The sequence below is a fragment of the Planococcus salinus genome, from assembly GCF_003719725.1.
GTDB classification, from domain to species: domain Bacteria; phylum Bacillota; class Bacilli; order Bacillales_A; family Planococcaceae; genus Planococcus; species Planococcus salinus.
Genome location: NZ_RIAX01000014.1, coordinates 1 through 57,671, shown reverse-complemented (window position 1 = coordinate 57,671; position 57,671 = coordinate 1). Strand labels below are relative to the sequence as shown.

56 protein-coding genes and 2 riboswitches (1 of these 58 running past the window's edge) are annotated in these 57,671 nt (G+C 47.0%); of the genes, 46 read left to right on the top strand and 10 right to left on the bottom strand.

The window, feature by feature from the left end; translation table 11 throughout:
• The 26 genes from EEX84_RS14670 to EEX84_RS14540 all read left to right on the top strand — a co-directional run.
• Positions 1–55: the 3' portion of a DUF2179 domain-containing protein gene (locus EEX84_RS14670; RefSeq protein ID WP_192892981.1), read on the top strand. 467 nt of this gene lie to the left of the window's left edge; only the last 55 of its 522 coding nucleotides appear in the window; the start codon falls outside the window, past its left edge; the stop codon is at positions 53–55.
• The gene (locus tag EEX84_RS14665) at positions 52–243 is read left to right on the top strand and encodes an NETI motif-containing protein (protein ID WP_123166395.1); all 192 of its coding nucleotides are present in this window, start codon (positions 52–54) and stop codon (positions 241–243) included. Before EEX84_RS14670 ends, EEX84_RS14665 begins: the two co-directional genes overlap by 4 nt.
• Positions 244–325: 82 nt before the next feature.
• Positions 326–426: riboswitch (purine riboswitch) on the top strand.
• A 137-nt stretch (positions 427–563) separates the two neighbouring features.
• Entirely contained in the window at positions 564–1,052 is a 489-nt protein-coding gene (gene purE, locus EEX84_RS14660; RefSeq protein WP_123166394.1) for a 5-(carboxyamino)imidazole ribonucleotide mutase, read from the top strand.
• Positions 1,049–2,173, top strand: coding sequence for a 5-(carboxyamino)imidazole ribonucleotide synthase (gene purK, locus EEX84_RS14655; protein WP_123166393.1), 1,125 nt, complete (start codon positions 1,049–1,051; stop codon positions 2,171–2,173). The genes purE and purK overlap by 4 nt, the downstream gene beginning before the upstream one ends.
• 15 nt (positions 2,174–2,188) lie before the next feature.
• Positions 2,189–3,484, top strand: coding sequence for an adenylosuccinate lyase (gene purB / locus EEX84_RS14650; RefSeq protein WP_123166392.1), 1,296 nt, complete (start codon positions 2,189–2,191; stop codon positions 3,482–3,484).
• 15 nt (positions 3,485–3,499) lie between these two features.
• On the top strand, positions 3,500–4,216 hold the full coding sequence (purC, locus tag EEX84_RS14645) for a phosphoribosylaminoimidazolesuccinocarboxamide synthase (protein WP_123166391.1): 717 nt from the start codon (positions 3,500–3,502) through the stop codon (positions 4,214–4,216).
• The gene (purS, locus tag EEX84_RS14640) at positions 4,213–4,467 is read left to right on the top strand and encodes a phosphoribosylformylglycinamidine synthase subunit PurS (protein WP_123166390.1); all 255 of its coding nucleotides are present in this window, start codon (positions 4,213–4,215) and stop codon (positions 4,465–4,467) included. The genes purC and purS overlap by 4 nt, the downstream gene beginning before the upstream one ends.
• Positions 4,464–5,147, top strand: a complete 684-nt coding sequence (purQ, locus tag EEX84_RS14635; protein ID WP_123166389.1) for a phosphoribosylformylglycinamidine synthase subunit PurQ — start codon at positions 4,464–4,466, stop codon at positions 5,145–5,147. The genes purS and purQ overlap by 4 nt, the downstream gene beginning before the upstream one ends.
• Entirely contained in the window at positions 5,131–7,356 is a 2,226-nt protein-coding gene (purL, locus tag EEX84_RS14630; protein WP_123166388.1) for a phosphoribosylformylglycinamidine synthase subunit PurL, read from the top strand. Before purQ ends, purL begins: the two co-directional genes overlap by 17 nt.
• Positions 7,332–8,750 carry an amidophosphoribosyltransferase gene (gene purF / locus EEX84_RS14625; RefSeq protein ID WP_123166387.1) on the top strand — a complete coding sequence of 473 codons (1,419 nt, stop codon included), beginning with the start codon at positions 7,332–7,334 and terminating at the stop codon, positions 8,748–8,750. Before purL ends, purF begins: the two co-directional genes overlap by 25 nt.
• 14 nt (positions 8,751–8,764) lie before the next feature.
• Positions 8,765–9,826 (top strand): phosphoribosylformylglycinamidine cyclo-ligase, encoded by a 1,062-nt coding sequence (gene purM / locus EEX84_RS14620; RefSeq protein ID WP_123166386.1) that lies wholly within the window; start codon positions 8,765–8,767, stop codon positions 9,824–9,826.
• Positions 9,816–10,391: a phosphoribosylglycinamide formyltransferase gene (gene purN, locus EEX84_RS14615; protein ID WP_123166385.1), complete on the top strand. Its 576-nt coding sequence runs from the start codon at positions 9,816–9,818 to the stop codon at positions 10,389–10,391. The genes purM and purN overlap by 11 nt, the downstream gene beginning before the upstream one ends.
• A gap of 23 nt (positions 10,392–10,414) precedes the next feature.
• Positions 10,415–11,953 (top strand): bifunctional phosphoribosylaminoimidazolecarboxamide formyltransferase/IMP cyclohydrolase, encoded by a 1,539-nt coding sequence (gene purH, locus EEX84_RS14610; RefSeq protein ID WP_123166384.1) that lies wholly within the window; start codon positions 10,415–10,417, stop codon positions 11,951–11,953.
• Between the two features lie 15 nt (positions 11,954–11,968).
• A complete protein-coding gene (gene purD, locus EEX84_RS14605; protein ID WP_123166383.1) occupies positions 11,969–13,222 on the top strand; it encodes a phosphoribosylamine--glycine ligase in 1,254 nt (417 codons plus the stop codon).
• 205 nt (positions 13,223–13,427) lie between these two features.
• Complete coding sequence (locus EEX84_RS14600) at positions 13,428–14,018, top strand: N-acetyltransferase (RefSeq protein ID WP_123166382.1); 591 nt, start codon at positions 13,428–13,430, stop codon at positions 14,016–14,018.
• 141 nt (positions 14,019–14,159) lie between these two features.
• Positions 14,160–15,890 (top strand): adenine deaminase C-terminal domain-containing protein, encoded by a 1,731-nt coding sequence (locus EEX84_RS14595; RefSeq protein WP_123166381.1) that lies wholly within the window; start codon positions 14,160–14,162, stop codon positions 15,888–15,890.
• A gap of 118 nt (positions 15,891–16,008) precedes the next feature.
• Positions 16,009–16,329, top strand: a complete 321-nt coding sequence (locus tag EEX84_RS14590; RefSeq protein ID WP_123166380.1) for a YerC/YecD family TrpR-related protein — start codon at positions 16,009–16,011, stop codon at positions 16,327–16,329.
• Positions 16,330–16,499: 170 nt separating this feature from the next.
• Complete coding sequence (gene pcrB / locus EEX84_RS14585; protein WP_123166379.1) at positions 16,500–17,201, top strand: heptaprenylglyceryl phosphate synthase; 702 nt, start codon at positions 16,500–16,502, stop codon at positions 17,199–17,201.
• A gap of 30 nt (positions 17,202–17,231) precedes the next feature.
• Positions 17,232–19,445, top strand: a complete 2,214-nt coding sequence (gene pcrA / locus EEX84_RS14580; RefSeq protein WP_123166378.1) for a DNA helicase PcrA — start codon at positions 17,232–17,234, stop codon at positions 19,443–19,445.
• 15 nt (positions 19,446–19,460) lie between these two features.
• A complete protein-coding gene (gene ligA, locus EEX84_RS14575; protein ID WP_123166377.1) occupies positions 19,461–21,467 on the top strand; it encodes an NAD-dependent DNA ligase LigA in 2,007 nt (668 codons plus the stop codon).
• Between the two features lie 13 nt (positions 21,468–21,480).
• Complete coding sequence (locus EEX84_RS14570; RefSeq protein ID WP_123166376.1) at positions 21,481–22,626, top strand: CamS family sex pheromone protein; 1,146 nt, start codon at positions 21,481–21,483, stop codon at positions 22,624–22,626.
• Between the two features lie 146 nt (positions 22,627–22,772).
• Positions 22,773–23,063: an Asp-tRNA(Asn)/Glu-tRNA(Gln) amidotransferase subunit GatC gene (gene gatC, locus EEX84_RS14565; protein ID WP_123166375.1), complete on the top strand. Its 291-nt coding sequence runs from the start codon at positions 22,773–22,775 to the stop codon at positions 23,061–23,063.
• Between the two features lie 18 nt (positions 23,064–23,081).
• The gene (gene gatA, locus EEX84_RS14560; protein WP_123166374.1) at positions 23,082–24,551 is read left to right on the top strand and encodes an Asp-tRNA(Asn)/Glu-tRNA(Gln) amidotransferase subunit GatA; all 1,470 of its coding nucleotides are present in this window, start codon (positions 23,082–23,084) and stop codon (positions 24,549–24,551) included.
• Positions 24,548–25,978 carry an Asp-tRNA(Asn)/Glu-tRNA(Gln) amidotransferase subunit GatB gene (gene gatB, locus EEX84_RS14555; protein ID WP_123166373.1) on the top strand — a complete coding sequence of 477 codons (1,431 nt, stop codon included), beginning with the start codon at positions 24,548–24,550 and terminating at the stop codon, positions 25,976–25,978. The genes gatA and gatB overlap by 4 nt, the downstream gene beginning before the upstream one ends.
• A gap of 694 nt (positions 25,979–26,672) precedes the next feature.
• Positions 26,673–27,233 carry a thioredoxin family protein gene (locus EEX84_RS14545; protein ID WP_123166371.1) on the top strand — a complete coding sequence of 187 codons (561 nt, stop codon included), beginning with the start codon at positions 26,673–26,675 and terminating at the stop codon, positions 27,231–27,233.
• A 103-nt stretch (positions 27,234–27,336) separates the two neighbouring features.
• Positions 27,337–28,248 (top strand): diacylglycerol kinase, encoded by a 912-nt coding sequence (locus EEX84_RS14540; RefSeq protein ID WP_123166370.1) that lies wholly within the window; start codon positions 27,337–27,339, stop codon positions 28,246–28,248.
• Positions 28,249–28,487: 239 nt separating this feature from the next.
• Here EEX84_RS14540 and EEX84_RS14535 read toward each other — a convergent pair whose 3' ends face one another.
• Complete coding sequence (locus EEX84_RS14535; RefSeq protein ID WP_123166369.1) at positions 28,488–28,916, bottom strand: NUDIX hydrolase; 429 nt, start codon at positions 28,914–28,916, stop codon at positions 28,488–28,490.
• A 194-nt stretch (positions 28,917–29,110) separates the two neighbouring features.
• On the opposite strand from EEX84_RS14535, the gene EEX84_RS14530 reads away from it, so the two are divergent.
• From EEX84_RS14530 to EEX84_RS14505, 7 genes are all read left to right on the top strand, one after another.
• Positions 29,111–30,457, top strand: coding sequence for a cytochrome ubiquinol oxidase subunit I (locus EEX84_RS14530; protein ID WP_123166399.1), 1,347 nt, complete (start codon positions 29,111–29,113; stop codon positions 30,455–30,457).
• Positions 30,454–31,482 carry a cytochrome d ubiquinol oxidase subunit II gene (locus tag EEX84_RS14525; RefSeq protein ID WP_123166368.1) on the top strand — a complete coding sequence of 343 codons (1,029 nt, stop codon included), beginning with the start codon at positions 30,454–30,456 and terminating at the stop codon, positions 31,480–31,482. Before EEX84_RS14530 ends, EEX84_RS14525 begins: the two co-directional genes overlap by 4 nt.
• Before the next feature lie 14 nt (positions 31,483–31,496).
• On the top strand, positions 31,497–31,607 hold the full coding sequence (cydS, locus tag EEX84_RS16790) for a cytochrome bd oxidase small subunit CydS family protein (RefSeq protein WP_420812581.1): 111 nt from the start codon (positions 31,497–31,499) through the stop codon (positions 31,605–31,607).
• 74 nt (positions 31,608–31,681) lie between these two features.
• Entirely contained in the window at positions 31,682–33,046 is a 1,365-nt protein-coding gene (gene rlmD, locus EEX84_RS14520; RefSeq protein ID WP_123166367.1) for a 23S rRNA (uracil(1939)-C(5))-methyltransferase RlmD, read from the top strand.
• Between the two features lie 134 nt (positions 33,047–33,180).
• Positions 33,181–33,945, top strand: coding sequence for an NAD-binding protein (locus EEX84_RS14515; protein WP_148039028.1), 765 nt, complete (start codon positions 33,181–33,183; stop codon positions 33,943–33,945).
• Positions 33,946–34,065: 120 nt separating this feature from the next.
• Positions 34,066–34,215 (top strand): Fur-regulated basic protein FbpA, encoded by a 150-nt coding sequence (gene fbpA / locus EEX84_RS14510; protein WP_123166365.1) that lies wholly within the window; start codon positions 34,066–34,068, stop codon positions 34,213–34,215.
• Between the two features lie 59 nt (positions 34,216–34,274).
• Positions 34,275–35,726: an amidase family protein gene (locus EEX84_RS14505; protein WP_123166364.1), complete on the top strand. Its 1,452-nt coding sequence runs from the start codon at positions 34,275–34,277 to the stop codon at positions 35,724–35,726.
• A 22-nt stretch (positions 35,727–35,748) separates the two neighbouring features.
• On the opposite strand, the gene EEX84_RS14500 is transcribed toward EEX84_RS14505, so the two are convergent.
• Positions 35,749–36,618, bottom strand: a complete 870-nt coding sequence (locus tag EEX84_RS14500) for a TetR/AcrR family transcriptional regulator (RefSeq protein WP_123166363.1) — start codon at positions 36,616–36,618, stop codon at positions 35,749–35,751.
• Positions 36,619–36,794: 176 nt separating this feature from the next.
• Between EEX84_RS14500 and EEX84_RS14495 the strand changes: the two genes are divergently transcribed.
• From EEX84_RS14495 to EEX84_RS14480, 4 genes are all read left to right on the top strand, one after another.
• On the top strand, positions 36,795–38,267 hold the full coding sequence (locus tag EEX84_RS14495) for an MDR family MFS transporter (protein WP_123166362.1): 1,473 nt from the start codon (positions 36,795–36,797) through the stop codon (positions 38,265–38,267).
• Positions 38,268–38,426: 159 nt separating this feature from the next.
• Entirely contained in the window at positions 38,427–39,587 is a 1,161-nt protein-coding gene (locus EEX84_RS14490; RefSeq protein ID WP_123166361.1) for a DEAD/DEAH box helicase, read from the top strand.
• Entirely contained in the window at positions 39,584–40,813 is a 1,230-nt protein-coding gene (locus tag EEX84_RS14485) for an aminopeptidase (RefSeq protein ID WP_123166360.1), read from the top strand. The genes EEX84_RS14490 and EEX84_RS14485 overlap by 4 nt, the downstream gene beginning before the upstream one ends.
• A 12-nt stretch (positions 40,814–40,825) precedes the next feature.
• Entirely contained in the window at positions 40,826–41,752 is a 927-nt protein-coding gene (locus tag EEX84_RS14480) for an SGNH/GDSL hydrolase family protein (protein WP_240034002.1), read from the top strand.
• A gap of 75 nt (positions 41,753–41,827) precedes the next feature.
• Here EEX84_RS14480 and EEX84_RS16640 read toward each other — a convergent pair whose 3' ends face one another.
• Positions 41,828–41,974 carry a hypothetical protein gene (locus EEX84_RS16640; protein WP_192892979.1) on the bottom strand — a complete coding sequence of 49 codons (147 nt, stop codon included), beginning with the start codon at positions 41,972–41,974 and terminating at the stop codon, positions 41,828–41,830.
• A gap of 66 nt (positions 41,975–42,040) precedes the next feature.
• Positions 42,041–43,126: a M20 family metallopeptidase gene (locus EEX84_RS14475; protein WP_338048389.1), complete on the bottom strand. Its 1,086-nt coding sequence runs from the start codon at positions 43,124–43,126 to the stop codon at positions 42,041–42,043.
• Between the two features lie 140 nt (positions 43,127–43,266).
• Positions 43,267–43,365: riboswitch (TPP riboswitch) on the top strand.
• 91 nt (positions 43,366–43,456) lie between these two features.
• On the opposite strand from EEX84_RS14475, the gene thiT reads away from it, so the two are divergent.
• Positions 43,457–44,032: an energy-coupled thiamine transporter ThiT gene (thiT, locus tag EEX84_RS14470; protein WP_123166359.1), complete on the top strand. Its 576-nt coding sequence runs from the start codon at positions 43,457–43,459 to the stop codon at positions 44,030–44,032.
• 208 nt (positions 44,033–44,240) lie between these two features.
• The gene (map, locus tag EEX84_RS14465) at positions 44,241–44,990 is read left to right on the top strand and encodes a type I methionyl aminopeptidase (protein WP_123166358.1); all 750 of its coding nucleotides are present in this window, start codon (positions 44,241–44,243) and stop codon (positions 44,988–44,990) included.
• Between the two features lie 253 nt (positions 44,991–45,243).
• On the opposite strand, the gene EEX84_RS14460 is transcribed toward map, so the two are convergent.
• Positions 45,244–45,987 (bottom strand): TspO/MBR family protein, encoded by a 744-nt coding sequence (locus tag EEX84_RS14460; RefSeq protein WP_123166357.1) that lies wholly within the window; start codon positions 45,985–45,987, stop codon positions 45,244–45,246.
• 208 nt (positions 45,988–46,195) lie between these two features.
• On the opposite strand from EEX84_RS14460, the gene EEX84_RS14455 reads away from it, so the two are divergent.
• The 3 genes from EEX84_RS14455 to EEX84_RS14445 all read left to right on the top strand — a co-directional run bounded on the left by EEX84_RS14455 (position 46,196) and on the right by EEX84_RS14445 (position 49,117).
• The gene (locus EEX84_RS14455; protein WP_123166356.1) at positions 46,196–47,995 is read left to right on the top strand and encodes a M3 family oligoendopeptidase; all 1,800 of its coding nucleotides are present in this window, start codon (positions 46,196–46,198) and stop codon (positions 47,993–47,995) included.
• Between the two features lie 5 nt (positions 47,996–48,000).
• Complete coding sequence (locus tag EEX84_RS14450) at positions 48,001–48,549, top strand: GNAT family N-acetyltransferase (RefSeq protein WP_123166355.1); 549 nt, start codon at positions 48,001–48,003, stop codon at positions 48,547–48,549.
• 85 nt (positions 48,550–48,634) lie between these two features.
• Entirely contained in the window at positions 48,635–49,117 is a 483-nt protein-coding gene (locus EEX84_RS14445) for a DinB family protein (protein ID WP_123166354.1), read from the top strand.
• Between the two features lie 233 nt (positions 49,118–49,350).
• Here EEX84_RS14445 and EEX84_RS14440 read toward each other — a convergent pair whose 3' ends face one another.
• The 4 genes from EEX84_RS14440 to EEX84_RS14425 form a co-directional block, all read right to left on the bottom strand.
• Positions 49,351–49,917: a beta-class carbonic anhydrase gene (locus tag EEX84_RS14440; RefSeq protein ID WP_123166353.1), complete on the bottom strand. Its 567-nt coding sequence runs from the start codon at positions 49,915–49,917 to the stop codon at positions 49,351–49,353.
• Between the two features lie 124 nt (positions 49,918–50,041).
• A complete protein-coding gene (mreBH, locus tag EEX84_RS14435) occupies positions 50,042–51,049 on the bottom strand; it encodes a rod-share determining protein MreBH (RefSeq protein ID WP_123166352.1) in 1,008 nt (335 codons plus the stop codon).
• 226 nt (positions 51,050–51,275) lie between these two features.
• A complete protein-coding gene (locus EEX84_RS14430) occupies positions 51,276–51,455 on the bottom strand; it encodes a hypothetical protein (protein ID WP_123166351.1) in 180 nt (59 codons plus the stop codon).
• Between the two features lie 85 nt (positions 51,456–51,540).
• Positions 51,541–52,773: an aminopeptidase gene (locus EEX84_RS14425; RefSeq protein ID WP_123166350.1), complete on the bottom strand. Its 1,233-nt coding sequence runs from the start codon at positions 52,771–52,773 to the stop codon at positions 51,541–51,543.
• 145 nt (positions 52,774–52,918) lie between these two features.
• Between EEX84_RS14425 and EEX84_RS14420 the strand changes: the two genes are divergently transcribed.
• The 4 genes from EEX84_RS14420 (at position 52,919) to EEX84_RS14405 (ending at position 57,313) form a co-directional block, all read left to right on the top strand.
• A complete protein-coding gene (locus tag EEX84_RS14420; protein WP_123166396.1) occupies positions 52,919–54,013 on the top strand; it encodes a PfkB family carbohydrate kinase in 1,095 nt (364 codons plus the stop codon).
• A complete protein-coding gene (locus EEX84_RS14415) occupies positions 54,010–54,930 on the top strand; it encodes a pseudouridine-5'-phosphate glycosidase (protein ID WP_123166349.1) in 921 nt (306 codons plus the stop codon). Before EEX84_RS14420 ends, EEX84_RS14415 begins: the two co-directional genes overlap by 4 nt.
• A 98-nt stretch (positions 54,931–55,028) precedes the next feature.
• On the top strand, positions 55,029–56,336 hold the full coding sequence (locus EEX84_RS14410; RefSeq protein ID WP_123166348.1) for an FAD-dependent oxidoreductase: 1,308 nt from the start codon (positions 55,029–55,031) through the stop codon (positions 56,334–56,336).
• Positions 56,333–57,313, top strand: coding sequence for a class I SAM-dependent methyltransferase (locus tag EEX84_RS14405; RefSeq protein ID WP_123166347.1), 981 nt, complete (start codon positions 56,333–56,335; stop codon positions 57,311–57,313). The genes EEX84_RS14410 and EEX84_RS14405 overlap by 4 nt, the downstream gene beginning before the upstream one ends.
• A 36-nt stretch (positions 57,314–57,349) precedes the next feature.
• Here EEX84_RS14405 and EEX84_RS14400 read toward each other — a convergent pair whose 3' ends face one another.
• Positions 57,350–57,571 (bottom strand): DUF1128 domain-containing protein, encoded by a 222-nt coding sequence (locus EEX84_RS14400; protein WP_123166346.1) that lies wholly within the window; start codon positions 57,569–57,571, stop codon positions 57,350–57,352.
• Between the last annotated feature and the right edge of the window lie 100 nt (positions 57,572–57,671).

Genomic DNA, 57,671 nt, shown 5'->3' with positions numbered 1-57,671 from the left:
CATACACGGCGGTTTCTGGGTGAAAGCGGTAAGGAAAGGAAAACTGATGAAATGAGCAGAAAGACAGAATGGTTTGAAGTCGGTGAAAACGAAACAGTGGAAAGCTGTTTGGATCGAATGAAAAAACAAGGGTACACCGCTGTCGGCAGGAAAGAAGAGCCGCTGTTTGAAGAAGTGAACGGCAAGCCAGTTCCCGTAAGGCAAATTATCAAATTTAAAGGAAACAAGATCAATGAATTATAAGAAACCCCTTACAAAACCGAACAATAGAATAACGAAATATAATAACGTTCGACTTTGTCATTGACCCTATGAACACATCTTGTTATGATAAGTAAGGAAACCCCATATATGCAGAAGAATTGGCTTCTGCGTTTCTACCAGGACACCGTAAATGTCCGGACTATGCGGGAAAGCAACTTACGGAATTGAAACGAAGGATGTGCTTTTTTGTGCCATCATCTATATATTCGTTTAACTCAAAGTCCTTAAGTAAACTGCTTTTCACGTCATGTGAGCAGTTTATTTGAGGGCTTTTTACTTTTTAAAAGGAGAGATTGGGTATGAATCCGCGAATCGGCGTTATAATGGGCAGTTCGAGTGATTGGGAAACGATGAAACATACATGTGATGTGCTGGACGAATTGAGCATCCCGTATGAAAAAAAAGTGGTGTCTGCACATCGCACGCCGGATTTGATGTTTTCATACGCTGAAAAAGCCAGGGAGCAAGGCTTGCATGTCATTATTGCCGGGGCAGGAGGAGCGGCGCATTTGCCGGGAATGGTGGCAGCGAAAACAACATTGCCGGTAATCGGAGTTCCGATTCAGTCCAAAGCATTGAATGGCTTGGATTCATTGCTGTCAATTGTGCAAATGCCAGGAGGTGTACCGGTAGCCACTGTTGCTATTGGGAAAGCAGGCGCAATCAACGCAGGGCTTCTGGCTGCACAGATACTGGGGACGGTGGATTCAGAAGCTGCAGAAGCACTGCAGTCGAGAAGAGACCGTACCCGAGAAGATGTATTAGAAAGTTCGGAGGATTTGATATGACAAAGACGATTCTACCAGGGCAGACAATCGGCATAATAGGAGGAGGACAGTTGGGGCGCATGATGGCGTTGGCAGCGAAAGAAGCTGGCTTCAAAATTGCGGTACTGGACCCGGGCATGGATTCCCCAACCGGACAAGTCGCTGATATTCAAATTATCGCTCCTTTTGATGATCCACAAGGGCTGGATGAGCTGGCTGACGTGAGTGACGTCATTACGTACGAATTTGAAAATATCGATGCCGAAGGATTGCGGAAGCTCACAGAAAGTGCCTATGTCCCGCAAGGTTCTGAACTGATCCGCATCACTCAAAACCGGATTTTTGAAAAGAAGGCGATTGCCGATGCCGGAGTACCCATCGCTGAGTACGTAACTGCTGCTTCTTTTGAAGAACTGGCTGAAAAAAGTGCTCAATTGCCTTTGCCGTTTGTGGTAAAAACGGCAAGAGGGGGATACGATGGAAAAGGTCAGCAAAAAATTTCTTCTGTAGAAGAGTTGGGACTTGCCGAACCGCTATTCCAAAATGGTGAATGTGTAGCTGAAACGTTTGTGGAATTCACGAAGGAAATATCGGTGATTATCCAGCGCAATGTGCATGGCGAAGCAGCGATTTTGCCGGTAGGGGAAAATATCCATAAAGATCATATTCTCCACCAGACGATTGTTCCAGCCAGAGTGGAACCGGAGACTCTTGAAAAAGCGGAACAAGCTGCAAGACAAATAGCAGGTCATTTAAATATGGTGGGTACTTTGGCAGTAGAGATGTTCGTGTTGGAAAATGGCGATATTGTTGTGAATGAATTGGCGCCACGTCCCCATAATTCAGGTCATTATTCCATAGAAGGAACCAACAGTTCGCAATTTCATCAGCATATTCGTGCCATCTGCGGCTGGCCGCTGAGAAAACCGGTTTTATGGACGAATACGATTATGGTCAATATACTGGGCGAGCATGTAGCACCACTTACGAAAAAGATTGCTCAGTACCCGAACTGGTCGATACACCTTTATGGCAAAGAAGAAGCGAAGCGGAAACGCAAAATGGGGCATGTCACTATTTTGACAGCTGACTTGAATGAAACACTGACAGAAGTAGACGAATCCGGCATTTGGTCGGAATAATTGGAGGAACTTTAGATGATCGCACGTTACACAAGACCCGAAATGGGCGCAATTTGGACAGATGAAAACCGTTATAATGCTTGGCTGGAAGTCGAAATTTTAGCATGTGAAGCATGGGCGGAAATTGGAGATATTCCGAAAGAAGACGTGGTGAAAATCCGTGAAAATGCTTCATTTTCTGTGGATCGCATTTTGGAGATTGAAGAAGAGACGCGTCATGATGTAGTGGCATTCACACGGGCGGTATCGGAAACGCTTGGAGAAGAGCGCAAATGGGTCCATTATGGATTGACTTCAACAGATGTGGTGGATACAGCATTGTCTTATTTGATCAAACAGGCGAATGTCATTATCCGCAAAGACCTCACTAATTTCATTGAAATCCTGGCGAATAAAGCCAAAGAACATAAAATGACGGTCATGATGGGCCGCACACATGGAGTGCACGCAGAACCGACGACTTTCGGTTTGAAACTGGCGCTGTGGCATGAGGAAATGAAGCGCAACCTGGAGCGCTTTGAAGCGGCTGCCAAAACGATCGAAACCGGGAAAATGTCAGGTGCGGTTGGAACTTACGCGAATATCGACCCTTTTGTTGAAGAATATGTGTGCAAACAATTGGGGCTTGCTGCTTCGCCAATTTCCACACAGACCCTGCAGCGTGACCGCCATGCGGAGTACATGAGTTCACTGGCATTGATTGCGACATCGATTGAGAAGTTTGCCACTGAAATCCGTGGGCTTCAGAAATCGGAAACACGGGAAGTGGAAGAGTTTTTTGCGAAAGGGCAAAAAGGATCTTCCGCCATGCCGCATAAACGCAATCCGATCGGTTCGGAGAATATGACTGGGATTGCCCGTCTGGTGCGCGGCTATATGGTAACAGCTTATGAGAACGTGTCACTTTGGCACGAACGGGATATTTCCCATTCATCTGCAGAACGTGTGATTTTGCCGGATGCGACGATTGCGTTGAATTATATGCTCAACCGGTTCGGCAATATTGTGAAAAACTTAACGGTATTCCCTGAAAATATGAAACGCAACATGGATTCGACACTTGGCTTGATTTATTCGCAGCGTGTGCTGTTGGCACTGATCGATAAAGGGATGGCACGGGAAGCGGCGTATGACACCGTACAGCCCTGTGCAATGGAAGCTTGGGAAAACCAGACGCATTTCCGCGAAATTGTGGAAGCAAATGACACGATCACTTCGCAATTGTCGAAAGAAGAGCTGGATGATTGCTTTGACTATAACCATCACTTGCAGCAAGTGGACATGATTTTCAACCGACTTGGATTAAACTAAACGGGGGCTTTAAACATGGAAAAGGGTCAGCTATTGTACGAAGGAAAAGCAAAACGCTTATATGCAACGGACGAACAGGATATTTTGTGGGTGGAATACAAAGACTCAGCGACAGCTTTCAACGGTGAAAAAAAAGAAGAAATCGCCGGCAAAGGAACACTGAACAACAAAATCACATCATTGCTTTTCGAACGGTTGCAGGAAGCGGGAATTGCTTCCCATTTCGTCAAGCAATTGTCTGACCATGAACAGCTTGTCCGGCAAGTAGCCATTATTCCCGTAGAAGTGGTAACAAGAAACGTCGTAGCCGGCAGCATGGCAAAGCGTCTCGGTTTGGAGGAAGGAACGGTTCTGAAGCGGCCGATCGTTGAGTTTTATTACAAAGACGATGCGCTGGGCGATCCGATCATTACAGAGGACCATATTGAAATAATGGAGCTGGCGTTACCGGAAGAAGTCACACAGCTGCGCGAAAACGCCTTAAAGGTCAATGAAGTGTTAATCGGCTTTTTCAAGGAAGTCGGTGTCGATTTGGTTGATTTTAAGATTGAATTTGGCCGTGACGGAAACGGGCAAATTTTGCTGGCTGACGAAATTTCACCGGATACCTGCAGATTATGGGACACGGAGACCAAGCAGAAACTCGATAAAGATGTCTTTCGCCGGAACCTTGGCAATTTGACAGAAGCATATGAACTCATTTTAGCGAAATTGGGAGGACAACATTCATGAAAAAAGTAAAAGTCTACGTAACATTACGTGAAAGTGTATTGGATCCACAAGGTTCTGCAGTGATGGGATCGCTTCATAAAATGGGCTACGGTGAAGTGGAAGATGTCCGGATCGGCAAATACATGGAATTGATGATTGAAGACGGGGAGCGCAATATTGAGGCGATGGTTGATGAATTGTGCCATAAATTATTGGCGAATACTGTGATAGAAGATTACCGATTTGAAATTGAGGAGGCTGTCTCGCAATGAAATTCGCAGTCATCGTGTTTCCAGGGTCGAATTGTGACTTGGATATGTATCATGCGGTCAAGGATGAACTTGGGGAAGAAGCGGAATATGTGTGGCACGATTCAAAAGACTTGAGTGGTTATGACGGGATTTTATTGCCTGGCGGATTTTCATACGGGGATTATTTGCGCTGTGGAGCCATTGCCCAATTTTCAGGCGTCATGGAAGAAGTGAAAAAAGCGGCTGAAGCCGGCAAGCCGGTTCTTGGCGTCTGCAACGGTTTTCAAATTTTGACGGAAGCCGGCTTATTGCCAGGCATGCTGCTGCGCAATAAAAACTTGAAATTCATGTGCCGGACAGTCGGGTTGAAAGTGGAGAATGCCAACACGCTGTTTACCAATGAATATGCAGAAGGACAGGAAATACAGGTTCCCATCGCTCATGGTGAAGGCAATTACTACTGCGACGATGAAACTTATGAAAACCTCAAGAAAAACAACCAGATTGTCTTTTCTTATGCGGACGATTTCAACGGCAGCCGCAACCAAATTGCCGGTATCATCAACGAACGCGGAAATGTGCTCGGGATGATGCCTCACCCGGAACGTGCTGTGTCCGACTTGATCGGCGGCAGCGACGGACTGGCTTTATTCAAATCAATTGTCAAACAGTGGAGGGAAGCAAATGTCAGTCATGCTTGAACCAAATGCTGAGCAAATCAAACAACAGAAAATCTATCAGCAAATGGGCTTATCCGATGCAGAATTCACAATGGTCGAAGACATCTTGGGAAGAACACCGAATTACACGGAGACTGGCTTGTTTTCAGTTATGTGGTCTGAGCATTGTTCTTATAAAAACTCAAAACCGGTATTGTCGAAATTCCCGACAAAAGGTGAGCGTGTATTGCAGGGGCCGGGAGAAGGCGCCGGTATTGTCGATATCGGAGATGAACAGGCAGTCGTCTTTAAAATGGAATCGCATAACCACCCTTCTGCAATCGAGCCTTATCAGGGTGCGGCAACGGGAGTCGGCGGCATTATCCGTGACGTCTTCTCAATGGGAGCCCGTCCGATTGCTTTACTGAATTCACTGCGTTTTGGTGAATTGACGACACCACGTGTTAAGTACTTGTTTGAAGAAGTGGTCGCCGGGATTGCTGGATACGGCAATTGCATCGGCATCCCGACAGTTGGCGGGGAAGTTCAGTTTGATGCTTCCTATGACGGCAATCCGCTGGTCAATGCCATGTGTGTCGGCTTGATCGATCACAAAGACATTCAAAAAGGGATTGCCAAAGGAACAGGCAACCCGGTTATGTATGTCGGAGCGAAGACAGGGAGAGACGGCATCCACGGAGCGACATTCGCTTCAGAGGAATTGACGGATGCATCGGATGAAAAACGCCCTGCTGTCCAGGTAGGGGATCCGTTCATGGAGAAACTGTTATTGGAAGCGTGCCTGGAATTGGTGAAATCCGATGCATTGATCGGGATCCAGGACATGGGGGCGGCCGGTTTGACTTCGTCGTCTGCGGAAATGGCGTCAAAAGCCGGATCCGGAATTGAAATGGATTTGGATCATGTCCCTCAGCGAGAGCGCGGCATGACGGCTTATGAAATGATGCTGTCTGAATCACAGGAGCGGATGCTGATTGTCGTGAAAAAAGGCCGTGAACCTGAAATCGTCGAGCTTTTCGAAAAATACGGCTTGGATGCTGTAACGGTCGGAACAGTCACGGACGATTCCACACTTCGACTGAAGCATAAAGGGGAAATCGTGGCAGAAGTGCCGGTTGATGCGTTGGCGGAAGATGCACCGGTTTACCATAAACCATCAGCGGTACCTGCTTATTTCAAGGAATACCAAACGATGCCGAACGAAGAACCGAAAGTCGACAATCACGGCAAAGCGCTGTTGAATTTATTGCAGCAGCCGACGATTGCCTCGAAGGAATGGGTTTATGATCAATACGACCATCAGGTTCGTACGAGCACAGTGGTCAGCCCAGGGTCCGATGCAGCGGTGATCCGTGTCCGTGGTACGAATAAAGGTCTGGCGATGACGACTGACTGCAACTCGCGTTACATCTATCTGGATCCGGAAATGGGCGGCAAAATCGCAGTGGCGGAAGCGGCGCGCAATGTTGTAGTGTCCGGTGCAAAACCGCTGGCCATCACGGACTGCCTGAACTTCGGCAACCCGGAGAAACCGGAAATTTTCTGGCAGCTGGAAAAAGCGGCGGAAGGCATGTCGGAAGCCTGTACGGTGTTGGAATCACCTGTAATTGGCGGAAACGTCTCTTTATATAATGAAACAAATGGAACAGCTGTTTATCCGACACCGACAATCGGTTTGGTCGGGCTCGTAGAAGATTTGGCCCACGTGACCACACAGGATGCGAAAAACGCCGGGGATGTTGTCTACCTTGTCGGAGAAAGCTTTACGGAATTTGGCGGCAGCGAACTTCAGAAATTGGTCGAAGGACGTATTTTCGGCAAAGCGCCTTTCATCGATTTGGCGGTTGAAGCAAAGCGCCAGCAGGAAATTCTGGCAGCGATCCAACAGGGGCTTGTCGCTTCTGCTCATGATGTAGCGGAAGGTGGAGTAGCTGTGGCACTCGCGGAGAAAACCTTCGGCAATGGCCTTGGAATGGAAGTGACACTTGAAGGGAAAGCGACAACGGCATTGTTCAGCGAATCGCAATCGCGTTTTGTCCTGACAGTATCTCCTGAACATACGGAACAATTTGAACAAATCGTAACGGATGCCAAGCGGATTGGAACAGTCACGGAAGACAAACTAATCATCAAAGGCGAAGACGGCGGGACATGGATCAATGATTCAGTCGAAACGCTTCGCTCAGCTTGGAAAGGAGCTATCCCATGCTTGCTGAAATCAGAAGCTTAAACGAAGAATGCGGCGTATTCGGTATTTGGGGCCATGAAAATGCTTCACAAATCACCTATTACGGATTGCACGCCCTACAGCACCGGGGACAGGAAGGTGCGGGCCTTGTAGTGACAGACGGCGAGGCACTCAAAGCATTGAAAGGCGAAGGATTGGTCAACGAGGTTTTCACAACGGAAAAGCTCTCCGCCATGACCGGCAATGGGGCGATAGGACATGTCCGTTATGCCACAGCGGGCGGCAGTGGCATCGAAAATGTCCAGCCGCTGCTGTTCAATTCGACGACAGGAAGCCTGGCCATTTCCCATAACGGAAACCTGGTCAACGCAACTCAATTGAAAGGCCATCTGGAACGCCAGGGCAGCATTTTTCAAACGACTTCCGATACCGAAGTGCTGGCGCATTTGATTAAGCGCAGCGGATACCAGGACTTTGAAGAAAAAGCGAAAAATGCGTTGTCTTTGCTGAAAGGCGCATTTGCCTGTGCGATTTTGACGGAAGACGCGATGTACGTCGCTTTGGACCCGAATGGTTTGCGCCCCTTGTCGCTTGGCCGTTTGGGTGATGCATGGGTAGTGGCATCTGAAACTTGTGCATTTGATATTGTGGGAGCGGAATTTGTCCGTTCTGTAGAACCGGGTGAATTTCTGGTCATCAATAAAGACGGGATGCGGGCGGATCGTTTTGCTTATCCAAACGAACGTTCCATCTGCACAATGGAGTACGTGTATTTTTCCCGCCCAGATTCGGATATTGACGGTGTCAATGTCCACTCGGCACGGAAGCGTATAGGGAAGCAGTTGGCCAAAGAAGTGAATATTGAAGCGGATGTGGTGACAGGGGTCCCGGATTCAAGTATTTCAGCGGCGATCGGCTATTCCGAACAAAGTGGTATCCCGTATGAATTGGGATTGATCAAGAACCGTTATGTCGGAAGGACCTTTATCCAGCCTTCACAGGACTTGCGTGAGCAGGGTGTGAAGATGAAACTGTCACCTGTGCGCCAAGTGGTCAACGGCAAACGTGTCGTCATGGTCGATGACTCCATCGTTCGTGGAACAACTTCCCGATACATTGTCACGTTGCTGAAAGAAGCGGGCGCAACGGAAGTTCACGTGGTCATCAGCTCACCGCCGATCAAAAATCCATGTTTCTATGGCATCGACACGAGTACTTCGGGCGAATTGATCGCAGCGAACCACTCGGTGGAGGAGATGCGTGAAATCATTGGTGCCGACTCGCTGACATTCCTGTCAGTGGAAGGCATGGTCGAAAATATCGGAAGAACCGATCCGGGCTCAAAATGCGGTCATTGTTTAGCGTGCTTTACCGGCGAATACCCGACAGACATTTATCCGGATACAGTATTGCCGCATGAAAAAGAAACAGTGTAATAGGGGGAAATTTTGTGTCAAAAGCATATGAACAAGCAGGTGTGAATATTGAAGCGGGCTATGAAGCCGTAAACCGCATGAAATCGCATGTGGAACGGACGGCCCGCAAAGGGTTGATGGGAACGTTCGGCGGCTTCGGCGGCATGTTCGATTTGTCAGAGCTCCAGCTGAAAGAACCGGTTTTGGTATCCGGAACAGACGGCGTTGGTACGAAATTGAAACTTGCATTCATGGCAGAAAAGCATGACACAATCGGCATTGATTGCGTGGCAATGTGTGTCAACGATATTGTGGCACAAGGAGCAGAGCCTTTGTTTTTCCTGGATTACATTGCGGTGGGCAAAGCCGTTCCGGAAAGAATTGAACACATCGTCAAAGGTGTCGCGGATGGTTGTGTCCAGGCTGGAGCGGCACTTATCGGCGGAGAGACGGCTGAAATGCCGGGCTTATACGAAGAAGATGAGTATGACATTGCGGGATTTGCTGTCGGTGCAGCTGAAAAATCGAAAATCGTGACAGGGGATAAAATCGAACAAGGCGACGTTTTAATCGGTTTGGCTTCGAGCGGCATCCATTCCAATGGGTACTCCCTTGTTCGTCATATCATGTTTGATCAAAATCACTTTCAGATGAATGAAATAGTGGAAGGCTTTTCGGATTTGGGGCCAATTGGCCAGGAGCTGCTGACTCCGACAAAAATCTATGCAAAAGCAGTGGCAGCAGTGGCAGCTGAAAACGAAATCCACGGCATGGCCCATGTAACGGGGGGCGGTTTTATCGAAAACCTGCCGCGTATGATGCCGGAAGGGCTGGGTGCGGAAATCGAACTTGGCAGCTGGCCGGTATTGCGCATTTTTGAATTGTTGAAAGAAAAAGGCTCATTGAGCGACCGTGATTTGTATTCGGTTTTCAATATGGGCATTGGATTTGTGCTGGCTGTTTCACCGAACGACGCAGAACAAGTGTTGGAAACAGTGAAAGCTGCCGGAGAGCAGGCTTATAAAATCGGTCATGTTTCCGATGCGGCTGGTGTACAATTCAAAGGCGGACAGGATGGCAGCCTGCATGAATCATAAACTGACAAGAATTGCCGTTTTCGCTTCTGGAAACGGCTCTAACTTTCAAGCAATCGCCGACGCTGTGCAGGCAGGGGAGCTGCAGGCGGAAGTGGCGCTGGTTGTGACAGACAAACCACAGGCGGTAGTCGTGGAACGTGCGAAAAAAGCCGGTGTGGAGTCTTTTTCTTTTATCCCTTCTGAATTCGATTCAAAACAATTGTATGAACAAATGATCAAAGAAAAACTGGAAGAACTGGAAGTCGAGTGGGTTGTCCTCGCCGGTTACATGCGTTTAATCGGACCGGTACTGCTCGAAGCTTTTGAAAATCGGATCGTCAATATTCATCCCTCTGTATTGCCTGCATTTCCTGGAAAAGACGCTATTGGCCAAACGATGGCAGCAGGCGCTGAGAATGCTGGAGTGACTGTCCATTTTGTGGATGCCGGTATGGATACAGGAAAAATTATTTCACAGGAATCATTCCCGGTAGCAGGTCGCGACCGGGCAGCAGTCGAACAGAAAATCCACGAAATCGAACACCAATTATATCCTGCGACATTACAGCAATTATTCAGCCGGTGACATGCCGGCCATAGGAGGACCTTATGCAAAAAAAGAGAGCTTTACTCAGTGTATCGGATAAATCAGGAATTTTGGAATTTGCTCAGGAATTGGAAACGATGGGCTATGAATTGTTATCGACTGGCGGTACCAAGCGCTTTCTGGAAGAGAACGGCGTTTCCATCACTGCAGTCGATGAAGTGACCAACTTTCCGGAGATCCTGGGAGGTCGCGTCAAAACGTTGCACCCCTTGGTCCATGGTGGATTATTGGCCAAACATGACGATGAAGAGCATCAACAGGAAATGGCTGAAAACGGCATCTCGCCAATCGATATCGTTTGTGTCAATCTGTACCCGTTCCGCCAGACCATTTCAAAGCCGAACGTCAAAGTGGAAGACGCCATTGAGAACATTGACATCGGCGGACCTACGATGCTGCGTTCCGCTGCCAAAAACCATGCCTACGTAACTGTGATCGTAGATGCAACGGATTATGACAACGTGTTATCGGAACTGAAACAACAGCAATCGACATCTCCTGAGACGCGCCGCCGTCTGGCTGCAAAGGTTTTCGGTCATACTGCCGCCTATGACACGTATATTTCCAATTACTTGAACGACTTGATTGGAGAAGAATATCCTGAACAATTATCTTTTACATATGAATTGAACCAGACGCTGCGCTACGGAGAAAACCCTCATCAAAAAGCTGCTTTTTACCGCAATCCGATCGGCTCTGATTTCTCCATTGCCTATGCGCATCAATTGCATGGCAAAGAATTGTCCTACAACAATATCCAGGATGCCAATGCAGCTTTGCAGATCATCAAAGAATTCCTGATGCCGGCAGCAGTAGCAGTCAAGCATATGAATCCTTGCGGAGTTGGCACTGGTGACACAATTTCAGAAGCGTTTGCGAAAGCTTATGAAGCAGACGCCACTTCCATTTTTGGTGGCATTGTCGCAGTCAATCGATTGGTGGACGAGGAAACTGCAAAGCAGTTGTCTTCCATATTCCTGGAAATCGTAATTGCACCGGCGTTTTCTGATGAAGCGATGGAACTGCTGACACAGAAGAAAAATATCCGTTTGCTGACGATTCCGTTCGATCGTGTCCGCAAAGACAAGTGGAATACTGTTACAGTCGAAGGTGGTCTGCTCGTTCAGCAGCCTGATACATTCGGTTACGATGATGCAGATATCCGTGTCGCTACCGAGCGCCAGCCGACGGAACAGGAATTGGCTGCATTGAAACTGGGATGGAGCGTAGTGAAACACGTGAAATCGAATGCTATAGTTGTATGCGATACAGACATGACATTGGGAATTGGCGCCGGCCAGATGAACCGTGTGGGAGCTGCAAAAATCGCCCTTGAACAAGCTGCAGAACGTGCGCAAGGTGCGGTTATGGCTTCGGATGCCTTTTTCCCGATGTCCGATACAGTGGAAGCTGCTGCCAAAGCAGGAATCAAAGCCATCATTCAGCCAGGCGGTTCGAAAAAAGACCAGGATTCCATCGACATGGCGAACCAGTATGGTATCGCGATGGTCTTTACAGGTGTACGTCATTTCAAACATTAAACGGGGTGCAAACAGATGAAAGTATTGGTAATCGGACGTGGCGGCAGAGAACACGCCATCGTGCGGCAGTTTTCTTCCTCTCCTTCCGTTGAACAGGTTTACGCGGCACCGGGCAACGACGGTATGGAAGCGGATGCCGAATTGGCAGCAATCGATGAAATGGATTTTGAAGCGCTGGCGGCATTTGCTAAAAACAATGACATCAGCTTTACATTTGTTGGACCGGAGCAACCTTTGGCCAACGGCATCGTTGATTTTTTTGAAAAGCAGGGGTTACGTATATTCGGACCTTCCCAAGCGGCTGCCCGTATTGAAGGCAGCAAAGCGTTTGCGAAGGAATTAATGAAAAAATACGAAATTCCGACAGCTGCATATGAAACGTTCATCGAAACGCAGCCGGCCATTGACTTTATTCGCCGTCACGGAGCTCCGATCGTCGTAAAGGCGGATGGACTGGCTGCCGGAAAAGGTGTAGTGGTGGCCATGACGGAAGAGGAAGCGGTCGATGCCGTGAACGAGATGCTGGAAGGCCAGAAATTTGGCGATTCAGGTTCAAAAGTGGTCATTGAAGAGTTCTTGGCGGGGGAAGAATTTTCCTATATGTCATTTGTCCAGAATGGCCATATTTATCCAATGGTTATTTCGCAGGACCACAAACGGGCATATGACGGAGACCGAGGGCCAAACACCGGTGGGATGGGCGCTTATTCTCCGGTTCCTCAGATTTCACAGCAAGTGGTGGACGATACGTTCAAAGCGATCGTTGAACCGGCTGTCAAAGCAATGGAAAAAGAAGGCTCGCCTTTTAACGGCATCTTGTATACGGGTGTTATTTTGACAGAAGATGGCCCGAAAGTCATTGAGTTCAACGCGAGATTCGGCGATCCGGAGACGCAAGTCGTGCTGCCCCGGATGACCTCAGACTTTGGTGAATTCATCGATGCTGTTTTAAACGGTCAGTCTTTCGAGCTCAGCTGGGACGACCAGGCAGTGGTGGGCGTTGTAGTAGCTGCTGAGGGTTATCCCGGCACGGTGAAAAAAGGCGCCACCCTGCCGGATTTATCCCGGATGTCAGGCGTAGGCATCACATATGCCGGGATAAAAAGGCAAGGCGGTTCGTTGGTTGGCGACGGCGGACGTGTGCTGCTGGTTTCTGCCAACGGTCAAAACATACAAGATGCACAAAAAAAAGTATACGAACAGCTGCAGCGTCTGGAATGGAAGGGCTTCTTCCATCGCTCGGACATCGGCTGGCGTGCAATCAAATAAAGCTCATGTTATAATGAAAGATGACACAGATTCTCCAAGAAGATGTGTCATTTTTTGTTTACTGTCCTGTATACGGGATATTATATAATTGTTGAGGATTTCAACAGTCCACTTTCACCTCATTTTACACTCCAGACCACCAGAAATTGTGCAGGACCCCAGCAGGAAAAACACACAAGACCCAAATTTGAGAGGAGCACATTGAATGAATTGGTATGAAAAATTGAATCAGTATTTTCCAGTGGAAGAAATGAAATCGAAAGAGCATATGGATGCTTTATTGAAGGAAAAGGGCAGTGTCTATTACAAAGACGAAGGTCCTTACCATGTGCTGATGTATGCGGAATTTCCGAATTTCACGTTTGTGGATTATCTGTTCGTTTCAAAAGAATCCAGAGGCATGGGGCTCGGCAAAAAGACGCTGCAGATGCTGAAAGACAAAAACAAGCCGATCATTTTGGAAGTCGAACCGGTCGATTACGAAGACACGGATACGGAAAAGCGGTTGCGCTTCTATGCACGGGAAGACTTTCAACACGCAGCTTCAATCGGTTATTGCCGCCGTTCACTTGCTACAGGCGAAGAAAATTCAATGGAAATCCTTTACTGGGCGCCGAACGGCGAATCGGAAGAGGAAATTTTTGAAGCGATGAAAGTGATGTATCAGGATATTCACACGTATAAAGACCAGCAATTCTATGGTGACTCGTATGAACCAGTTTCGGATGTATTGACGTTTCAGGAAGAGGAAAAAGAGAACGTCCTGAAGGCGCTGACGAAACAAACCGCAAACTAAAGAAAATCCACGCCGTGTGCGTGGATTTTTTGTGTCCATTTTTTGTAAGTAAATTAGTCAGAGAGAGCAGGCTGCCTGTATTTTCATGCAAGATTATGCTACGATAGTATGTATTGAATTGTTTAGTAAAGGAGCAGGCGCATGGGACATCCATTATGGAAAAACAACGAAATCAGAAACCAGTTAAAAATAATTACAAAAGAAGCGTCGCCGGACATGGTCCTGACCAATGCTTATTATCTGCACAGTATTTTTAAAAAATGGATGACAGGAAATATTTGGATCAAAGGCGATCGCATTGTTTATGCAGGAAAAGAAATGCCGAAAGTCGCTTCCCATACAACGGTAACCGATATGGCTGGAAAGTTCATCGTTCCGGGTTATATTGAACCGCATGTCCATCCATATCAATTATACAATCCACATACATTTGCAGACTTTGCTATTCAACGGGGGACTACCTCGTTCCTGTCGGATAATCTGGCGCTCTTTTTGGCGTTAGAGAACAAGAAAGCGTTTTCTTTTTTGGACGAATTAAACAAATTGCCGTTTTCTTTTTATTGGTGGACACGTTTTGATTCGCAGACAGAACTGGCACATGAAGACCAACTATTCACTTCCAAGACGGTGGGAGAATGGCTGGAACGGCCCGATGTCCTGCTTGGCGGAGAACTGACCGGCTGGCCGAAGCTGCTTGATGGCGATGACCAGATGCTGTATTGGATACAAAAAGCGAAGACGCATTTGAAAAAGATAGAAGGCCATTTTCCAGGTGCTTCCGAAAAGACCATCGCCCGCATGAAATTGCTTGGAGCGGATGGCGACCACGAATCCATGACTGCTGAAGAAGTGGAAATGCGCTTACTGCATGGTTACGGTGTTACGTTGCGCTATTCTTCCATCCGTCCGGATTTGCCGGTATTGTTGGAAGGGATTATCGAGCGCGAGTTGAACGTCTTCGATAAATTGATGATGACGACAGACGGTTCGACTCCTGCATTCCATCTGGATGGCATTATGGATCTGTGCATCAAGATTGCACTGGAAGCGGGAGTTCCAGAAATCGATGCATACATGATGGCTTCATATAACGTAGCCAGATTCTACAACGTGACAAGTCTTCATGGGGTCATCGCCACTGGCCGCTATGCCAATTTGAATATTCTCGATTCCACCGATAACCCGGTGCCTTCCGGTGTCATTTCAAAAGGGGTATGGATGAAGCGGGATGGAGAAAAAGTTCAATCTCTGCCGCCTGTCGACTGGTCCGTCATGCCGGATCTGGAACTTGATTTTGAATTGTCGGAAGATGACTTTCAATTTTCCATGCCATTCGGTCTTGAAATGGTCAATGATGTGATTATTAAGCCGTATTCTGTTAATGTGGATACGCATGATGGCAATCTGGCTAAAACACATGATGAAAGCTTTCTGATGCTGTTGGACAAGCACGGCAAATGGCGCGTCAATACATTGATCAAAGGCTTTGCCAGCGAAGTCAGCGGTTTTGCATCATCTTATTCCAACACCGGTGATATTGTTCTGATCGGAAAAAATCGGGATGATATGTGGGCAGCATTCAATGAGTTGAAGCGCATAAAAGGTGGCATCGTACTGGTGGAAGAAGGCGAAACGGTTTGCACATTGCCGCTGCCAATCGGCGGCACCATGTCGGAGTTGCCGATGGAAGAATTGATTCCTCAGGAACTGGAGTTAAAAGAGGCGCTGAAAAAACGCGGCTACAAGCATGGGGACGCAGTTTACACCTTGCTGTTCCTGCAGGCGACCCACTTGCCGTACGTGCGGATCACCCAGCAAGGCATTTACGACGTCAAGAACAAAAAAAATCTGTTTCCCGCGTTTATGAGATGATCAATACAGTATTCCTGCATGCAGTGAATTTTTCTATTATAGAAGGAAGGAGTCTCCGGCACTGCAGGAGATACATAAGATATGGATGTATCAAGAGAAGAAAGGACAGTGAAGTGGTATGCAGGTCGACAAAATCCGGGGAGCCCAAACCGATCAATTAATCGAGGCGATCCTGGCGTTGAAAGATAAAGAAGAAGCATATCGTTTTTTCGATGATTTATGTACAATCAGCGAGATTCAATCTCTTGCCCAACGCCTGGAAGTGGCTCATATGCTGCGGATGAAAAAAACTTATGAAAAAATAAAGAACGAAACCGGTGCAAGCACTGCCACCATTTCCCGTGTCCGCCGCTGCCTGAATTACGGCAACGACGGCTATGATGAAATGCTGGGCCGTCTGTATCCGGACGAAAAACCATTTCAACTTCCAAAAGACTGAACGAAGGAATGGCTCCAAAGCCAGTACAGCGATGCTGTAGCGGGGAGGAGACCTTCTGCTGTATGAGAAAGAGGAAGGCTGTCCAAGAAGTCTATGTTTCGGCTTATTGGACAGCCTTTTTTTTGTTATAATGAATTGATGTAAAAAGAACCGAAGTTAGGGGAATCATCTTGGACTTTCAAACATGGCGCCATGTATTTAAACTAGATCCGGCCAAACCGATTTCTGATGAACATTTGGAACGAATTTGCGAATCCGGGACCGATGCCATCTTGATTGGCGGCAGCGATGATGTCACACTCGACAATGTCCTTGATTTAATGGCAAGAGTCCGGCGTTACAGTGTGCCGGTCGTATTGGAAGTATCGACAATCGAATCAGTAACTCCCGGTTTCGATTATTACTTTATTCCGACCGTTTTGAACAGTGACCAACCGAAATGGATCAAAGGGCTTCACCATGAAGCCATCCGGGAGTTCGGTGAGGTCATGGACTGGGAAGAACTTGTACCGGAAGGCTATTGCATTTTGAACAGTGAATGCAAGGCGGCAACGTTGACAAAGGCAGAAACCGACTTAACAGCTGAGGATGTTGTGGCTTATGCAAGGATGGCCGAGCATTTTTTCCGTTTGCCGATTTTTTATCTGGAGTACAGCGGCACTTACGGAAATCCGGAACTCGTTGCTCGGGTACACGGGGTATTAACCAATACCCGGCTGTTTTACGGCGGCGGCATCAACTCCATCGAGAAGGCGCAGGAAATGGCAGCCCGGGCTGATACGGTGGTTGTTGGCAATATTATTTACGAAGATCTTAAAAAGGCGATTTCAACGGTGAAGGCAGTTGCTGAAACCGAGCAGAAATCGATATAATAGAAGAACAAACGTTCGAGGTGGTGCACAATGGAATTGATAACGAAGAATTTACTGAAAGGGATGAACCCTGAGCAGCAGGAAGCGGTCCAAACGACTGATGGTCCACTGCTCATCATGGCGGGTGCCGGATCAGGGAAAACGCGTGTGCTGACACATCGCATCGCTTATTTGGTGCTGGAAAAAGGAGTATATCCGTCCAATATTCTGGCCATCACATTTACCAATAAAGCGGCCCGTGAAATGCGCAGCCGAATTGATGGCCTGTTGGGACATGGAACAGGGGAGCGCATGTGGGCCTCGACTTTCCACTCGATGTGTGTACGGATTTTGCGCCGCGATATCGACCGGCTGGGCTTCTCAAAAAACTTTTCGATTTTGGATACGACCGATCAATTGACGGTCATCAAAAATGTATTAAAGCAACAGAATCTGGATCCGAAGAAGTACGAACCACGGGCGATGTTGAATGCCATTTCTTCGGCTAAAAACGAGTGCATTGATGCCAAGCGTTTTGCGGAGGAACTGAACGAATTGAATCCGTACGAAAAAACCATTTCAGAAGTCTATACGGCGTATGAAAAACGGCTGCAGAAAAACCAGTCGCTCGATTTTGATGATTTGATCATGACTACATTGACCCTTTTCGACAAGGTTCCGGAAGTGCTGGAGTTTTATCAGAACAAGTTCCAGTATATCCATGTAGACGAGTATCAGGATACCAATAATGCGCAATATCAGCTGGTCCAGAAACTGGCGAGTAAATTCCAGAACATCTGTGTAGTCGGGGACTCTGATCAGTCGATTTACCGTTGGCGCGGAGCGGACATCCAGAACATCCTGTCGTTTGAGAAAGATTATCCGAACGCAAAAGTGATCATGCTGGAGCAGAATTACCGTTCGACGAAACGGATTTTGCAGGCAGCAAATGATGTCATCAAACAAAATACCAGCCGCTATCCGAAGGAATTGCGTACAGACAATTCAGAAGGCCAGGCCATCACGCTTTACAAAGCGGGGGACGAACGGCAGGAAGCGCAGTATGTTGTCCAGACGATACAAAATCTGATGAGGGAGGAGAATTACAAAACCTCTGACTTCGCTATTCTTTACCGGACGAACGCCCAATCGCGTGTGATGGAAGAAATGTTCATGAAATCGAATATGTCCTACACCATCGTTGGAGGCACGAAGTTCTATGATCGCAAGGAAATCAAAGATTTGCTGGCTTATTTGCGTTTGATCGCCAACAATGACGATGACTTATCGCTTGCACGCATTATCAATGAACCAAAACGGGGCATTGGAGCCACTTCGTTCGAACGGATGGCGCGTTTTGCCATCGAACAGGACCGCACGATCATGGATGCATTGCAGGAAGTCGACTTCATGGGCCTGTCTCCGAAAATTGCCCAGACAGCGCTTGAATTCCGCTCGATGATCGAAAACTTTACACAAATGCAGGAGTACTTATCGGTGACAGAGCTGGTCGATGAAGTATTGAACAAATCTGGATACCGGCAAATGCTGCAAAACGATAAAACGATCGAAGGCGAAAGCCGTTTGGAAAACCTCAATGAATTCTTATCGGTCACACAGGCATTTGAAAAACAAAGCGATGACAAATCACTCGTGGCGTTTTTAACGGATTTGGCGCTGATTTCCGATATTGACTCACTGGATGACGAAGAAGAGGAAGACGGACCGATCATTTTGATGACTATGCATGCAGCAAAAGGTCTTGAATTTCCAGTTGTCTTCATTATCGGTTTGGAGGAAAACGTTTTTCCGCATTCGCGTTCGAATAACGATGACGAAGAACTTGAAGAAGAGCGCCGTCTGGCGTATGTAGGGATTACACGCGCAGAAAAGCGTTTGTATTTGACGCATGCTTCTTCACGGACACTGTACGGCAAGAGCAATTATAATATGCCTTCCCGTTTTATCAGTGAAATTTCGGATGATTTGATCGAACAGACGATAGCGAGCCATCGTGCAGGTGCCCCGACACGCTTTACACAGGCTCCCAAACGTGCGGCCGTCACACGTCCGGCTTATAAACAGAGCGGTGGCGATAAAATGGGCTGGCAAACGGGCGACAAGGCGAAGCACAAAAAATGGGGCGTCGGGACAGTTGTCAGTGTCAAGGGTGAAGGCGAACAGACAGAACTGGATATCGCATTCCCGAGCCCTGTCGGCATCAAACGATTACTGGCGAAGTTTGCGCCGGTTGAAAAAGAATGATCGGGAGGTAACGGAATGGATCGCATCAAAGCAGAACAACGTGTCAGTGAATTGAATGAGCTGCTGCGTGGTTACGGCCACGCCTATTATGTGTTGGATAAACCGGCTGTTCCGGATGCTGTCTATGACCAGCTGCTCAATGAATTGATCGAATTGGAAACCATTTATCCGGATTTGGTGTTCCCGGATTCGCCGACGCAGCGTGTAGGCGGGACACCCCTTTCCAACTTTGACAAAGTGACACATGAGCGCCCGATGCTCAGCCTGTCGAACGTCTTCGGAGAAGCGGATTTGCGGGATTTTGACAAACGTGTCCGCAACGGTGCAGGAAATCAGATCGAGTATGTCTGTGAATTGAAAATTGATGGGCTGGCTGTGTCGCTTATTTATGAAGACGGCAAATTTGTCCGCGGAGCTACGCGCGGGGATGGACGCATCGGTGAAGACATCACCGTCAATCTGCGGACCATCCGCGCGATTCCTTTGAAACTCAACCAACCGGTTTCGATCGAAGTTCGCGGTGAAGTATTCATGCCGAAAAAATCGTTTCATAAGCTGAACGAAGAACGTGGTGAGCGTGGCGAAGAACTATTTGCCAATCCGCGAAATGCTGCAGCCGGCTCCCTTCGCCAGTTGGATCCGAAAATCGCCGCAAGCCGCAACCTGGATGTCTTCATTTACGGCATTGGCGGAGACGGGGAATCCTATAACTTGAGTGAGCATGACGAAACGTTGCATTATTTAAGCGATCTTGGATTCAAGACGAATAACGAACGGGAGCTTTGCCGAAGTGTGGAGGAAGTCCTCGCTTATATAGAAAAATGGACTGAAAAGCGAAATAGCCTGTCCTATGAAATCGACGGAATCGTCATCAAAGTGAACAGCTACTTGCTGCAGCAGGAACTCGGATTTACCGCCAAAAGCCCGAAATGGGCCACGGCATACAAATTTCCTGCAGAAGAAGTGATGACTACCGTCCGCGACATCGAACTCAGTGTCGGCCGGACAGGCGCAGTGACACCGACAGCAATACTGGATCCGGTAGCGGTGGCAGGGACCACCGTTCAGCGGGCTTCGTTGCATAATGAAGACCTGATCAAAGAGAAAGACATTCGCATCGGAGACAAAGTCATCATCCGAAAGGCCGGGGACATTATTCCGGAAGTGGTCATGGCATTGATCGAACAGCGCAGCGGTGATGAGCAGCCGTTTAATATGCCGGAGAACTGCCCCGCTTGCGAGGCGGAACTGGTGCGCATCGAAGGGGAAGTGGTCCTTCGCTGCGTCAATCCAAAATGTCCTGCACAAATTACCGAGGGGCTGATCCATTTTGTGTCCCGCAATGCCATGAACATCGATGGCCTTGGTGAAAAAGTCATCGAGCAGCTTTACCGGGAAGGACTGGTGGCAGATATTTCGGATCTGTACAAATTGACAAAAGAGCAATTGCTGGAACTTGAACGGATGGGCGAGAAATCGGCGTCCAACTTAATCGCCGCAATTGATGCGTCGAGAAGCAATTCCATGGAAAAGCTGTTGTTTGGCCTTGGCATCCGTCATGTCGGGGAAAAGGCGGCCCGTATCCTGTCGGAACATTTCGGATCGATGGAAAGCCTGATGGCTGCCACCGTGGAAGAGCTGACGGATATCCATGAAATCGGGGAAAAAATGGCCGATTCTGTCGTCACGTATTTCGATAAAGAAGAAGTACAGGAATTGATGGAACGTTTAGCGGCGGCAGGCGTCAACTTAACATATACGGGGCCACGTGTCCGAGTGGAAGAAGGAGCCAACGCCTTTGCCGGCAAAAAAATTGTATTGACCGGCAAACTGGAACAAATGACACGTCAGGAAGCCCAGCAGAAAATTGAAGGGCTTGGCGGCAAAGTTTCCGGCAGCGTCAGCAAGAAAACAGATCTGCTGATTGCAGGGGCGGAAGCCGGTTCGAAGTTGGACAAAGCGATGGAACTCAAAGTGGATGTATGGGATGAGGAGCGTCTCATCGCTGAACTAAGTAAATGAGGAGATTTATGAAATGAAGCACTTATGGTGGATTCCGGTCAGTATATTGTTGCTCACGGGATGTGTCCCTTCTGTAACAGACGAAACGGAAGTTCTGAATACAGAAGAGGAAGTGGAGACCGCGATTATTCCGAGCATGCAGCTGGATGAACAATATTACCGGACGCTGCTGCCCTACAAAGAAAGCGCCACAAGAGGGAACATCGTGAATCGGATGAATTCACGCTATGATATTAAAGAAGCTGAGAATGGCCTGTTGCGTTTGTCGCAGCGCCAATTCTCCCCTGATGATTATTATTTTCAGGAAGGACAGAAAATTTCAAGCGCAGAGGCGTCGACATGGTTGAGAAGGCAAGGCGAAGAAGACGAAGCGCGGACGCATCATCCTCTTGGCCTGAATGCGGCTGACACCAGAACAGCCGAACAGACAGCAGCTGGAGAAAAGCCGCCTGCGTCTCTGCTGGCGCACATTCTGGAGCAGAATTATTTAGTGAAAACCGACGAAGAAACGATTCGCCTTGGCGGAGTATCCATCGGCCTGGCGTTGAACAGCATTTACTATAGTTCGGTGAACGGCGTGTCGTATGAAGAGTCCGTTCCGAGCTCTCAGCTGATTGAAGAAGGGCAGCGGATGGCTGATGAAATCGTCAAGCGTCTGAGGGAAAAAGAAGGAATGGCGGATGTGCCGATTGCGGTCGGCCTGTTCAAGCAAAACAGCCGCAATGCCATTTCTCCAGGAACTTATTTTTCATATGGAGTCGCCCCAGGGGGACAGGAGGCAGTCGCCAATTGGTCGGCTGTCAATGAGGAATACGTAGTGTTCCCCACTTCAAATTCGGAAGAAATCTACAGGGAAGTGGACACCCAGTTCCGCAATTTCAAGCAGGATGTGGAAGAGTATTTTTCAAATTTCACAAGCGTCATTGGAACCGGCTTTTATCAGGATGACCGCTTGCGGGAATTGAAGGTTGAAGTGCCGATCCAATTTTACGGAGCTGCCGAAATCATTGGATTTACACAATACTTGACGGGCCTTGTGCTCGAACATTTCCCTCAGAATATTGAAGTGACAGTGAGTGTCACGTCGACTAATGGACCTGAAGCACTTGTAGTAAGAAAAGTGGATCAGACAGAACCAATTGTTCATATATACGAATAAGCCGTGCTGGCGCGGGGACAGCTGCGAGGCTGTCTCCACTCGTTTTTAGGCCGGGCTCCAGCGCCCGGGTTCTCGGGCGCTGGAGCTTTTCTTTTAATAATGGTATGATAGACCGTATGTTTTATTGAATCCGGAGGTGTATAGAAATGGCGAAAATGACCAAAGAAGAAGTAATCGAAGTAGCGCATTTGGCGCGCCTGGCAATTACTGACGAAGAAGCTGAGCATTTTGCGGAACAGTTGGAAGCAATTACGAATGCGATGGAATTGCTGAATGAATTGGATACAGAAAACGTGGAACCGACGACGCATGTACTGGAAATGGCGAATGTATTGCGGGAAGACAAAGCCGAACCGGGACTGCCTCGAGAACTGGTGATGAAAAACGTGAAAGAACAAGAAGCGGGACAAGTGAAAGTACCAACGATACTGGACTGATTGTGAGGAGGGAAAAAGATGAAATTAGCAGATAAAACAGCTGCAGAACTGCAGGAATTGATACATACGAAAGAATTGACGATTGCAGATCTCACTGAAAAGACGTTTAAACGGATCGAAGAACTTGATTCAGATGTGGATGCCTTTTTGGCATTGAACCAGGAGCAGGCTTCTTCTCAGGCCGCAGAAATGGACCAGGTGCCTTTTGAAGAGCGCGGCCCATTATTCGGTTTGCCTGTCGGCGTAAAAGACAATATCGTGACGGAAGGCATTGAGACAACCGCTTCAAGCCGTATTCTGGAAGGGTTTAACCCGATTTACAACGCCACAGTGGTCGAAAAACTGCGGGCGGCGGGCATGGTGATTGTCGGCAAACTTAATATGGACGAATTTGCAATGGGATCCTCCAATGAAAACTCGTATTACAAAAACACGAAAAATCCATGGAACCTGGAAACCGTACCCGGTGGATCTTCAGGTGGTTCCGCAGCCGCTGTGGCTGCTGGAGAGGTGCCGTTCACATTAGGTTCGGATACAGGCGGCTCAATCCGCCAGCCGGCCTCTTTTTGTGGTGTGGTCGGCATGAAACCGACTTACGGCCGGGTCTCCCGCTTTGGGTTGATCGCTTATGCGTCTTCTCTTGACCAAATCGGTCCGGTTACACGGACAGTCAAAGACAACGCTTTGCTGTTGAACGTCATTGCTGGACATGATGAAAAAGATTCGACTTCCGCCAATGTGGACGTACCTGATTTTGCAGCTGCGTTGACAGGAGACATCACTGGATTGCGCATCGGTGTACCGAAAGAATATTTTGCACAGGGCGTAGGAGAATCTTCGGTCAAAGCGGTTAAAGATGCCTTGAAAGTACTTGAAGAAAAAGGTGCCATTTGCGAAGAAATCTCTTTGCCACATTCCAAATATGCACTTTCTACGTACTATTTGATCGCATCATCAGAAGCTTCTTCAAACCTGTCCCGTTTTGACGGGATCCGTTATGGTTATCGTACAGAAAAAGCCGGAAACTTACTGGATTTCTACATGAACACACGTTCAGAAGGTTTCGGCGATGAAGTAAAGCGCCGGATTATGCTGGGAACCTATGCATTAAGCTCCGGTTATTATGATGCTTATTATAAAAAAGCACAAAAAGTGCGGACTTTGATAAAAAATGACTTCGACAAAGCGTTTGAAAAATACGACGTCATCATCGGGCCGACCACGCCAACACCATCATTTAAAATCGGCGAAATCATCGATGATCCATTGACGATGTATGCCAATGATATTTTGACAATTCCGATCAACCTGGCTGGCGTCCCGGCTATTTCCATCCCTTGCGGTTTCGATAACGGACTGCCGCTTGGTTTGCAGATCATCGGGAAATACTTTGATGAGGAAACCGTTTATCGTGTTGCTGATGTTTTTGAACAAGCAACTGATTTTCATAAAAAAACTCCTCACATATGGGAGGGAGCAGCACAATGAATTTTGAAACAATCATCGGGCTTGAAGTCCATGTCGAGCTAAAAACAGATTCCAAAATGTTTTCACCGGCTCCTGCCCATTTCGGGGCAGAACCGAATACCAATACCAATGTCATCGACCTTGGCTATCCCGGCGTGTTGCCAGTCGTCAATAAACGTGCAGTGGATTGGGCGATGAAAGCGGCTCTTGCATTAAACTGCGAGATTGCGCGCCATACCAAATTCGACCGTAAAAACTATTTTTACCCGGACAACCCGAAAGCTTACCAGATTTCCCAGTTTGACGAGCCGATCGGCGAGCACGGCTGGATTGAAATCGAAGTGAATGGGGAGAAAAAGCGCATCGGTATTACACGCCTGCACATGGAAGAAGATGCGGGGAAACTGACTCACACCGGCAACGGCCATTCATTGGTCGATTTTAACCGACAAGGTACACCGCTCATCGAAATCGTTTCAGAACCCGATATCCGGACGCCTGAAGAAGCTTATGCTTACTTGGAAAAGATCAAATCGATCATTCAATATACCGGTGTTTCCGACGTTCGGATGGAAGAAGGATCGTTGCGCTGTGACGCCAATATTTCCCTGCGTCCATACGGCCAGGAGGAATTCGGAACGAAAACGGAATTGAAGAACTTGAATTCATTCAACTTTGTCCGCAAAGGAATTGAGCACGAACAGATCCGTCAAGAACAAGTGCTGTTGTCAGGCGGAGTGATCGGGCAGGAAACCAGACGTTATGATGAATCGACAGGCAAAACAGTTCTGATGCGCGTCAAAGAAGGATCCGATGATTACCGCTATTTCCCGGAACCGGATCTGGTCGACATTGTCATCGATGATGCATGGCTGGAACGGGTCCGTTCGGAAATCCCTGAATTACCGGATGCGCGGAAAGCACGTTACGTTTCAGAACTTGGCTTGTCTTCCTATGACGCTATGGTACTGACACTGGCGAAGCCGATTTCCGATTTCTTTGAAGCGACAGTCGATGCCGGTGCAGATGCCAAGCAGGCTTCCAACTGGATCATGGGCGAAGTGTCCGCTTACTTAAACGCGGAGCAAAAAGAACTGAGCGATACGAAACTGACGCCTGAAGGATTGGCTGGTATGATCAAGCTGATTGCAGAAGGCACCATCTCTTCGAAAATTGCCAAGAAAGTATTCAAGGAATTGGTGGAAAAAGGCGGCAACGCCGAAGACATCGTCAAAGCGAAAGGACTCGTCCAGATCTCGGACGAAAACACATTGCGTGAATATGTCACTACCGCTTTGGACAACAACCCGCAATCCATTGAAGACTTCAAAAACGGGAAAGACCGTGCCATCGGTTTCCTGGTCGGCCAGATCATGAAACAGACAAAAGGGCAGGCCAACCCGCCATTGCTGAACAAGATTCTTCAGGAAGAAATTGCGAAAAGATAATAAAAAGCGGTCCTTTAAGGGCCGCTTTTTTTATGATTGGACTATAACAAACGTTTGAGTTCATGAAGTGAAATAGAGAGGAATAGGTATTAACATTTTCGCTGATTCTTCTTTAAAAGTATTATTTCAATGCTTCTTGTTTTCTTTTGTGTCTGATTACATAGAAAGTAATTATAAATAACAGTAAATAAATAACCAGAATAGCCGTTCCCAGCGTCGGGACAGAATTGTAAAGTTGTATAAGTTGATAAACGGCTGCTGCCAAAACGAAAAATAAGTAAACGAAGGCATGTTTTTTATTTTTCATGAATAGCGATGTAAAAATTATCATAGTTATGGTGATGATGGTTAGGGGAGTTACAAGAATTAGTACGTAAAACAGGAAGTTGTTATCCATCGATGATTCCTCCTTGGATGAGAGATGACTAAAATTGAAAGTTACTAAAAATCTGAAAAATCTCTCTTAAGACTACCATAGATGGAAATTACTGAAAATCGGCAACTTGGAACTTCCCGGATTCTTTTGCAACCACTTCTGCTGAAGGGGTTTGCTCTCAGTTGTCTATTATGTGATAACCATTGAATTAGCGCTAATTTAAAGGAGGATCAATAGCATTAAATGATAGAGCTTTAACTAAATTATTTGAAGCTTGCTCTCTGGACAAGTAAACTGAAAGAAAGGAGAAGTGATATTATGACGACTGAACAGGAATATTTTGAAAATGCGATTACACTTGAAAATTACATGTCTCAAATGGAGTCCAATCAAGAAACTTCATACTCCATCTACGAAAAATTCGAGCAGCCGGAAGACCCTGAATTTATCGGGCTGTTGACAGAAAAAAAACCACACATACTGGTCATTACAGAAGATTGGTGCGGTGACGCCATGATGAACAACGCCATTTTACGGAAAATCGCAGATGCGGCAGGCCTGGAAGTCCGCTGTGTTTACCGTGACCAGAACCTGGAATTGATGGATCAGTATTTGACAAATGGCGGGCGTTCCATTCCAAAATACATTATCCTGTCAGAAGAAGGGGAAGTCCTTGGTGACTGGGGACCGCGTGCTCCGGAAGTCCAGGAATTTGTCATGGAACAGAAAGCCAAACTTCCGGCAAAAGACGATCCGCAATTTGAAATTCATCAAAAAACGATTCTGGGGGAAATTTCAGATGGCTTTGCCTGGAACGAAAAATTCTGGCAGGCGGTCTACAAAGACTTGCGGAAAACATTTACAGAAGCGTTGAAATAAAAAAAGAAAAGCCGGCTCGTGGTCAGCTCATTCCTTGAGTGGAACTTCTATCGGGTCATGGTTGTCCTATTTTCTATAGAACGTGGAGAAAGGCTGAATTTGTATGAAACGTGCAAGAATCATTTACAATCCAACTTCCGGACGCGAACTTTTCCGCAAGCATTTGCCGGAAGTGCTCGAAAAGATGGAGTTGGCCGGATACGAAACTTCCTGCCATGCCACTACGTGTGAAGGAGACGCCGTCCATGCTGCAAAACTGGCAGTGGAAAGGGAATTCGACCTGGTAGTGGCAGTTGGCGGGGATGGTACATTGAACGAGGTGGTGTCGGGGGTATCCGAATACGAACGGCGTCCGAAAATCGGCTTGATTCCAATGGGCACAACCAATGATTTTGCCCGTGCGGTCCATATTCCGAGAGATATCAATAAAGCTGTCGACATTATCATCCAGGGAGATTCCATTCCAGTCGATGTCGGGAAAATGGATGACCGGTATTTCATCAATATTGCAGGTGGCGGAAGACTGACTGAGCTGACTTATGAAGTGCCGAGCAAACTGAAAACGGTGCTTGGCCAGCTGGCTTACTACCTGAAAGGCATCGAAATGCTTCCTTCGATCCGTTCGTCCAATGTCCGCATTGAATACGACGGTCAGGTGTTTGAAGACAAGGCGATGATGTTCCTGATCGGCTTGACCAATTCTGTCGGCGGTTTCGAAAAGTTGGCACCGGATGCCAGCATCAACGATGGCAAATTCACGTTGCTGATTTTAAAAGAAGTGAATATGGCTGAATTTATTCGTCTGGCTTCTCTGGCTTTGAGAGGAGAGCATTTGTCAGACCCCCATGTCATTTATACAAAAGCCAGCAGAATTTCTGTTTCTTCCAAAGAACGGGTTTTACTGAATCTGGATGGGGAATACGGTGGTGTACTGCCGGCCACTTTTGAAAACTTGTATCGCCATATTGAAATGATGGTTCCGATTCAATCAATCAGTGAAAAAGACCGTAAGTGAGAAAAGCGCAAGCGTTCAGAAGCAGAAGCTAACCTAAGAACGCGAGGTCCTGTCGCAGCGGTTACCTGACGAACATTCTGCGGGCCCCCAAGAATCTGGGCGCTGAAGACTGGACATGAAATACCTAATTTACTAAACTCTTTCAAGATTGAAAGCTTATACTTTCTTAGTCAGTAAAAAAACCTGGCATGTGGAAATACACCCACATGCCAGGTTTTTCGTTGTTATATGATTGGTTGTTAAAGAAGTTCGATTGCTTTGTCCTGTTCCGCTGCAAGCTTTGGAAGATCGTCCACTGGTTCCCAATGGAATTTGAAGACGCGGCCATTGTCCTGGCCATCGCTTTCCACCAGGTGCTCCCAGTAATCTCTTGGTTCACCGGTGTATTCGAAGTGGAAAATATTGCGTTCATATACTTTATCTTTATGATCCGGGTAATAATTATATTTTTGGATTTTCCCTACAAATTCCAATGCCTCCCGCGGCAATCCCGTTTCTTCCTGCACTTCCCGGTAAAGTGCGTCAATCAGCATTTCGCCTTCTTCGATTGTTCCTCCCGGCACTTGCAGGCCGGCTTCCGGTTCTCCTTCGTGCTCGAACACGAGCAATTCTTTTTGGTCTTCATCGCCTTTGGTTATATAAGCGAATACTTTACGTCTCGTTTCCATGATGCATCACCCTTTATCTTTGTTCACTCTAGAATACTAAATATTTAGAAAAATTTCAACTATTTTTTCTTTCGCTGTCACAGCTTATTCAAACTTAGCGGGGAAATCGAGGCTTGAGAAGAGTTTGGCACAGATTGATTGAGGTACAATAGGTAATAGAAGAGCTTGACTGCATGTTGAAAGGGGACAGGAAATTGGGAATAGAAGATAGTGCCTTTTTGAGTCGCATCCTCACTTTACTGACTTTGTCGTTCCATATCATCTATGCCACTATCGGCGTCGGTGTACCGCTCATGATCATGATTGCACAATGGGTGGGTATCAAGAAAAAAGACGATCATTATATTTTGCTGGCGCGACGTTGGGCGCGTGGATTTGTCATCACGGTTGCCGTTGGGGTTGTTACCGGTACAGCAATCGGTTTGCAGTTATCGCTGCTGTGGCCGAATTTTATGCAGCTGGCAGGAAACGTTATTGCACTGCCATTGTTTATGGAAGTATTCGCTTTTTTCTTTGAGGCGATTTTTCTGGGTATTTACCTGTATACGTGGGACCGGTTCGAGGACCAGCGGAAACATTTACTGCTGCTGATTCCAGTGGCGCTCGGTGCGGCGATGTCATCGGTTTTCATCACCATCGTCAACTCGTTCATGAACGCGCCACAGGGATTTGAAGTATTGAACGGTGAACTGGTCAATATCAGTCCGCTGCTGGCGATGTTCAGCCCCGCGGTGCCGACAAAAGTGGCGCATGTCATGGCTACGGCATTCATGACCAGTGCCTTTTTGCTGGCATCGATTGCAGCGCTGCGCATGCTTCGCGGATCTGATCATGTCTACCATAAAAAAGCGTTGTTTTTGACGATGAAACTGGGGCTGGTGTTTTCCGTTGCCACCGCCTTGATCGGAGATTTCTCAGGAAAGTACCTGGCTGAATACCAGCCGGAAAAACTGGCGGCTGCCGAATGGCATTTTGAAACAGAAGAGGAAGCAAGGTTGATCCTGTTCGGAGTGCTTGACGGAGAAGACGTCAAATACGCCATCGAAATTCCTTATGCGCTGAGTATACTGGCACACGGAACGCCCGATTCAGAAGTGATCGGATTGGAAGAATTTCCGGAAGATGAAATTCCGCCACTGTGGATCCATTATTTGTTTGATACGATGGTTACCATTGGCATGTGGCTGGCATTTTTGTCGTTTGTCTACGTCGTGGCTGCCTGGCGCAATTGGTCGTTTGCCAGAACGAAATTGTTCAGATGGCTGCTGCTGTTAAGTGGTCCATTGGCTCTGGTGGCGATTGAAGCCGGTTGGTGGTTCACGGAGGTTGGACGCCAGCCGTGGATTCTCAGAGGATATATGAAAACCTCGGAAGCTGCTACGACAAGCGGCCAAGTCGATTTAATGATCATTTTGTTTGCAGGTCTTTACTTTATTTTAGGCGTTGGTACGATTGTGGTGCTGACACGGATGTACCGCCGCAATCCGGTGGAAAAAGAGCTGGCGGCAAGGGAAGCTGACAAAGGCGGTGACAGACAATGACTTTAGAAATTATCGGAATTTCGGTTCTGTGGCTGTTCCTGTTTCTGTATGTCATTGTGGCGTCGATTGATTTCGGCGCCGGCTTCTTCAATGCCTACAGTGCTTTTACAAACAAGCAGCATATCCTGACGGGTATTATCCAGCGTTATTTATCGCCGGTGTGGGAAGTGACAAATGTATTTTTCGTTTTTTTCTTTGTCGGGATCATCGGATTTTTCCCGCAAACCGCTTTCTACTACGGCACGACTTTGCTGGTGCCGGCAAGCATCGCGCTGGTTCTGTTGGCCATCCGCGGTTCGTATTACGCGTTTGCGACATACGGAGCTAAAATCAATCACAGAGGCTATATTTACATGTACGGATTATCGGGCTTATTGCTGCCGGCAGCTCTTTCACCGGTGCTTGCCATGTCCGAAGGTGGATTTATCAAACTTGATGATGGGTCACCTTATCTGGATTACTGGACTCTTTTCACGAGTCCGCTGATGTGGAGCATCGTCGTATTGAGTTTGACAGCGGTGCTTTACATTTCTGCGGTGTTCCTGACCTGGTATGCCAATAAAGCCGGAGACGAAAAAGCGACGGACCTGATGCGCAAATACGCCCTTGTCTGGGCAGGCCCTGCCATCATTACGGCAACCGGCATCATTTTTGAATTACGCGGCCATAATCCGGAACATTACGCGCGGATACTTGATCTTTGGTGGGTATTTGCCATCTCGTTCCTGTTATTCGTCGGAACCGTTTACCTGGTGTGGAAACGCCGGAATTACGGTCTGGCGTTCATCTTGCTGGTCGGCCAGTTCTTTACAGCTTTCTTCGCTTACGGTGCATCGCATTACCCGCACCTGCTGTATCCGTATTTGACGATTTACGACAGTTTCACAAATGAAGCGATGGCCATTGCGCTGATCGTTGCGTTTATCGCAGGGCTTGGGCTGCTATTGCCTTCTCTTTACCTGCTGTTCCGTCTGTTCTTGTTCGATAAGGATTACGTTAAAGGGAAATCGGATTACCACGCCTGAAGGAGGATACGAAAATGCAGGATTTCTTGATATTTTATGCACCGTTTATCGTGCTGATCGGGTCGATCGCTTTCGGCTTCTGGTTTTCATTGAAAGACGGACCGGTGTCGAAAGACCGGAAATAGACAAGCGCGTGCAGGTTTTTGCCTGCCGCGTTTTTTTATTGTATGATTAAGCAATGTGAAATGGAGTGAACGAATTGAAACCAGTAACGAAAAACGATCGGCTTGTTGTCCATGTGGAAGATTTGACGCATGACGGAGCAGGCGTCGCCAAAGTCGACGGCTATCCGTTGTTTATACAAGGTGCTTTGCCGGGGGAAGAAGTACAGATCCATGTATTGAAAACATTAAAATCCTATGGCTTTGCGAAATTAATCCAGATTGAAAAGCAATCGCCTTTTCGGGTGACGGCGCCCTGCCCGGTCTTTGATACATGCGGCGGCTGCCAAATCCAGCATCTGTCGTACGAAGGACAGATGAATTTTAAGCAAAAACTTGTGCGCGACGCTATTACGCGCATCGGTAAATTGCCGGACGTTCCGGTTCATCCGGTAAAAGGCATGGACCATCCATGGCGCTACCGCAATAAATCCCAGATTCCTTTTGGTCAGGAGAACGGCCGTGTGGTGGCCGGGTTTTACCAGACACGTTCCCATAATATTGCCGATACGGATATCTGTATCATCCAGACACCGGAAGCCGATGCCATCATGGCCGGCTTGAAACGGAAGTTGATCGACATGGGCATCGAACCATATGAAGAACAGACTCATCGGGGGATGCTGCGGCACGTCATCGTCCGCAAAGGACGTGCGACTGGCGAAATCATGGTGGTGCTTGTGACAAAAAAGAAAAAGTTTCCTCAACGGGAACAGGCTGTCGAACTTATTAAATCGATCGTTCCGGAGACGGCATCGATTGTTCAAAATATCAATCCTGAAAAGACCAATGTCATTTTCGGTGATGAAACGATCACGTTATGGGGCAAAGACATCATCGAAGACCGCATCGGTGATGTGCGCTTTGAAATTTCCGCGCGTTCTTTTTATCAAGTCAATCCGGAGCAGACGGAAGTGCTGTACGGACAGGCGTTGGAATATGCCGGGCTGACTGGGGACGAAACGGTCATCGATGCTTATTGCGGCATTGGGACGATTTCCCTTTTTCTGGCTCAGAAAGCCAAGTTCGTCATGGGTGTCGAAATCGTTCCGCAAGCGATTGAAGACGCCAAACGAAACGCCGAGCTTAATGGATTCACCAATACACTGTTTGAAGCGGGCCCTGCGGAACAGGTTATTCCGCGCTGGTATAAAGAAGGCCGTGCAGCCGATGTATTGGTCGTCGATCCGCCGCGCAAAGGCTGCGATGAGCAGTTGCTGCGCACCATTCTGAAACAGCAGCCCAAACGTGTCGTTTATGTATCCTGCAATCCGGCGACACTGGCACGCGATCTGCGGATTTTGGAAGATGGCGGTTACCGGACGCAGGAAGTGCAGCCGGTTGATATGTTCCCGCAGTCCACTCACTGCGAAGCCGTCGCCTGGCTGGAATTTAAACAATAAAATAATACGGAACAAAAGAACCGATAAGCACTGGCTGCTTATCGGTTTTCTTTTGAGATAAGAAGGGAATAATTCCGATTATCTAGAATTAGCTAGATACCGATACATCGAAAAAAAGGAAGGGGGAGTATGGCGTGTGGGTCAGAAGGTTCTTTTTTAGAGTAACCAAGCTCTCCTGGATGGCATTGGGCATCTCGACAATCGTTTTGCTTATACTCAGCGCCTTGGTGCTGCCATGGATTGAGCCTGAAACGTTCCCCGACGTGTTGACTGCTTTATGGTATACGACGACGGCTGTCCTGTCCGTTGGATTTGGCGATGTCGTGCCTCAGACGTTGGGCGGCAAATTATATACAATGATTGTTCTGTACGGTTTTGGTATTGGCTTGATTGCGAGCTTAATCGGAAAGGCGTTTGACAGTATTGGGCTGTTCAGAAAACATCGGGAAAGAGGTGATTTGGTGTACGAGGGAAAAGATCATATCATCATTATCGACTGGTCGCATAAAGCCATCAATGCAATAAAAGAAATTTTCTCGAAAGACGAAAATGTGGAAGTGGTCATCATTGATAATATTGAGAAAACCCAAATAGTCGATGACCGAATCCATTATGTAAAAGGAGATGCCACAGATGACAAAGTGCTGACAAAGGCCAATATCCTGAAATGCAAAGCTGTATTGATTTTTGCCGATGATGGCATCCATGATCAGATGCTGACGGATGGGAAATCGCTGATCATCGCCACCACAGTGGAGAGGATGGCACCAAATGTTCATATTACAGTAGAAGTTGAACGCGAAGAACATGTGCAGAACTTCAAGCATATCCAAGTCGACAACTTCATACTTTCAGACGCTACGATCGCCAAGCTTGCGGTCGGCTCAATTCTGAAGTAAGCGGAGTTGCTTGTGAATGACTGAAAAAGAAAGATTATTCGAAACATACATTCATGTTTCATAAGAACAAAAGGGGGGGTAAAGAAAAGAGAGAACATCAACAAGGAGAGACGGAACATCATGGAACAAATACCTGAGTCGAAATTTGAAGACAAACGAATGAACGTCATCGAAGAACTGGTGGAGCAAAATGTCTTCAAGATAAATGGCAAGCAATTATACGAAACGTCGCTATATGAATTGATGAAAACATATACGGAAAAAAATTAAGCCGGTTATTCCGGCTTTTTTCAATGATATCACCTGACTATGAAACTGGAGGAATTTCGATGCACCAGAAAAAACTGGAGGAGTATCGGCGTGATCGCCTGGATGAAATGACGATTGCCGAACTGCAAAAGGAGTTGACAGAAGGGCATATCACTTCTGAAGAGCTCGTCTTAATGTACAAAGAAAACATTTCCTTGCGCGACAAAAATACAAACGCGGTTTTGGAAATCAATCCGGATGCTTTGTTGACTGCTCAGGCGCTTGATTTTGAAAGACGCCATAAAGGGCCGCGTTCTGAACTTCATGGCATTCCGCTCCTGGTGAAAGACAATATGAACACGGCAGACCGGATGCATACCAGTGCTGGCTCCCTTGCTTTAAAAGATCATTATGCCCGGCAGGACGCCAAAGTTATTGACAGACTGCGCCAAGCGGGAGCTGTCATTTTGGGAAAGACGAACATGACCGAATGGGCCAACTTCATGTCGGATAAAATGACCAACGGCTACAGCTCAAGAGGCGGGTTGGTAAAAAATCCGTATGGTCCCTTTGACGTTGGGGGATCAAGCTCGGGCTCGGCAGCAGGAGTTGCGTCGAATTTGGCGGCTGCCGCAGTTGGGACAGAGACGTCGGGTTCCATCATCAATCCAGCTGCGCAGAACAGTCTCGTTGGCATAAAACCGACTGTTGGCATGATCAGCCGTCAGGGAATCATTCCACTGGCGCATACGCAAGACACGGCCGGGCCGCTGGGCCGCACCGTGGAAGACGCGGTTACAGTTTTCGCTGCCTTGGTCGGCACAGATTCCGAAGATGCCATTACGGCTTTTGCTGAACCTTTTGAAGGCTATGATTGGAAAGAACATTTGAAAGAAAACGGTCTCCAGGGAGTAAAGCTGGCAGTGCCCCGGGAGTTGATCCAAGGGAGCATCCGTGATGAGCAGTTGACGCTTTTTGAAAAGGCACTGGAGGATCTGGGAAAATGCGGAGCGGAAATTCTGGATGCGGTGTCGCTCGGTTCTGACCAGGAAGATTTGGGGTTTTCGGTTTTACTGCATGAATTCAAAGCAGACCTCAATGCTTATCTGGCTGAGACAGATGCCACCAATCCGATCCGTTCGTTGGCTGACGTAATTGCCTTCAACAATGAGAATTCAGAGGACATGTTGAAGTTTGGGCAGAATCTGTTGGAGCAGGCAAATCGTCTGACTGGAAATTTGACGGAGCGGGAATATATCGAAGCACTTGAGCGAAACCGTTTTCTGGCTGCCGAACAGGGAATTCATGCCACATTGAAAGAAGTGGGCGCTGACGTATTTGTGCTGCCACAGGATTTTGGCTGTAATGTCGGAGCCGCCGCCGGATTTCCATCCATTACTGTGCCGTATGATTTTTCGGAAACCAATGAGCCGTTTGGAATAACATTCAGCGGGCAGGCGTTTGGGGAACCGAAATTGATTGAATACGCCTACGCATTTGAACAAGCTACAAAAGGCAGACGAAAACCATAAAAAAGCTGAGCCGTTTACAGGCTCAGCTTTTTTGTTGCAATCCATTCAAGTAATGCCACACGCTTTCCAGCAGTGCAGACAGTTCAGGTTCGCTTGAACTGTGGGTTGCCAAACTGGACAGCACACTTTCCACCAGCGCTTTCCGTGGGTTTTCCCCGCTGATTTCTTCTGATAAGAAACGGGTGAGCTGTTGGACGCTTTCGTTATCGCCACTTGTTTCAGCATAAGTCTTCAGTTTTGAGCTTAAGGTTTCCGCTGATATGGTCTCTGCAGGTCTGTCAACCGGCAGCTGCTTTTGACGGATAAAAGCATCACCGGTTTCAATCTGATGCGTGACAGCCGTCTTTAAGCGCCTGATTACGAATGCAGCCAATTCCTTTGTGGGCAGGTCATCGGTGGAGGAGAGTTTCCAAATATGATTCAGCTGCTGGATGGAACCATGTACAATTGCCGCGTTTTCCAGCGCAAAAGCTTCCGCTTCTTTTCCGAAGACGTCGACGATCCGTGAAGAAATCCAATTCAATTCAGTTACATACGTATCTTTTGCATACTTCTTCAGTTCTTCATCCTGTGAGTAGAAAATACTTTCATATAAGGCGAAAAGGTTTTTTTCACGGTTCAGCCGGATGCGGATGCACAGCTGTTCAGCCAGCACATCCAGATCATCGACAGGTTTGCCCAAAGCTGCGGCCATCCGTTTTTGGCGGATTTCACTGCCGATGGATTCCATGATGGCGATCAGGCATTCGGTTTTGGAGGCAAAATAATTATAGAAAGTGCCTTTGGAAACGCCCGCTTCGTCCAGGATGTCCTGAATGGAAGAGGCATTGTAGCCTTTGCTTATGAACAATGCATATGCGGCATTGATGATTTTTTGTTTTTTGGGGTTCATTTTCATCACCTTTATACTGTCAGTCTATTTATATATTAACTTGTAAACGCTTTTAAATCAATGTTTTTGGAATTAGAGTACAAAAATATTGATAATAATGAACAGCCGGTATAGAATAATGAAATGGAGAAATAAATAAGTAAATATTCAAGGAAACATACGGAGGAATAACAAGAATGACAGAACAGAAAAAACCGCCTTATGGCATTATAGCAATTTTATTCACTGGAGCATTTGTGGCGATTTTCAATCAGACCTTATTGAACATAGCATTGCCGGAAATTATGGCCGACCTGAAGATCGAGGCTCCGACTGCACAATGGCTGGTCACCGGGTATATGCTGGTGAACGGAATTCTCATACCTGCCAGCGCTTATTTTATACAGCGGTATTCAAATCGCGCCATTTTCATCGTGGCGATGTCGCTGTTTTCTTTCGGTACATTGCTGGCAGGCGTAGCTCCTGTTTTCGAAGTGCTGCTGGCAGGGAGAATGATTCAGGCATCAGGATCGGCATTGATGATGCCGTTACTGATGAATGTCATGCTCGCAGCTTTTCCAATCGAAAAACGCGGACAGGCGATGGGAGTTTTCGGGCTTGTTATGGTCGTGGCTCCGGCAATCGGTCCGACGCTGTCGGGATTTATTGTTGAACATTACTCGTGGCGTATTTTGTTCTTTATCGTATTGCCCATTGCATTGATCCCGCTTGGTCTTGGAATCTTCAAACTGAAAAACCTGACTTTCCAAAACAGGGAATTGTCACTGGATAAATTTTCATTAGTATTATCCAGTCTGGGTTTTGGTGGGATCTTATACGGTTTCAGTTCTGCCGGAACGATGGGTTGGGGCAATCCGTATGTGTATGGAACGATTATCATTGGAATCGTGTCATTGACGCTCTTCGTTTTACGCCAATTAAAGCTGAAAGAACCATTGCTTGAATTCCGGATTTATAAATATCCGATGTTCGCATTGTCTTCTGTCATTTCAGTCGTGTTATCGATGGCCATGTTTTCGGCGATGATTCTGATGCCGATTTATGTCCAAACCATTAAAGGCATTTCACCGATCGGTTCGGGCTTATTGATGTTGCCCGGTGCACTCGTCATGGGGTTCATGTCACCGGTCACAGGCCGTCTGTTTGACCGTTTTGGTGCCAAGGTGCTGGCGATACCGGGCTTGTCGCTGGTTGTCATCACCACTTACCTGTTCAGCCAATTGTCGATGGATACCAGCTATTTTAACATCATGGCCATCTATACAGCGCGGATGTTCGGTATTTCAATGGTAATGATGCCGGTCATGACGAACGGCTTGAATACGCTGCCGATGAAATCCTACCCGCATGGTACAGCTGTCAACAACACCCTTCAGCAAGTCTCCGGCGCCATCGGTTCAGCATTTCTGATTACGATCATGAACACGCGGACAGAGTCGGCGGGAAGAGAACTTGCTGCAAGCGGTGCAGCACCTGAAAGCATTGTGAATGCGGCGATGCTCGAAGGCATCAATTTTTCGTTTTTTGTTTCCACATTCATCGCACTTCTGGCACTGGTCCTGTCTTTGTTCATCAAGAAACCGGTAAGGGAAGTGACGGAAACGGAGAAAGAGGTTGTCTACAGACAAAAAGAGGTAACCGAATCATAAAGAGAAACTTCTCCATGGGGATGCTTCATTTCAATTGCATCGTAACATGAAAAAAGCACGAGGCTGACCTGTTTCCCGGGTCAGCTTTTTTAGCTCCAAAAAAGCGGGCAGGCGCTGAATATGGTACACTAAAAGCATCGAAAAGAAGGTGGAATAGACATGACTTTTATAAATGAATTAAGCCCGATCTGGCAGGAAAAATGGAAAAACGCCGGTTTTGAAGCAGCAATGCCGATCCAGGAACAAATGGTGCCGGAAATGCTGGCAGGAAACGACATTGTAGCTGAATCCCCGACAGGTTCGGGCAAAACACTGGCTTATGTGCTGCCGATTCTGCAGCGCGTCAACCCCGAAAAGCCGGCGACACAGGCTATGATCGTTGCACCATCACAGGAATTGTCGATGCAAATTGTCAACGTACTCCGTGAATGGACAGAAGGAACAGCTGTTACCGTTACACAATTGATCGGCGGAGCCAATATGCAGCGCCAACTTGAAAAGTTGAAAAAGAAACCGACCATCGTCGTAGGGACGCCCGGGCGTTTAAACGAATTGGTGAAAAGCAAGAAATTGAAAATGCATGAAATTCGCATGCTGGTATTGGATGAAGGCGATCAATTGATGGCAAGGGAACATCGCAATGTCATGAAGAACCTGATTGAAAAAACTCAGCACGACCGTCAATTGGTGCTGGTATCAGCCACCATTACAGAAGAAGTGGAACTGGTGGCTGATCGTTTGATGCAGCATCCGACGCGTCTTCGTGTAACTGCAGAGGATATGCCGGCCCAAGGAAAAGTTACGCACTCGTTCGTAAAAGTCGATGAGCGGGACAAGACAGATATGCTGCGGCGGATTTCCCACATCGAAGGAGTAAAGGCGCTGGCATTCGTTAACAACCTGGATCAATTACTGATGAAGGAAAACAAACTTAAATTCCGTGATGCCAAAATCGTGGCATTGCATTCTGAAATGAAAAAAGATGAACGCAAAAAAGCGCTCGATTTGTTCAGAAAAGGGGAAGTCGCTGTCTTGATTGCGACGGAAGTGGCTGCGCGTGGATTGGACATCGACGCAGTGACGCATGTCATCCATGTTGATGTGCCTCAAACAGCCGAACAATACTTGCATCGCTCTGGACGGACAGGACGTGCGGGGGCTGATGGAGAAGTGCTCACTTTACTGGCATATGCCGATGAACGTCATTACAAAAAACTTTCAAAACAATTGCCTTCCAAGCCTGTCCAGAAAATAATACATGGAGGCAAGTTGGTTGAAGGTTCGAGTAAAACCGTTGCTGCAAAGGGGAACCGGAAATGACGTTTGAAGAAAAGTTGGAGCAGTACGCTGAGCTTACTGTGCAGGTCGGACTGAATCTCCAGCCTGGACAACCGGTCATGATCAATACCACTACGGATGCCATCGACTTTACACGCCTTGTCGTAAGGAAAGCGTATGAAGCGGGAGCCAAACGTGTATATGTCAATTACGAAGATCCAATTCAGACCCGGCTTCACTTCGATCTGGCACCGGATGAAGCTTTTCAGGAGTTTCCGAAGTGGGTTGTTGTTCAGCGCGATGAAATCATTGAGGCCGGGGGTGCATTTTTATGGATTGACGCAGAAGATCCGGACTTACTGACAGGCGTTTCTTCAAAACGATTGTCTGACCATCAAAAAGCAGCGGGAAAAGCATTGGAACGGTATCGTCAAGCAGTAGGGACGGACAAAGTGGCCTGGTCGATTGTCGCTGTGCCTTCTGAAAAATGGGCCAAAAAAGTCTTTCCTGATCTTCCTGAAGAACAGCAGATTGCCGCCTTATGGAACGCCATCTTCAAGACTGTTCGAATAGGCGATCGCAATGCCGTGGAGCACTGGAAAGCTCACATCGAGGCACTTGAGCACCGTGCCGCCTTATTGAATGACAAGAAATATGAAAAATTGCATTACACTGCGCCAGGAACGGATTTGACCATTACTCTTCCAGAACCTCATATTTGGCTGACAGGAGCTTCCAAAACTCCTGAAGGCGTTCACTTCATTGCCAATATGCCGACGGAAGAAGTTTACACAGTTCCTGTGAAAAGAGGAGTGGACGGTTATGTGCGGAACACAAAGCCACTGGTGTACCAAGGAAATATCATTGATGACTTCACGCTGACATTCGAAAAAGGAAAAATCGTCAAAGCGGAAGCTGGAACTGGGCAGGATTTGCTGGATGAAATGATTGCTTCTGACAACGGAGCCTGTTATTTAGGGGAAGTGGCATTAGTGCCGCAACAATCGCCAATTTCCGAAACCGGAATTCTGTTTTTTAATACACTATTCGACGAAAATGCATCGAATCATTTGGCTATTGGAGACGCTTACCCCACTTGTTACAGAGGGGCGCGTGATTTGGAGCGAACGGAACTGGAGACACTTGGCTTGAATACTTCCATCATTCATGAAGATTTCATGATTGGAAGCAGCGCAATGGATATTGATGGAATCCGCCGGGACGGAACAAAAGAACCGATTTTCAGGAAAGGAAATTGGGCACAGTAAGAGGTGAGGGGATTGAGAAGATATTGGCTCGCAGCTTTGACCGCCCTGTTTATGAGCGGGATTGCCATATCGGCACATGCTGAAGTGAAAGCGCCTGCTGCATATGTGGGACTTGGCGATTCGCTCGCAGCCGGACAGACACCTGCTTCTGAAATTGACACGGGCTATGTCGATTTGATCGCTCAGGAATTGATGCGAAACCAACCGCTGGCATTTTACACAAAAGATTTGGCGTTTCCCGGCTTCACGACTGAAGATGTATTGGAACGGGTGAAGTCTGAAGAAGCACAGGAGCTATTAACGGCGGCAAATATCATCACAGTATCAGCCGGAGCGAATGATTTGTTGCGATTGGTGCAGACGGATCCAATGCAGGGTTCACTGGCATTCAATCAAATACAAGTGAATTTTGCTTTGGACCAGGCACGTTCCAATATGGAAGCTATCTTACAGGAATTGAAAGAACGGGCTCCCTGTGCCGACATTTATGTCATGGGGTATTACTTTGCTTACCCGCATATGCGGGTAAGCCAAAAAGCGGGAATAGCTGAGCAGCTTGATTTACTGAATGAAATTTTAGAGCGGACGGCTGACAAAGCAGGGGTCCATTTTGTTCCAGTGGACAGTTTTTTCGGGTATGATGCAGTCGATAAGTTGCCGAATCCAGCCGATGTTCATCCAAATATCGAAGGATACCGGGCCATGGCCAACGCTTTTTTCACTATTTATCAAGATGCTTGGGAAGTAGCGCGTGAGGAGTTGCCCGAGCCGAACCCGCTGACGTTCGAAGAGATTATGCAAGCACGCGAACAAAATGAGGATACTCCAGCACAGGACGGCAGAAGTGAAGAAAAAGAACGCGATAATCACGCTTTCCGTCCTTCTGACCAAGTCAAAACGGATTATTTGGCACTTCGGGAAGCGATTCCTTACATCTAGGAAAAGGCTGACCATTATAAAACCGCGCGAAGAGTATGCCTCTTTGCGCGGTTTTTTTCATAAGCCATGCTTATTCTATCGGCGTCTGCTGCGGTCGCTATTTTGCTGGCTGCTGTCTTTGTTTGCATTGTTTTTCTTTCTGCCTTTTGTTATTTTCCGGATAATCGGATAAGCGACGGGTGCCACTTTGATTGCTGTTCGTACGATTCGTCCAATTCCCATCATTACATCTTCCTTCCTAAGTAAAGGTATTATTCACTTTCCCTGTATCCGCTTGTGGCAAACCTGTTATTTGGCTTGCGCATGGGTTACCAGGATCTCTTTGTATTCATGAACGCTTGGAATGGATACATATTCCGCGTTGCCGTGCCAGTCGTCTCCGACAGGACCGAATTCAATTGCACCTTTGCATTGGGGGGCGGCGAAATAATAACGGGTATCCGCAGCGCCGTGCTGTCCGAATAATACGGCGTCTTTGTCGGTTGTTTGTCTGATGGCTTTTTGCAGGTTTACGACATAAGGGTTATCTTCAGGAGTGATTAAAGCAGGCGTCGAAGCCCCACTTGTTTCATACTCCATTTCCAGATTCAATGCATCGGCAAGTTCTGCCATTTGACGAGCAATCTCATCAGGGTCCTGGCCAGGCATATAGCGTATATCGTAGGACATTTCACAAATTTCCGGCACCATATTATATCGTTCCCCAGCTTTGATGATGGCCAAATTGACTGATGGCTGGTCATAGTACTCTGTGGACTCTTTGCGGAACGGCAGTTCGGAAGTCGCCATATGAAATTTCATCGCAGACTCAATGGCATTGACTCCCTCCCACGGACGGCTGCCATGGGCAGGCTGACCTTTAAAAGTCATATCCATATGCAGAATCCCTTTGGACTGCAGTCCGACTTTTAAACCTGTCGGCTCGCCACAAATGACAAAATCGCCTGTAAATCCTTGGTCGACCAGCCATTTGGAAGTGTTCCGTCCGCCGATTTCTTCGTCAGTGACGATATGTAATTGGACGATCCGGTTCAGCTTATTTTCATCCAAGTCAACAAAAGCCTGCATCATGGCAGCGACACCGGCGCGCATATCTGCCGTGCCGCGACCGTATAAGCGCTGTTGTTCCACCATAGGAGAAAATTGCTCGTCATGGCCGGGCACCACATCGACATGGCCATTCCATATAATGGTCTCTTCTCCCTTTCCTTTGGTTGCAGTCAGCATTAAAAATCCATTATTGTCGTGGATCGTTACTTTTTGGCCCTTTTTCTCCAGCCAGTCGGCACAAAAATGAAGAGCTTCGTTTGCTCCTTTTTTGGTATAGCTTTCAATCTTAATCAATTCCTTCAGCATATCAATCATGTTCGTCATTATTCAGCAGCTTTACCGTACAGCTGCCTCCACCACCTTTCCAAACGCATTTGTACATTATTTACCCTGTTGTGCCCTCTTGAAACGAAGTTGCTTTCCCTTTTGGGGTTGTGTACAATACAGGTATCGAAAAAGAATGTATACACCACAAGGGGAGCTGTTGCTGAGAGTGAACGATCCGTTCTTACCCTTTGAACCTGTAAGTTAACACTTGCGCAGGGATGTGGATGGAAACCTGCTGTTACGCGGCGTCAGGCTCTGTCCTGATGCCGCTTTTCTGGTTTTTTCTGCCCTTCTGGTGCTGTGCATACCCACACGAAGGAGGAACTTATGAGAAACAAACGGTTGTTGTTAATGATGGAAATTGCGATTTTTGGCGCGTTGGCTTTTGTCCTGGATTTACTGGCTTTCAGCATGCCGCAGGGCGGCTCTGTCAGTTTGGCACTGATTCCAATCGTGCTGATGGCCTTTCGACGCGGCACCCTGGCCGGAATACTGACAGGAATTACGATGGGTCTGCTGCAGGTCGTCACCGGTCGGATTTATGTCGTGCCGCTGTCATTTACTTTCGCCTTTACACAGGTGACACTGGATTATATTGTGTCATTTGCAAGTGTCGGGCTGGCGGGTTTGTTGAGAAGCAGTTATTTGAAAAATCTCCGCAATGGCAAGAAAGGAAAAATGGCAGGAGCGGTTATTATGGGGACTTTCATCGGTTCGTTTTTGCGTTATCTTGTCCATGTCATCGTGGGAATCTGGTTTTTCAGTGAATTTGCAGAAGGCAACGCAGTAGTTTATTCATTCGTTTATAATGCCACGTATATGGTGCCGATCTTTTTAATCACAGCTATCGCCTGTTCAGGGCTGTTCTCTGCAGCTCCGCAATTGGTGAAAACAAAAACATGAACAGCGCTTGTCTGCCTTAATGGGCGCCTGCGCTTTTGTTATTGTCCAGTCTCCGGCGCCCAGATTCTCGGGGTCATAAGCCACTCTGACTGTGCGGCACAGACATGCCGCTTCGCCAGACCGTCTTATGCCCGTCAAATCTCCACGGGCGCCTGCGCTTTTCTTTTATGTTATACTTTTTGATAGAAAATTTGAAAGAAGGGTTTAGATGATTGCAACGAATGATAAAGATATTGAAATGCTGAAAAAGGCTGGTCGAATGGTCGCTGAAATTCGGGAGTCGATGAAAGCGGCAACCAAGCCGGGCATGACTACAAAAGAGATAGACGAAATCGGCGGTAAGCTGTTTGAAGAACTTGGAGGTGTTTCCGGACCAAAATCGGAATATGATTTTCCGGGTTATACCTGCATCAGCGTCAACGAAGAAGTGGCTCATGGCATCCCGGGCAAACGGGTGATAAAAGATGGGGACATCGTCAATATTGATGTTTCGGGATCTTATGAAGGGTATTTTGCCGATACAGGGATTTCTTTTGTTGTTGGAGAAGGACACGAAGACAAAGAAAAAATCTGTAAAGTGGCAGCGTCCGCTTTTGACCGCGCCATGACAAAAGTCAAAGCGGGTTCTAAACTGAACCAGATTGGGAAAGCGGTCGAACGCGAAGCGAAGCAGGAAGGCTTGTTCGTCATTAAAAATTTGACTGGGCACGGCATCGGCAAATCACTTCATGAAGCTCCTCAACACATCTTGAATTACTATGATGCATGGGAAACAACCATTTTGAAAGAAGGAATGGTTCTTGCTGTGGAGCCGTTTATCTCACAAAAAGCGGAACATATCGTGGAATCAGGCGATGGATGGACATTCATCACACCTGATCAATCATTGGTCGCGCAAATCGAACACACTGTGTTGGTGACAAAAGGCGAACCGATTTTACTGACAAAACTAGACTGATAGACACAAAAAAGGACTGCCGAGCAGTCCTTTTTTGTGTCTATCCAATTAAAATGATTAAACCATAAAGTACATGCTCTAGTTGCGAGCCAGGTATGTATACCAAGATTTCCCGATGTAAAATAAGGGCATAAGCAATAAAAACAACAACATACTCTTATCTGCTCCACTCAGAAATAAAAAGAACACTATCCCGGCAAAACCAGCCTTTCCTAAATGAGCATACTTCATCGTTTGCCTCCTTCTGTCAGAATCAGCTTTGAAAATTACGACGCTGGTCTGGCTTTTTTTTAATCAGCAGAATGCCGGTCAGGATGACCCCTGTCAGAAAAAGCGAGGAAGCGGTAACAAGCAATTCATCGGTGTTGTTTTTAACAGCAATCCCGATGAATGCCCATACAAACACGAGTGCAAAAGGGATATCGTTATGATGAAATCGTATATGAAGCGCCAATGCAGTAGCGACAGTCAGCATGATGACGGCCCACAGCTCATTGCTCAATCCCCATCCGCTCCAATTGTAGTAAGTTAAGACGTAACTGATGTTTGTGATGGTGGCTACACTGACCCACCCCATATGGATCGATACCGGCAGGCGTTCCGTGAATTTTCGTTCTGCATCGTCATACTGATAGTACAGAGCGATCAAAGAAAGCAGATAGCCGAACATGGCTACGAGTGACCAGGCAAAGAATTCGTAATGCCACAAGAAAAGCCAGCTGATGTTGAATACAGCATTGAGTAAGAAAAACACAGTTATTTTAACGGAAGGTGTTTCCCCTTTTTTCAGCCGGAGCCAAAAGCCGATTATCCAAACAGCCAACAGTATGTAAATGACTGACCAAATTGAGAATACATAACCAGCCGGTGTAAACAGCACAGGCAACCGATTGGAAATTTCTCCGGTCGTCTGTCCATTGATCGGCAAAATATTCGCTAGGGCATTGACGACAATTATGGCAAGAAAAGCAACTGTCATCAGCAAAACACGCAGCATAGAAATCCCTCCTTAAGCTTTAGTATACCTGTCATTGTTTCGTGCCACAATTCACAATTTGTGGAAACACTTCAAATTAGACAAACCAGTGACAAAGAGGAATGCCTTTCTCCAACAGTCGGAGAAGGGGCGCAAGTTCCGTCAAGAAGACAAAAATGATATACTTATAAGTGTTTTTAGAAAATTTAGTTTGCCGGGAGGATGTACGATGACAGTGAAATTTTCAGAAGTCTGGGATTTGGACACACTTTTTCCAGGAGGAAGCGATTCCAAAGAGCTGCGTTTACATATGGATGAGGCAGGACCGAAATTGGAGGAGTTCGAGAAACGGGCTCAACGTTTTCAGCCTCCGTCTTCCAGGGAAGATGCGGAGCGGTTGGCTTCATTGCTTGAAGAGATGAAAGATACCATGCTGCATATTGACCAGGCTGGGTCTTTTATCGGTTGCTTGATGGCACAAAATACAGAAGACAAAAAAGCGGCGATTCTGCAGAGTGAATCTTCTTCTCAAAACGCCCGTTTCCAAAGTTCTGTGCAAAAGATCCAACAGGATCTGAGCAAAGTGGACGACGTGGTGTGGCAGAACATTCTTGATACGGAGGAACTGCGTCAATTCGATTTTTTCCTCAATGAATTGCGGGATGAAGCGAAGATGCTGTTGTCTGAGAAAGAAGAGAATTTGATAACGGCGCTCAGCACTGACGGCTATCATGCGTGGAGCCAGCTTTACGACATGCTGGTAGGAGATATTAAAGTCAGTGTGACAGTGGATGGAGAGAAAAAGACGCTGTCGGTTGGCCAAGCGAATAATTTAAGCTCCCATGCTGACGGTGCTGTCAGAAAAGAAGCGTATGAAAGTCTGGAAGCCGCCTGGATGGATAAAGAAGAGTTTTTTGCCAAGACGTTGAACTCGATTGCAGGCTTCCGCCTGGAAACTTACAAAAAAAGAGGATGGGATAATCCACTCCAGGAACCATTGCATATCAATCGCATGAAGCAGGAAACCTTGGACGCGATGTGGAGCGCAATCAGTAAAAACAAGCAACCATTTGTTGATTATTTAGCTAAAAAAGGCGAACTTCTTGGAAAAGATGGACTGGAATGGTTTGATGTTGACGCGCCTGTAACGGAAAGCAAACAGCAATATTCCTACCAGGAAGGTGCGGAATTCATTTTAAAGCATTTTGGAAAGTTCGGGCCTGAACTTGAAGCTTTTGCACAGAACGCTTTTGAAAAAGGGTGGATTGAAGCGGAAGATCGGCCAAACAAACGTCCAGGAGGATTTTGTACCGGATTGCCAATGTCAGAGGAATCACGTATTTTTATGACATACAGCGGGTCAATGTCAAATGTCGCTACACTGGCCCATGAACTCGGACATGCGTTCCATTCTTTTGCCTTGCGTCCTGTTCATTCCTTAAACCGTTCATATGCCATGAACGTGGCTGAGACAGCTTCCACTTTCGCGGAAATGATCGTTTCCGATGCGGCGGTGAAAAGTGCCGAATCAAAAGAAGAGAAGATTGCCCTGCTTGAAGATAAAGTGCAGCGCAGCGTCGCATTTTTTATGAATATCCATGCTCGTTTCCTGTTTGAAACCCGCTTTTATGAGGAACGCAAAAAAGGTGTAGTGCCTGCAGAAAGACTGAATGAGTTGATGCAGCAAGCACAAGTTGAAGGGTTTGGAGGCGGACTTAAATCTGGACATCCCCATTTTTGGGCTTCTAAACTGCATTTTTATATCACGTATGTGCCATTTTACAACTTCCCGTACACGTTTGGTTATCTGTTCTCGTTAAGTGTATATGCAAAAGCACTGGAAGAAGGAAAAGGGTTCGAGGAAAAATATATGGCGCTGTTGCGGGACACGGCAATTATGACAGCTGAAGACTTGGCGATGAAGCATCTGCAGGAAGACATTACACAGGAAGCATTCTGGGAAAAAGGGATTGCTTTGTGTGTGAAAGATGCCAAAGAATTCATCACATTGACGTCTTCTGTGGATTGACGGATATGAACTTGCTTTTTAATGGCCGGACATGTTACCTCCGGAACTTAACCGTAGACGATGCAGCTGAAATGGTTCAGCTATTGCTCCGAAATCGCGATTATTGGGCAATATATGAACCACGCCATAGGGACAGTTATTTTACCGTTGCGGTACAGCGGGAAAAAATCAGGGAATCCATTTACCAGGCCCGCGAAAACAGGGAATACAGTTTTGGCATTTTTGAGCATGACACCAATAAACTGATAGGTCATATATCCATGTACAGTATCAAAAGGCTTCCATTTCTCAGCTCGCTGATCGGCTATTCGATTGATGAAGGATATATCGGGAGAGGAATTGCAACCGAAGCTGTCAAGCTGGTGATAGCATTCGGCTTTGAGCAGCTCAGACTTCATCGCATTGAAGCATATGTGTCCCCCCGCAACCTGGGATCGATCCGTGTGCTGGAAAAAGCAGGATTACGGGAAGAAGGCTTGCTGCAGGAATTTCTGTTCATCAACGGGGAATGGGAAGACCATTATTATTATGCCATGCTGGAGAGCGAGTTTTGAAAGGGTAAGGCCGCCTATAAAAAATGGTGGAAAGAAATCGTTAGATGGTTTGAGGAATGACAGACTGAATGGAAGAAGGTGCACAATGATGAGGGACAAACAGTTTTCGTATCATAAATGGGCAACTTTGAAATGTCTGGAGCATGTGCAGGCTGCCGGAGAAGAGCTTTATACACAGGAAGCTGCCAATTCATTCGCAACCATCAAAGATACAGTGGAACATGTCATCGGGGTTGAAAAACTATGGTTGGATCGAATGAATGGCATCGGGAAACCAGTGTTTGAGCGTTTTGATGTGTCAACAATTGACCGAGCGAAAGAAGCTTTTCTGCTGCTTCATGCCGAAATGGAATTGTATTTTTCTTCCTTATCGGAACAGCAATGGGAAGAACGGCTCCGCTACAAGAATATGCGGGGGGATGATTTTGAACACAGCCGTGAAGAAATGCTGTTCACTATTGTCAATCATGCTTCTTACCATCGGGGCCAAATCACTTCTTTCCTGCGCCAATTCGGCAAGGCAGGAATTCCGCTTGATTATATTTATTATCAAAAGCAAAACCGCTGAGGAGATATTCCTCAGCGGTTTTGCAGGCTGTCGAGAAACTCGGCAGCTTTCTTTCATTCGGTTCCAGGCAAATGCCTCCAGTAGTGGCATGGCTTCAGTCTCCTTGTCGCTGCGGAAAACCGGTGCTCCTGTCTCTGCATCGCTGCGCTGGCTTCGAAACATGAAAGGGCGTTGCATCGCTGCGCTGCTTCGTCGCAAAGACATTGCCCGAACTGCCTTCGGTCAATGTCTTCTCAGCGGTTTTCATTGCCATTAATGAGTAAGTCCAATTTGCCGGTCGTCGGATCGATGACCAGTCCGTGAACAGGCACCGAACGATCCATCAAAGGATGATTTTTCACCATTCGCACACTGTGGCGGACGCTTTCTGTGACATCATCAAAACCTTTCAGCCACTCATTCACATCCACTCCGGAATACTTTATTGTTTCAATAGTTTTTTCATCGATGCCCCGTTGTTTCATTTTTTCCAGGGTGCTGTCGGGATCAATGGCGGACATTCCGCAATCGTAATGACCAATTATGTAGATTTCGTCTGCGTTCAACTCGTACACTGCAACAAACAAACTTCTCATGATGCCGCCAAAAGGATGGTTGATGACAGCACCTGCACTTTTCACGATTTTAACATCGCCATTTTTCAGGTTCATCGCTTTCGGAAGCATTTCGAAGAGCCGTGTATCCATGCACGTCAGAATGACGACCTTCTTATCGGGAAACTTTGTAGTGATAAACTGCTCGTATTCTTTTTCTTCCACAAATTTTTGATTGTACTCCAAAATTTCATTCAGTTTAGACATCCAATTTCCTCCTAGATGGTTTATAGTCTTTATTTTAGACGAAATTCCCCGTAAAAAGTACTTTTATGCGTAATCCCAAACAGCAAATCTGTAATACAGCGCGTTGAAGGTGAGGTCTCCTGTTTTATCTGGCGATTTTATCGAGTTTGTCCAGCATAACAAGGGAACGGCCAGTTCCGACTGCTACAGACTCCAATGGATTGGGTGCCATATGGACAGGAACAGACATTTCTTCCGACAGCCATTGCTGCATCCCTTTTAATAATGACCCACCGCCGGAAAGAACCACTCCTTGATCGACGATGTCGCCTGATAATTCCGGCGGACAATCTTCCAAAGTCGCCCGTATGCATTCCAGTATCGCTGACAGTGACTCTTTCAAAGCTTCCTGGATTTCGGTGGAAGACAAATTCACGGTTTTTGGCAATCCGGTCATGATGTCGCGCCCCCGGACATCCATCGTTTCGGTCTTATGGGAAGTAAGTGCGTACCCTATTTCTTTTTTGATATTTTCAGCAGTTCGGTCACCGATTAATACATTATAGTGTTTGCGGACATAATGAATGATATCTTCATCCATCCGGTCTCCAGCAACTTTCACGGTGTTTGAAGAAACTACACCGCCAAACGAAATAATGCCTACTTCCGTGGTGCCGCCGCCAATATCAACAATGACACTGGCAACCGGTTCACTGACTGGAAGGTCAGCGCCAATTGCTGCTGCCACTGGCTCCTCGATTAAATGGACAGTCTTTGCACCGCTGGTTTTTACAGCATCGTGAATGGCTCGTCGCTCCACAGAAGTGGCCCCCGAAGGAGTGCAAACCATGACATTCGGTTTGCGGAGAGAAGTGCCCAATTGTTTAGCGGCTTTTTGCATGATCATTCTTAACAACTCAGTTGTTACATCAAAATCCGCAATCACACCATCTTTCAGCGGACGTACGATGCGAATTGAATCGGGTGCTTTTCCTATCATCAATTTGGCTTCTTCACCAATTGCAATGACTTTTCCTGTTTTTGTATCCATGGCGACAACAGAAGGCTCATTGAGAATAATGCCTTTCGATTTTGTATAAACAAGTATATTCGCGGTTCCTAAGTCAATTCCGATGTCGAGTGAAGAAAACATGTTCAGCCTCCTATGTAATAGACAAGTTTTTTTAATTGTACCATGTGAAAAGCGCTGCATTTCCCAATTGTAATGCAATTGAAATATATAACAAAAGGCTACCATACTCCTTGCTTTGGCAAAAGAGGGCTAATGAATCAACAGGGGGAAAAGAAGCGGGTATAAGAAAAAGGAAGTTGAAAATCAAAAGCCGGTTTCTGTGAAGAAACCGGCTTTTGACTGTTTTCTATTGTTTGTCGTCTACACCTTTTTTATCGTGGGCCTTGTCGAAGGCGACTTCGGGAGTCGGGTCAATGATTTCTGCATCATGCGTATTAAGCCCTTTTCCTAGGAAGTGCATAAGTACCGCGAAGAAAAGGCCGATTACCACCATAAAACCGAGAACAACTGTAACACCGTATAGCATTCTGATAACTCCTTTCTTGTCTCTGCTCATCATTTGTCATTATACACGAAAACAAGAAGGAATTTAAGTGACAAATTTTAAAGAATCAAAATGCCCAATTTCCGTTTCTGAACACGGGTTCACGCGAACCATCTTCCAAAATCCCATCAATATCCATCTGTGCAGAGCCGATCATGAAATCCACATGAGTGATGCTTTGGTTCAAACCACGTTTTTCAAGTTCTTCCGGAGACATGTTTTTGCCGCCTTCAAGACAGAACGAATAGGCACTGCCGATCGCCAGATGATTAGAGGCGTTTTCATCAAATAATGTATTGTAGAACAAAATATTCGAATCGGATATTGGCGACTGATGCGGCACCAGTGCCACTTCTCCTAGGAAGTGGGACCCTTCGTCAGTAGAGACAAGCTGTTTCAGCACATCTTCGCCTTTGGCGGCAGTGATATCGACAATTCTGCCATTTTCAAATGTAATTTTGAAGTCGTCAATAATGTTTCCGCCGTAACTCAGTGGTTTGGTGCTTGATACATAGCCGTTAACACCGGTTTTATGCGGAACAGTGAACACTTCTTCGGTTGGCATATTGGCCATGAATGTATCCCCTTTTTCGTTGACGGAACCAGCTCCGGCCCATACATGGCCTTTCGGCAACCCGACTTCCAGGTCGGTGTCCGGAGAAGTGTAATGAAGTTTGGCATATTTTCTTTCGTTCAAATAATCGACTTTTGTATGAAGCAGGTCGTTATGCTGTGCCCATGCTTTGATAGGCTGGTCGACGTCAGCCCGTACCGCCTTGAAAATCGCCTTCCATAAGGCCTCTTCCTGCTGATCTTCAGGAAGGTCGGGGAAAACCTTGGCTGCCCATGCCGCTGAAGGGGCAGCGATGACGGTCCAGCTGATTTTATCCGACTGAACATATTGACGATACTTTTTCATGGCAGTGCCGGCTGCTTTTTGGAAGTCGGCGATTCGTTTCGAATCAATGCCTTTTAACAAGTCAGGACTTTGCGAAACCACATTGATGAACGCCGCTCCCTGTTCGGCCAGCTGTTCCCGCTGCTGCACTTTCCAGGCGGGAAAGTCCGAAAAGGAGTCTTCCGGTGCCAGCTCGTAGCGGATGCGTGTAATTTCATCATCATTCCAATCAACGTGCACTTGTCTAGCGCCTATTTCATAGGCTTTTTTGGTAATTAGGCGAACCAGTGGGGCCGCTTCCAGCGAAGCAGCGATATACAGCTGCTGACCTGGCTGAATATTGACACCTACATTGACGACCAATTCTGCATACCGTGACAAGGTTTCATTAAAAGATACCATTTGAATCTCTCCTCTCATCCTTCTATAGTAGCAATTTTCAGTCATCACACGCAATGGGCACGCAGAAATTTGTTTTGATAATCCTTGCAATTTTTATTATAAAAGTTTAATATATAAACAAAAGTTTAAAGAGGCGGTGAAAATTTTGAACCGGAAAGAATCCGAAGTGTTGGAGATGATCCGCAAGAACCCTTTTTTGTCACAGCAGGAAATGGCTGATGCTCTGGAGATGTCAAGGCCGGCGCTTGCCAATTTAATCTCTTCTTTGATTCGCCAGGGGAAAATTGTGGGGAGAGCTTATGTCCTGCCTGAAGCGGATACAGTGGTTTGCATCGGCGGAGCGAATGTGGACCGTAAATTCCGGATGGAAAAACCCGCACAGATGGGCACATCAAATCCGGCTTCTGTAGCGGGGAGTGTGGGCGGTGTCGCGCGCAATATAGCAGAGAACCTGGGGCGTCTGGGGCACTCTGTCCGTCTGATGTCCATCGCCGGCGTGGATTCGGAGTGGAAGATGATCGAAGAAGCATCAGCGCCATTTATGGATACTGAATTGACGCAAACTGTAGATGGATGTTCGACGGGAAGCTATACAGCCATTTTGCAGCCGGACGGTGAAATGATCCTGGCAATGGCGGATATGGCCATTTATGATTTGTTGACACCTGACTATGTGGCACGGCAGGAAAAAGCGCTGATGTCTGCGGGTTTCCTGGTAATGGATTTGAATTGCCCGAAAGAGACGGTGGAATATGTTCGGGCTTTTGCCAAGGCGCGTCAGATCCCACTTGCCGTGATTCCTGTATCTGCCCCAAAGATGGAACGTTTAGGCAAAGAGCTGGACGGCATCACTTGGCTGATCCTGAACCGGGACGAAGCGGAACAGCATTTAAATTTTTCCATCAAGTCGGAAGCTGACTGGCAAAAAGCTGTGGAGCGGCTGCTGGACAGTGGCGTGGAAAACGTAGTGGTCACCAATGGAAAAGAAGGCGTTATGGCAGGAAACGCACAAGGCATTACGCATTACAAAGCCATCAGCATTTCAGCTGTGGAGGATGTGACAGGAGCGGGAGATGCCTTTTCCAGCGGCTTGGTCCATGGTATTTTACTGGGCAAGGAATTTCTGGACATCGTCCATTTCGGTCTGGTCAATGCAGCCAGAACTTTACAGAGCCAGGCAACGGTGCGGCCGGAATTGACGGCCATTCAATTACAAAAAGATCGGGAGGAATTACTATGACAACAATGATCACGTATTCAGCAGAAGTAAAACAGGCAATGGAAAATAAGCAGCCGATTGTGGCTCTCGAGTCAACCATCATTTCACATGGTATGCCGTATCCTCAAAACGTGGAGACAGCGCGTGTCGTCGAACAGATCATCCGTGACAACGGAGCTGTGCCGGCAACCATTGCTCTTATGGATGGAGCAATCAAAATTGGTTTGTCGGATGAAGAATTGGAACTGCTCGGCAGCAGTCCGGATGTGGCAAAAGTGTCGAGACGGGATCTGGGACAATTGATAGCCACCAAGAAAATTGGTGCTACTACCGTCGCGGCGACGATGATCTGCGCCAAGCTGGCGGGGATCCGTGTTTTCGCTACAGGAGGCATCGGCGGTGTTCACAGAGGTGCTGAAACGACAATGGACATTTCAGCCGATCTGGAAGAACTGGCCAAAACCGGTGTAGCCGTCGTATGTGCCGGCGCGAAATCGATTCTGGACATCGGCCTGACACTGGAATACCTGGAAACCAAAGGCGTACCGGTCGTTGGCTATCAGACTTCCCAAATGCCCGCTTTTTATACCCGTTCAAGCAGTTTCGATTTAAGCTCGCGTGCAGATGACGTAAAAATGCTGGCGGGCATGTTGAACGCACAGTGGGAACTCGGATTGGAAGGCGGGGCAGTAGTGGCCAACCCAATCCCGCAAGAACATGCACTGGAAGAGTCGTTCATCAATGGCATTATCGAAAAAGCCATGACTGAAGCAAAAGAAAACGGCATCTCCGGCAAACAAGTGACGCCTTTCCTTTTAGGGAAAGTCAAAGAATTGACAGAAGGGGCCAGCCTCGTGGCCAACATCGAATTGGTCAAACACAATGCTAAAGTAGGAGCGCAACTGGCAGTAGCCTACAATCAACTATCAGCGCAATAAGACAATGGAGAAGCTCTCGCGGGGGCTTCTTTTTTTGCGCGCACAAAAGGTTTTCGGATAAGCGATATGAGGAATACAGGAACAAGGAGCTGAAGCAAATGAAAACAGATGTCTTCATCAGCGGAGGCGGTATCGGCGGCTTGACGCTTGCGCTTAAACTGGTACAGCGGGGTGTGGACGTTGTACTGGCTGAAAGAATGACCAAAACGCCGCCAACTTATAAAGGAGAGCTGCTGCAGCCAAAAAGCATGCAAATTTTCGATGGACTCGGATTGTACGATCACATTGTCAGCCGTTCCCAAGAAATTAACGTGCTGGATATGCTGGAACTATCGAGTTCTTTAACAGTGAGAGATCAATCATTCATGGATTACAATGTGCTTCCAGGCAAATACAATGCCGCTTACATGATCCATCATGAAGAGCTGAAGAAAACTATTCTCCAGGAAGCCTCAGAATACACCAACTTCCATTACCTGAGTGGGACGGTATGTAAAGGTTTCACTGACCAAACAGTGCAGCTCCAGAGAGGAAAAGAGCGGTTTGAAGTGGAAGCATTCTACTATTTTGGAGCAGAAGGACGTTCATCGGTGACACGAAAAGCGATGGGCATCGAGATAAAGGAAACGCGCTATAATCACCATTTCCTGACGGTATCGTTTCCACGGCCTGAAAATTTCACTGAAGGGCAAATCATTTCAACATACAACCGGTTTTTGGGGCTGTTTCCATTGCCCCATAATCAGGTCCGAACCGTTTATTTGATTCCGGAAGGGGAGTACAGAGAACTGAAAGAAAAGCCCATCAGCCATTTCCACAAGTTGTATACCGATTTGGCACCGGCAATGGATGGCTATGTGCAGTCGTTGAACGATTGGAAAAAAATCCAGCTGATGATTCCGGTCATGTTCCATGCCCCTTCGTATGTCAAAAATAACAAAGCGATTATTGGGGACGCGGCACATGCCGTTCACCCCATGGCGGGAGAAGGCATGAACATGGCAATCCAGGATGCCGACATCCTCGGGGAACTGGCGGCTGATATGCTGGAAAGCGGAAATACTGCACCTGAGCATTTAACCTGGTATGAGAAAGTCCGTTACAAACGTGCAGAACATGTTTTGCAGTTAAGCCATTTGGCAGCACTGGCTTACTCGTTTCCTTTTAAGCCGGTCAGCTATCTTCGTACCCGGACTTTCGAGCGGATGGAAGAAGATCCGATTCTTCATTTCAAACAAATGCTGAATATCTCGGGACTCGGAATTTGGCGTGAAGGTATGAGAGACCGTTTCATCCAGGGAGGCATTATGCCGGTGCGCGCCAAGAGTTTGCCGACAGACCGGAAAGAACTGAAATATTTTACAAGAGAAGATGATTATCCGTGGAAAGTGGAGGGGTTTGAATGATTGATGTGATGAAAATGCTGAAGGCCAGGATGTATATGAAACGAAATGAACCTTTTTTGTCCAGCTGGCATGCCTACGTGGGATACGAACTCGAGTTATTCAAAGCATTTGAACGGCCGGTTTCGACTTTTGATGTGGCGGATGCGTTTCAATTGGATGAAGCGCTGCTTGAACAGTGGGTCCACGTAGGAGTATCCATTGGCCATTTGAAAGACGCCGGGAGAAATCGGTACAAGACGTGGAATACATGGAAATTGCCGAAACCCAAAGGGCAAAACTCCTCAGGGGTTTTGCTCAAGGAAATGATGGAATTACATATCCCGACTTTATTGAACTATCCTGAGATGATGCGTACCAAAAAGCGCCGCCATTTTGAAGAAGAAAAGCATGCGCCGACGGTTGCAGAGACAAGCCGCATGCTGGAAGTACTGGCATTGCCGAAGATCGCCAAACGGATGAAAGAACAAAAGAGTCGATTGGTATTGGATATTGGTTGCGGCGAGGCCGGCTACATCCAGAAACTGGCGGAACGTTTTCCCCATGCCCACTTCAAAGGACTGGAAATCAGTCCGGTCGTAGCAGAGAAAGCCAGGCAGTTGACCAAAGGGTTAAACAACGTGGACATCGATAATGCTGACCTTTGGGAGTACAAGCCCGACCGATTATATGACATGGTCATGATGAACAACGTCATCCATTACATCGACCTGGAAGAACGGCAAGGCCTTTTTACGGAACTTGCCGGCTGGCTGCAAGACGGCGGTGTTTTATCAGTCATCACGCCCATTGCGGGAAGCGGTGACAGCCCGCCATTTGTCAACGCGTTCAACAGTTTTTTTTCCGCCTTTGATAATCTGTACCGCCTGCCGTCACGCGATGAATTGACTGTATGGGGAGAAAAAGCGGGAATGACGATGCTCGGAATCCAAACCGTCATCAAAGAAGGCAGCTGGTATGTTGTACAGTATAGAAAGTAAAAAATCCCCTGAAGTTGATCCTTCAGGGGATTTTCGTTATCTGCGAAGTGAGCCCAGCTCTTGTGCAATGGCCTGCATTTCGTTTGGTGTAATGGAATTGCGGCTAGCCACCATTTCATACAATTCCCGCAAGTCTTCGTACTGCGAAGCATTGAAGTCTTCCGCTTTCATCGCATCCACATTGACCATCCGCAATTTTGATTTTATTTCTTCAATCATGAAATTGACGTTTTCTTCGGATTGCTTGGATAAATCCATGATAAGTTCCTGCCTTTCGGTGTAGTATAACTTATCATTTCATTATTCAAAAAGAATGTCAATTGGTGGTGCACCCCAAAAGTTAGAGTTCAAAACTAAC

Excerpts from the sequence above, each read along its gene's own strand:
- ligA (WP_123166377.1), top strand. The coding sequence starts at position 19,461 with ATGGATCGCATCAAAGCAGAACAACGTGTCAGTGAATTGAATGAGCTG.
- purQ (WP_123166389.1), top strand. The coding sequence starts at position 4,464 with ATGAAATTCGCAGTCATCGTGTTTCCAGGGTCGAATTGTGACTTGGAT.
- purH (WP_123166384.1), top strand. The coding sequence starts at position 10,415 with ATGCAAAAAAAGAGAGCTTTACTCAGTGTATCGGATAAATCAGGAATT.
- EEX84_RS14665 (WP_123166395.1), top strand. The coding sequence starts at position 52 with ATGAGCAGAAAGACAGAATGGTTTGAAGTCGGTGAAAACGAAACAGTG.
- thiT (WP_123166359.1), top strand. The coding sequence starts at position 43,457 with ATGAGAAACAAACGGTTGTTGTTAATGATGGAAATTGCGATTTTTGGC.
- purF (WP_123166387.1), top strand. The coding sequence starts at position 7,332 with ATGCTTGCTGAAATCAGAAGCTTAAACGAAGAATGCGGCGTATTCGGT.
- EEX84_RS14410 (WP_123166348.1), top strand. The coding sequence starts at position 55,029 with ATGAAAACAGATGTCTTCATCAGCGGAGGCGGTATCGGCGGCTTGACG.
- EEX84_RS14405 (WP_123166347.1), top strand. The coding sequence starts at position 56,333 with ATGATTGATGTGATGAAAATGCTGAAGGCCAGGATGTATATGAAACGA.
- EEX84_RS14455 (WP_123166356.1), top strand. The coding sequence starts at position 46,196 with ATGACAGTGAAATTTTCAGAAGTCTGGGATTTGGACACACTTTTTCCA.
- EEX84_RS14445 (WP_123166354.1), top strand. The coding sequence starts at position 48,635 with ATGATGAGGGACAAACAGTTTTCGTATCATAAATGGGCAACTTTGAAA.
- purD (WP_123166383.1), top strand. The coding sequence starts at position 11,969 with ATGAAAGTATTGGTAATCGGACGTGGCGGCAGAGAACACGCCATCGTG.
- EEX84_RS14490 (WP_123166361.1), top strand. The coding sequence starts at position 38,427 with ATGACTTTTATAAATGAATTAAGCCCGATCTGGCAGGAAAAATGGAAA.
- EEX84_RS14400 (WP_123166346.1), bottom strand. The coding sequence starts at position 57,571 with ATGGATTTATCCAAGCAATCCGAAGAAAACGTCAATTTCATGATTGAA.
- mreBH (WP_123166352.1), bottom strand. The coding sequence starts at position 51,049 with ATGTTTTCTTCACTCGACATCGGAATTGACTTAGGAACCGCGAATATA.
- map (WP_123166358.1), top strand. The coding sequence starts at position 44,241 with ATGATTGCAACGAATGATAAAGATATTGAAATGCTGAAAAAGGCTGGT.
- EEX84_RS14485 (WP_123166360.1), top strand. The coding sequence starts at position 39,584 with ATGACGTTTGAAGAAAAGTTGGAGCAGTACGCTGAGCTTACTGTGCAG.
- pcrA (WP_123166378.1), top strand. The coding sequence starts at position 17,232 with ATGGAATTGATAACGAAGAATTTACTGAAAGGGATGAACCCTGAGCAG.
- EEX84_RS14425 (WP_123166350.1), bottom strand. The coding sequence starts at position 52,773 with ATGGTATCTTTTAATGAAACCTTGTCACGGTATGCAGAATTGGTCGTC.
- purN (WP_123166385.1), top strand. The coding sequence starts at position 9,816 with ATGAATCATAAACTGACAAGAATTGCCGTTTTCGCTTCTGGAAACGGC.
- EEX84_RS14540 (WP_123166370.1), top strand. The coding sequence starts at position 27,337 with ATGAAACGTGCAAGAATCATTTACAATCCAACTTCCGGACGCGAACTT.
- purL (WP_123166388.1), top strand. The coding sequence starts at position 5,131 with ATGTCAGTCATGCTTGAACCAAATGCTGAGCAAATCAAACAACAGAAA.
- EEX84_RS14525 (WP_123166368.1), top strand. The coding sequence starts at position 30,454 with ATGACTTTAGAAATTATCGGAATTTCGGTTCTGTGGCTGTTCCTGTTT.
- gatC (WP_123166375.1), top strand. The coding sequence starts at position 22,773 with ATGGCGAAAATGACCAAAGAAGAAGTAATCGAAGTAGCGCATTTGGCG.
- EEX84_RS14545 (WP_123166371.1), top strand. The coding sequence starts at position 26,673 with ATGACGACTGAACAGGAATATTTTGAAAATGCGATTACACTTGAAAAT.
- EEX84_RS14415 (WP_123166349.1), top strand. The coding sequence starts at position 54,010 with ATGACAACAATGATCACGTATTCAGCAGAAGTAAAACAGGCAATGGAA.
- EEX84_RS14440 (WP_123166353.1), bottom strand. The coding sequence starts at position 49,917 with ATGTCTAAACTGAATGAAATTTTGGAGTACAATCAAAAATTTGTGGAA.
- EEX84_RS14450 (WP_123166355.1), top strand. The coding sequence starts at position 48,001 with ATGAACTTGCTTTTTAATGGCCGGACATGTTACCTCCGGAACTTAACC.
- purS (WP_123166390.1), top strand. The coding sequence starts at position 4,213 with ATGAAAAAAGTAAAAGTCTACGTAACATTACGTGAAAGTGTATTGGAT.
- EEX84_RS14570 (WP_123166376.1), top strand. The coding sequence starts at position 21,481 with ATGAAGCACTTATGGTGGATTCCGGTCAGTATATTGTTGCTCACGGGA.
- EEX84_RS14475 (WP_338048389.1), bottom strand. The coding sequence starts at position 43,126 with ATGACGAACATGATTGATATGCTGAAGGAATTGATTAAGATTGAAAGC.
- cydS (WP_420812581.1), top strand. The coding sequence starts at position 31,497 with ATGCAGGATTTCTTGATATTTTATGCACCGTTTATCGTGCTGATCGGG.
- EEX84_RS14500 (WP_123166363.1), bottom strand. The coding sequence starts at position 36,618 with ATGAACCCCAAAAAACAAAAAATCATCAATGCCGCATATGCATTGTTC.
- purK (WP_123166393.1), top strand. The coding sequence starts at position 1,049 with ATGACAAAGACGATTCTACCAGGGCAGACAATCGGCATAATAGGAGGA.
- EEX84_RS14430 (WP_123166351.1), bottom strand. The coding sequence starts at position 51,455 with ATGCTATACGGTGTTACAGTTGTTCTCGGTTTTATGGTGGTAATCGGC.
- gatA (WP_123166374.1), top strand. The coding sequence starts at position 23,082 with ATGAAATTAGCAGATAAAACAGCTGCAGAACTGCAGGAATTGATACAT.
- gatB (WP_123166373.1), top strand. The coding sequence starts at position 24,548 with ATGAATTTTGAAACAATCATCGGGCTTGAAGTCCATGTCGAGCTAAAA.
- EEX84_RS16640 (WP_192892979.1), bottom strand. The coding sequence starts at position 41,974 with ATGGGAATTGGACGAATCGTACGAACAGCAATCAAAGTGGCACCCGTC.
- purC (WP_123166391.1), top strand. The coding sequence starts at position 3,500 with ATGGAAAAGGGTCAGCTATTGTACGAAGGAAAAGCAAAACGCTTATAT.
- EEX84_RS14535 (WP_123166369.1), bottom strand. The coding sequence starts at position 28,916 with ATGGAAACGAGACGTAAAGTATTCGCTTATATAACCAAAGGCGATGAA.
- EEX84_RS14600 (WP_123166382.1), top strand. The coding sequence starts at position 13,428 with ATGAATTGGTATGAAAAATTGAATCAGTATTTTCCAGTGGAAGAAATG.
- purB (WP_123166392.1), top strand. The coding sequence starts at position 2,189 with ATGATCGCACGTTACACAAGACCCGAAATGGGCGCAATTTGGACAGAT.
- EEX84_RS14590 (WP_123166380.1), top strand. The coding sequence starts at position 16,009 with ATGCAGGTCGACAAAATCCGGGGAGCCCAAACCGATCAATTAATCGAG.
- purE (WP_123166394.1), top strand. The coding sequence starts at position 564 with ATGAATCCGCGAATCGGCGTTATAATGGGCAGTTCGAGTGATTGGGAA.
- EEX84_RS14505 (WP_123166364.1), top strand. The coding sequence starts at position 34,275 with ATGCACCAGAAAAAACTGGAGGAGTATCGGCGTGATCGCCTGGATGAA.
- EEX84_RS14460 (WP_123166357.1), bottom strand. The coding sequence starts at position 45,987 with ATGCTGCGTGTTTTGCTGATGACAGTTGCTTTTCTTGCCATAATTGTC.
- EEX84_RS14595 (WP_123166381.1), top strand. The coding sequence starts at position 14,160 with ATGGGACATCCATTATGGAAAAACAACGAAATCAGAAACCAGTTAAAA.
- fbpA (WP_123166365.1), top strand. The coding sequence starts at position 34,066 with ATGGAACAAATACCTGAGTCGAAATTTGAAGACAAACGAATGAACGTC.
- EEX84_RS14495 (WP_123166362.1), top strand. The coding sequence starts at position 36,795 with ATGACAGAACAGAAAAAACCGCCTTATGGCATTATAGCAATTTTATTC.